The organism is Streptomyces flavovariabilis (assembly GCF_000725785.1).
Classification (GTDB): Bacteria; Actinomycetota; Actinomycetes; order Streptomycetales; family Streptomycetaceae; genus Streptomyces; species Streptomyces hawaiiensis.
Genome location: NZ_JNXD01000001.1, coordinates 858664 through 915091, shown reverse-complemented (window position 1 = coordinate 915091; position 56428 = coordinate 858664). Strand labels below are relative to the sequence as shown.

Below are 56428 nucleotides of genomic sequence, written 5' to 3'. Positions count from 1 at the left end.
CTCTCCCCCGGCCTGCTGCCCTTCCTGGACTACGCGACCGCGTTCTTCGTGCTGGTCTGCGTCACCGACCTGGCCGTGCTGGCCCTGATGACGTACGCGGGACGCCGCCCGGGCCGCTCGCTGCGCGGCGCCTGGGTGTGGGTGATCGGCGTGCCGCTGCTGGGCCCCACGGTGTACGCCCGCTACGACGTGATGGTCACGGCGGTGGCGATGGCCGCGCTGCTCGCGGGCGCCCGGCACCCGAAGGCGATGGGGGCCCTGGCGGCCTTCGGGGCGCTGCTCAAGGTGTGGCCGGCGATGCTGCTCCTGGCCGCCCGGCGCCGCAGCGCCTGGGTGTCGGCGCTGGTGACCGGCATCGTGGTGACGGGTGTGTTCGCGCTGGCCATGCCGGGCGCGTTCGCGTTCCTGACCTTCCAGCGCGACCGGGGCACCGAGGTCGAGTCGCTGGGCGCGCTGGTCTTCCACGTCGCCCGGCACTTCGGCTGGCAGGGCGAGGTGAAACTGAACTACGGCTCGATCGAGTTCCTCGGGCCGTATGTGAGCGAGGTGAGCACGGGCGCGCTGTTCCTGACCGGGGCGGCCTTCGGCTGGCTGGTGCTGTGGCGGCTGCTGGCCCGGCGCTTCGAGGAGCACACGCTCGCCGACGCGGCCTTCGTGGCGGTGCTGATGTTCACCACCACCAGCCGGGTGATCAGCCCGCAGTACATGGTGTGGCTGATCGGGCTGGCGGCGGTGTGCCTGTACTTCCCCCGGAGCCGGATGCGGCTGCCGGTCGTCCTGGTGCTGGCGGCGTGCTTCGTGACGGTGCTGGAGTTCCCGTACTACTTCGCCAACGTCGTGGCGAGCGACGGTCTCGGCCTGACCCTGCTGTTCCTGCGCAACGGCCTCCTGGTGGCCGCCACGCTGATGGCGGCCCGCGCCCTGTGGCGGGCGACCGTACCGCCCGTCGCACCGGCCGCCGCCCGGCCCCGTGTCAGCCCAGCTGATCCCGCAGATATGCCCGCCACTGCTCCGTGAAGGCCTCCGGCGTCGTCCCCAGTACCGTCCGCATCGCGTCCTCCACCGCCCCGGCCCGCTCCCGGTGCTCCCCGACGGCCCGGTAGAACTCCCCCAGCCGGGCCTCGCCCCAGCGGTCGGAGATCAGCCGGCACGCCGTCCAGCCGCTCTCGTAGGAGCGGGCCAGGCGGCTCGCGTCACCGGTGAAGCCGAAGTCCTCGTCGTCCGGGAGTGCGGTGGGGACGCGGCCCTCACCGACCGCCCGGGACAGTTCGGGCGCGGCCTCGGCGGGGGTTCGGCCGCCGGCGCGGTAGCCGACCCAGTCGGCGTACCCCTCGGACAGCCACAGGGGCGTGGCGGCCGTGGTGCGGGCACGGGTGGCGACATGGGTCGTCTCGTGGGTGACGACGACCTGCTCGCCGAGACCGCCGAGGAGCGCGAACGCGTCCGGGTTGACGATGATCCGGTCCGCCGGCGCCCGGTCCCGCGCGCCCGTCGCGCCGGTGGTCACCGCCGCGATCCCACGGTAGGAGGAGGCGGGTGAGCCGAGCAGCCCCGCCATCCCCTCCAGTGACTTCGGCACGAGCACGACGACCCGCCGGCTCCAGTCCGTGCCCCACGCGTCCGACACGGCGGGCACCGCACGGTCGGCCAGGTCCGCGAAGTCCCGCAGCGACCGCCCGGACTGCCCGACGCCGAGCACGAGGCTGTGCCGGCCCCGGACGAGGTGCACCGTCCCCTGGTCCCAGAGCTGCTGGGCGGACTTCTTCGCGGGCCGGTCGGTGTCCACGGACCACTGCCCGTCCGCGTCCCGGCTCAGTCGCAGAGTGCGCCCGGCGGTCACCGGCGCCCGGTCGTACCCGGCGACGCGATAGCGCAGTTCGGCGTCGGCGGTGGCCGTGTCGCCGGTGCGGCGCACCGCTGTCACCCGGTACGACCAGGAGGCCACGGGCAACGCGCGCAGTGTGGCGAAATCCGTCCCCGTGCCCGTCCGTTCGTAGGCGCGCGGGTCTCGGTCGACGACCGCGGCGGCCCGCCGGTCCAGGAGCCGCTGGACGTCGGCCGTGGCACTGTCGGCCGCGGACCGCCCGCCGCACCCGGCCAGGGCGGCGAGCAGCACGACGAGCACGACGAGCGCGGACCCCGACCTTCGACCAGCCACGTTCCCGATCGTACGGGCGCCGGGCCGCCCTGGTCAGACCCTGGTGACCGACGAGACGGGCATCATCCCGACCGGGTCGTAGCGCACGGGCGCGCCGGGGTAGGGCGCGTGGATGACCTGGCCGTTGCCCATGTACATCCCGACATGGCTGGCGTCGCCCCGGTAGACGACCAGGTCACCGGGGCGCGCCTCGGACAGCGGGACCTGCCGGCCGGCGTACCGCTGGGCCTGCGAGGTGCGCGGCAGGGAGACCCCGGCCTGCGCGTACGACCACTGCATCAGGCCCGAACAGTCGAAGCCGGAGGGTCCGTTGGCGCCCCAGACGTAGGGCCTGCCGAGCGCGCTGCGGGCTGCGGCGACCGCGGCGGACCCGCGTCCCGAGGCGGCGGTGGCACTGCCGAGGTCGGGCATGCCGGGGCGGCCGGAGCGGGAGGCACGACCGTAGGCGTCGCGCTCGGCCTCCGGCAGGGAGTTGAGCAGCCGCCGGGCCGCGGCGAGCTTCTGCTCGACGGTCTTCTTGTGGGCGGCGACGGCCTTGCGGCTCCGGTCCAGTTCGCGGAGCTTCCCGGCGGTCTCCTCGCGGTCCTGGGCGAGTTCGCGCAGCGCGATCCGGAGTTCCTTCAGCTCGCCCGCCTGGCGGGCGGTGAGGCGGTCGAGCCGGGACGCGTGGTCGAGGTAGTCGTCCGGGTCGTCGGAGAACAGCAGGGCGAGGGACGGGTCGATGCCGCCCTCGCGGTACTGGGCACCGGCGAGCGAACCGAGGGACTCCCGCATGGAGTTGACGCGCTGCTGCTGGCGGGCGATGCGGTCCCGGGCGATGCCGACGTGATCGCGCAGCCCGTCGGCGCGCTCGTCGGCCTCGTTGTACGCCTCGGTCGCCTTCTCGGCCTGCTCGTAGAGCCGGTCCACCGTGGCCCGGGTGTCGTCGTACGGTGCGGCGACGGCCGGTACCGCGCCCACGGCGGCGGCCGCGACGGACAGGAAGCTGACCGCGGCACCGGCGCCCCGGTCGAACCCGGACGGTGCAAGGCGGCGATGGGACCCCACGGGAAGCCGCTCTCCTTCCGCTGGCGGACTTGGAACGCGGCAGACAGTAGCCCCGCGACGGGGGGCCGCCAACGACCATCCGTGGGTATCCAGCGCGGCGCCCCGCCGCTGACGCAGGTCAATGGCGGGGCGTGGGCTCACTCGGGGTTGTCGTGATTCGCCCGAACGGCGGACACGGTGTCCTGATCTTGAGGACGCCGAGCGGGTTGCGCAGCTCGGATGTCAGACCCGGACGCCGAACATGAAGGGGCCGCCGATGGTGTCCATCGACTCGTAGCGGACGACCGTGCCGGTGCGCGGGGCGTGGATGATCTGCCCGTTGCCGGCGTAGAGGCCCACGTGGTGCAGGTCGTTGAAGAAGAAGACCAGGTCGCCGACCTTGAGCTGGCTGACCGAGTAGATCTTGGTGCCGGCTCCGGTCTGTGCCTCGGAGGTGCGCGGGATCTGCACGCCGGCGGCGGCGTAGGCCCGGGAGGTGAGGCCGGAGCAGTCGAAGGAGCTCATGCCGGTGGCGCCGTAGACGTAGGGCTTGCCGAGCTGGCTCTGCGCGAAGGCGAAGGCGGCGGCGGCGCGGCCCGAGCCGGGCGGGACGTCGGCGGTGAGGGCGTCGCGCTCGCTGGTCCGGCTGGCGCGGTTCTGCTCGGCGGCCAGTTCGGCCTTCTGCGCGGCCGTGAGGCTGTTGAGCAGCTTCTGCGCGGAGGAGAGCTTGCCCTGGACTTCCTTCTTCTTCTTGCCGAGTTCGGTCCGGGTGGAGGCGAGGTCCTTCAGCTTCTCGGAGGCCTCGGCGCGCTCCTGGGCGAGTTCGCGCTGCTTCTCCTGGACCTTCTTCAGCGCCTCGACCTGCTGGCCGCTCAACTGGTCGAGCGTGGAGGCCTTGTCGAGGTAGTCCTCCGGGTTGGCGGAGAGGAACAGCTGCACGGAGGGGTCGATGGAGCCGGTGCGGTACTGCGACGCGGCGGCGAGGCCCAGGCTGTCGCGGAGCTCGTTGAGCTCCTCCTGGCCGCGGGCCACGTTGTCCTGGATGGTGGAGATCTCCTTCTGGAGCTTCTCCTGCTTCTCCTTGGCCCCGTTGTACTTCTCGGTGGCCTGCTCCGCCTCTTCGTAGAGCTTGTCGACCTTGGCCTTGACCTCGTCCTTGCTCGGCTTCTCGCTGGGGGCGGCGTTGGCGGCCTGCGAGCTGAAGGCGACGGCAGCGGCGGCGGCGGTGGTCAGCACGGTCACACGTGCGCGGCTCGGCTGCTTCGGACGACGGTGGGACGCCACGGGTGAAAAGCTCCTTCTGGCCCCTCCGCCGTCTCTCCCGATGAGTGATCACCCGAGCGGAGGTTCGGCCCGACCCTAGTGACCTTCCTGTGATCAGTTCAAATCCTCAGATGAAAATTTGCGTCACGGTAGGCCATCTTTTCATCTGGGCTCACAGGCAGTGAGACCCACTTGACGCAACGTGGCTCACAGGTCCCATCAATCCGGGCATCACGCCCGGACGTTACGCATGGGGCGTACGCCGCCTAGGCCCGCGAAAGGCGCTTGAGGAGCATCGCCGAGGCCACCGGGCGGGCACCGGCCCGGGCCACCCCGTCGGCGACCTCCCGGTCGGTGGAGGCCACGATGACCGGCCTTCCGGGTGGTTCGGCGCGCACGAGTTGACGGATGAGCTCGTCGGCGGTGACGCCCGGCTTCGAGAACAGGACGCGCACACCGCGCGGCGGGGCCAGCAGCACCGGTGCGGCGAGCTCGGCGCCGTCGAAGACGCAGGTCACCTCGGCGCCGCTCTGCGCGGCCAGTTGGGAGAGCTGCCCGAGCAGTCTGAGGCGCTGCTTCTCCAGCGGCATCTGCGGATAGCCGGTCTTGGTGACGTTGTAGCCGTCGACGACCAGATGCGCCTGCGGCAGCGCCAGCAACTGGTCCAAAACCTGCGGATCGTTCTCCGACAGGGCGCGGGCGGCGATGTCCTTCGGGGTCATACGGCCCGGTTCGACGGCGTCGACGGTCTCGGCGGGCCGTACCGACACCGGCGGCAGGGCCAGTTCGCGGCGGAGCCCCTGGGTGGCGTCCAGCAGGGTGTCCAGCAGCAGCCGTACCCGCATGTCCTCGACGCTGCGGCCCTCGCGGGCGGCCCGGCGCGTGGCCTCAAGGGCGGCCTCGGTCTCGCCCAGCCGGGACTTGAGCCGCCGGGTCTCACTCTCGGCGGCGGACACCTGGGCGTGCGCCTCGGCACGGACGGCCTCGATCTCACCGTGCGCCTTGCGCAGAGCGGCCTCGCCGCGCTTGACGTCGCTGAGGGCGGCACGCAGCTTGCGGTGCAGCGACTCGGTTTCCTTCTTGGCCGATTCCAGCTCCGTGCGCAGCCGCTCGGTCTCGGCCCGGGTGTGGTCACGGGCCCGGTCCAGTTCGGCGCGCAGCCGCTCCAGCTCGGCCCGGCTCTCCTCGTCGGCGCGCTCGGCGTCGGCCCGCAGGGCCTCCTCGCCGGCGGCGGTCACCAGCTTCACCCAGCCGGGGGGCCGCAGTACGTAGGCCGCGGCCGCCACGTCGAGCGGGTCCGCGGCCGGGGGCGGGGAGCCTGAGTCGAGGGCGCCGGTCAGCTCCGGCTGGGTCTCTCTGAGCTTCTCCCCGATGCGCTGCCGGAACAGCGGATCGGTCTCCAGCGCGGCCGCCATCGCGTTGCCGGCGAACTTCGCCCGGCGGTTCGGCGCGAACCGGGCGTACTGCCTGAGCTGCGCGGGCAGCTCGGCGACCGTCAGCGAGCCGAAGCCGTCGGAGACGATCTGCACGACCCTGCGGCGCACGCCGTCGGGCAGCGGACGGTCGAGCACCTCGGCGGCGCCGTCGCCCGGCCCCCCGCCCGTGGTCTCCGCCATCCGTCACACCCCAATCCGTGCGGGGCCCTCCCCCACTCTCGACTTCGCTCGAGCGGGGGGACCCCCATCCTCAGGAGCCGGCGCCCGGCCTGTCCACGAGTTCCACCTGGTCCACCGCGTTGCACCAGCGGCAGCGCACCGTCTCGATGGTCTCACTGAGCACCTCGCGCTCCTCGACCTTCGGCTCTCCGGCCAGGTCGAGGTGGACGTACTCGACGACCTTCGACGAGCGGGTCACGTCGAACCTCGTGAGGTTGCCACAGAGGGTGCAGCGCCACCGCGTCTCGGCGGTCGGCAGGGGAACCGTCATCGTGACCTGTTCTCTTTCCTTCTAGTGTCCGTGACGCGACCGGCATCCCCGGCGCGTATGGCTCGTAACCCTACGGCCTGGCAGGTCCTCGCCGCCCGCGCGTCCACGGCGGCGAGGCGGTCTGGGCGGTTGCGTCCGGTTACGTCATGCTCTGTGTTCATGATCCGCAAGTGGAGCGCGTCGATCGTCCGGGCCGGCAGATCGGTCAGGGGGTCGTCAGCGCCGGTGACGTACTCACTGATCGCCCTGTGCTGCCTGGCCTTCCTGGCCGGGCCCGCCTCGGGCCTGAATCCGGCGTACGGCACGGGCGACGAACTGCTCGCCGTGCAGCGGGCCTATTTCCGGCGCTGGGGCGTGATTCCCGCAGAACTGTTCGAAGGGTCCGCGGGATATGCCCTCACCCCCGCGACCGCGCTGTTCGTCCACGGCAGCTGGGTGCACCTGCTCGGCAACATGCTCTTCCTCTACGTCTTCGGGGCGATGACCGAGGAACGGATGGGCCGGGTGCAGTTCACCCTGTTCTACGTCGGCTGCGGCTACCTGGCCCTGTTGGGGTACGCCGTCGCCAACGCGGACTCCGAGCAGTCCCTGGTCGGTGCCTCGGGGGCGATCTCCGCGGTCCTCGGTGCGTTCCTGTACCTGTTCCCCCGTGCCCGGGTGACCAGTCTCCTGCCGTTCCTCTTCTTCCTGCCGGTGCGCTTCCCCGCGTGGGTCGTGCTGCCGTTCTGGGCGGCGCTGCAGTGGCTGGCCGCGGGCCGGGCCCCGGACGGGCCGGGGGTCGCCTACCTCGCCCACCTCATCGGCTTCGGTCTGGGCTTCGGCTATGCGTCGGTCCGCTACGGCCGCCCCACCAGCCCTACTAGAGTGAAGGCCGCCCCTGCTCCGGCCCCCGAGGGAGAGAACCAGCCGTGATCACCGCGATCGTCCTGATCAAGACCAGCGTGGACCGGATCCCCGAGATCGCCGAGTCGATCGCGGCGCTGGACAGCGTCAGCGAGGTCTTCTCCGTCACCGGCACCTACGACCTGATCGCGATGGTCCGGGTCAAGGAGCACGAGGACCTGGCGGAGGTCATCCCGGGCCGGATCAGCAAGATCCCCGGGGTGGAGGGGACCGACACGCACGTGGCGTTCCGTACGTACTCGCAGCACGACCTCGAGGCGGCGTTCTCGATCGGGCTGGACAACTAGGACCGACCGGCCCGCCGGGTGCCGGGTGCCGGGTGCCGGGTGAAGAGTTCTTCATCCGGGCTTCATCCCGCTCCCCGGGTTCCGCCCGCAGGATCGGGCCCATGGTTTTCTCTCGCCGGATGGCGGCCCTGTCCGCCGTCGTGCTGATCCCGCTGGGCATCGCCGCGACCAGCTACGCGCTCGCGGACAGCCCCGAGTCGCCCAAGGTGCCCTCCCAGCAGGTGGAGCTGGACCACGGCTCGCCCACACCCACCTCCACGCTCCGGCCCACCCCGCAGGCCACACCGCCCGGCACCACGCCGGGTGACGAGGTCGTCTCGCGGCCTCCGGTCACCGACAGCTCAGCGAGTGACGATGATGACGACGACCGCGGCCAGGGCACCGGAGACGACGGGCCGGGCGACGACGACGGCCCCGGCTCCGACCACTGAGACCGGCCGCCGGCGGGTCTCCGCCCGGGTCCGGATCCTGCTGTGGCTGCTGCTCGTGATGGCGCTCGCGCTGGCCTCGGTGGCCATGACCACCCGCTCGTTCCTGCTGCGGGACGCCGACCACCGGGTCAACCGCCTGCTCGCCCAGGAGACCGGCGAGTTCGCGAACTTCGAGGAGCGCGGCGGGGATCCGCGCACGGGCCGCCCGTTCACCGACGCGGACCGGCTGCTGACGGTGTTCCTGGAACGGCAGTACCCCGACAGCGACGAGGAGCTGATCGGCCTGGTCGGCCGGGCGGGTGCCGCCCCCCGGCAGATCCGCCAGCCGCACGACCTGCCCATCGCCCTGCCCCTGCACGAGGATCCCGAGGCCCGGCGCCGCATCTTCGGCTCGCCCGAGTCCTCCGGCGTGCTCGACCGGCCGCAGGGCGAGATCCGCTGGGCGAAGGTCACCGTGGCCCAGCCGGGCCGGGCGCCGGACGCCGCGTTCGTCGTGGCGTTCCACCCGGAGCGCGAGCGGGCCCGCGTGAACAGCGTGTTCCGCACGCTGCTCGTCATCTCCGGGGTGGCTCTGCTGCTGACCGTCGGCATCGCCTGGGCGGTCGCCGGGCGGATCCTCAAACCGGTGCGGGTGGTGCGCACCGCGGCGGCACAGCTCACCGAACAGGACCTCACCCGCCGGATCCCGGTGCACGGCCACGACGACATAGCGGCCCTCGCGGAGACGTTCAACGGCATGCTCGACCGGCTGGAGCGTGCCTTCGCCGCGCAGCGCGAGTTCGTCGACGACGCCGGCCACGAGCTGCGCACCCCCATCACCATCGTGCGCGGGCATCTGGAGGTCATGGGCGACGACCCCGCCGAACGCGAGGAGACCGTCCGGCTGGTCACCGACGAGCTGGACCGGATGAGCCGCATCGTCGAGGACCTGCTGCTGCTCGCCAAGGCCGAACGCCCCGACTTCGTCTCCCCCGAGCCGTTCCAGGTCGCCGAACTCACCGCCGACGTCTACGTCAAGGCCCGCACCCTGGGCGACCGCGACTGGCAGCTCGCCGAGGTCGCCGACCTGGAGGCCGAGCTGGATCCGCAGCGGATCACCCAGGCCATGGTGCAGCTCGCCCAGAACGCCGTGCAGCACACCACGCCCGGCCAGGCCGTCCGCATCGGCTCCCGCACGGACGGCACACACCTGGAGCTGTACGTCGCCGACTCGGGGCCCGGAGTGCAGCCGCAGGACGCCGAGGTGATCTTCGAACGCTTCCGGCGCGGCACGGCCCGCCGCGGCGCCCGGGGCTCCGGCGCCGGACTCGGGCTGTCCATCGTCAAGGCGATCGCCGAGGGCCACCGGGGCCGCGTTCGGCTCTACGGCACTCCCGGGGGCGGTGCCACCTTCGCCCTCGTCCTGCACGCGCCCCGGGCACCGGAAGGGGACCCCACGTGAACCGCATCCTCATCGTCGAGGACGAGGAGCGCATCGCCTCCTTCGTGGAGAAGGGCCTGCGCTCCAACGGCTTCACCACGACCGTCGTCACCGACGGCGACGCGGGCTGCGAGTACGCCCTGACCGGCGGCTTCGACCTCGTCGTCCTGGACATCGGGCTGCCCGGCCGGGACGGCTTCACGATCCTGCGGGAGCTGCGCGAGGCGCGCGTGTCGGTGCCGGTGATCGTGCTGACCGCGCGGGACTCCGTGCGGGACACGGTGGCCGGCCTCGAGGGCGGCGCCGACGACTGGATGACCAAGCCGTTCCGCTTCGAGGAGCTGCTCGCCCGGGTGCGGCTGAGACTCCGTACGGCGGCGCGGGCGCCGGAGGTGACGGTCCTCAGGTCGGGCTCCCTCAGCCTGGACCTGCGCACGCGCCGGGCCCGTTCCGGGGAGCGGACGGTCGACCTGACGGCCCGTGAGTTCGTGCTCCTGGAACTGTTCCTTCGGCACCCGGGGCAGGTGCTGTCGAGGGAGCAGATCCTGTCCCATGTGTGGGGGTACGACTTCGACCCGGGGTCCAACATCGTGGACGTGTATGTGCGGACGCTGCGCAGGAAGCTGGGGGCGGAGCGGGTGGAGACGGTGCGGGGGATGGGGTATCGGCTGCCGTAGTGGCGCTTGGGCGCCGTTGCCGGGTGCGGGTCTGTTGTGGCTGGTCGCGCCCACGCGGCGGAGCCCGCACATCGATACAGCCCCGCGCCCCTCGAGGGCGCCGCAGTGAAAGTTCCTTCATGTCGCGCTCATCGATGACTCACCGCCTTCGCCAATCCTCGATGGCGTGCCTCTGAATCCGCGCTCCACCACCGCCCTGTGCGTCGCGCTGTCGTTGTGCGCGCTGCTGGCCGTCCCCGGGAACTTTCCCGGACTCGGCGGCGACGCCCGGTTCACCCTCGCCGTGTTCGCGCTGGCGACCTGTGCCTGGATCGGGACGTCGATCGACGACACGTACATCGCGCTCGGCGCCGGGCTCGCGCTCACGGTGACCGGGGTGATCAGCAGCGACACCCTGTTCGGCACGCTGGGCGATGCCACGGTGTGGCTGCTGATCTGCGCGTTCGTGCTGGCGGCCGCGGTGAGCCGGACCGGGCTCGCCGGCCGGGCGGCGGTGTTCCTGGTCAGCGGGGCGCGCACCGTCCGGCAGCTGGTGCATCTCACCACGGCCGCCCTGGTCGTCACGGCGTTCGCGGTGCCCGCCACCTCCGGCCGGGCCGCGCTCGCGCTGCCGGTGTTCCTCGCCCTCGCGAAGGTCCTGGCCGACCGGAAACGACTGGTGGTGATGCTGGCGCTGCTGTTTCCGACCGTGATCCTTCTGTCGGCGGTGGCGACTCTGATCGGCGCGGGAGCGCATCTGATCACCGTGTCGGTGCTGTGGGAGACGACCGGACAGCACATCGGCTTCACGCAGTGGCTGCTGCTGGGGCTGCCGCTGGCCGTGGCCTCCTCCCACCTGGCCGCGGAGCTGGTCCTGCTGACGACGACCCGGCGCGCGGACCGCCGCGGCCCGGTCCGCATCACCCCCGAGCAGATCCAGCGGCACAGCGAGCAGCCGGTCACCGGCCCCTGGAGCCAGGCCGAGAAGCGCTGCACCCTGCTGCTCGCCACCGTGATCGTCCTGTGGTGCAGTGAGCCGCTGCACCGGGTGCCGCCGGCGCTGGTCGCCCTGATCGGCGCCGTCATCGCCTCCTCGCCCGCCCTCGGCACGGTGCGCCTGAAGGACGCGCTGAAGACCGTCCCCTGGTCGCTGCTGCTGTTCATGGCCGCGACGATGGCGATGGGGGTCGCGCTCGCCGACTCGGGAGCGGCGCGGTGGCTGGTGTCCGGAGTGCCGACGAACGAGTCCCCGGTGCTCTTCCTGACCGTCGTGATCGCGGTCAGCACGGCGGCCCACCTGCTCCTGCAGTCCCGTTCGGCCCGCTCGTCGGTCCTGGTCCCCCTGGTCGTGGCGGCCTCTGCCGGAGCCGGCGTCAATCCGGTGGCCGCGGCCCTCGCCTCGACCGCCGCCGCGGGCTTCTGCCACACCCTGCCCGCCTCGGCCAAGCCGGTCACGCTCTTCTCGCAGATCACCGGGGCTCCCACCTACGCCCCACGCGACCTGCTGCGGCTGTCCGCCGTCCTGGCCCCGCTGACCGCGGCGCTCGTCCTGTTCTTCGCCGTCGCGGTGTGGCCGCTGCTCGGCGTGTCCGTCACCCGTTGAGGAGCTCTCCCATGCTGAACCGTGTCGTCGTAGCCCCCAGCGGCTTCAAGGAGTCCCTGTCCGCGGAGGCCGCCGCCGACGCCATCGCGGCCGGCGTACGCCGGGTCCTGCCCGGCGCCGAGATCGACCTGATCCCGCTGGTGGACGGCGGCGAGGGCACGGCCCTCGCCCTGGCCGCCGCGACCGGGGGCAGGATCGTCACCACGCCGGCCACCGGCCCGGTCGGGGAGACCATCGCCGCGCACTTCGCCCTGCTGGGCGGCGGGGACACCGCCGTGGTGGAGATGGCGGCGGTCGCGGGCCTCTCCCTCGTCCCGCAGGACCTGCGCGACCCGGGCGCCACCACCACGTACGGCGTCGGCGAACTGATCCGCGCCGCCCTGGACTCGGGCGTCCGGCGGATCCTCGTCGGCTGCGGCGACTCGGGCACCTCGGACGGGGGCGCGGGCGCGCTCCAGGCGCTGGGCGCCCGGCTGCTGGACGAGGACGGCCGGGAACTCGCCCGGGGCGGGCGGGAGCTGACCCGCCTGCACCGCGTCGACCCCAGGGGCCTGGACCCCCGCCTGACGGAGGTGGAACTGCTCGTCGCCTGCAACCCGTACAACGTGCTGTGCGGCGAGCGGGGCGTGGCCCGGGTCTTCGGGCCGCAGAAGGGCGCGACGCCCGCGCAGGTGGAGGAGCTGTCGGCGGCCCTGGAGAACTGGGCGTTCGTCCTCACCCGCGATGCCGCCGTGCCGGGCGGCGACCTGCGCTCCGGGCCCGGCACGGGAGCCTCCGGCGGCCTGGGAGCCGGGCTGGCCGCCCTGGGCGCCCGGCTGCTCCCCCGCTTCGACGTGCTGCTGGACCACCTCGACCTGGACGCCCGGCTGGCCCGCGCCGACCTGGTCGTCACCGCCGAGGGCGCCCTGGACCACCAGACGCCGCGTGGCAAGGTCCCCGCCGAGGTGGCCCGCCGAGCCAAGCTCCACGGCCGCCCCGTCCTGGCGCTGGCCGGCACGCTCGGGGAGGGCGCGGGCGATGTGCCGGGGGTGGACGCCTGCCACGGCATCCTGCCCGCCCCGATGGAGCTGGCCGAGGCCCTGCTCCGCGCGAGCGAACTCCTCACGGACGCCACCGAACGGGCCCTGCGGATGATCGTCCTGGGTGCCCGGCTACCGGTTCAGGCGGAGGTGTCCGGCACGCAGCGCCCGTCCTCCGTGCGGTAGTTCCACTTCGCCCCGTCCGTCACGAGCTCCTTCACCGCCCGCACGAACCGCTCCACGTGCTCGTCCGGCGTGCCCGCGCCGAAGCTGACCCGGATGGCGTTGAGCGACTTCTCCCCCGGCGCGGCCTCGGGCGACCCGCACTCCCCCTGCGACTGCGGGTCGCTGCCGAGCAACGTGCGCACCAGCGGGTGGGCGCAGAACAGCCCGTCCCGTACGCCGATGCCGTACTCGGCGGACAGGGCGGCGGCGAAGTGCGAGCTGTTCCAGCCGTCGACGACGAAGGAGAGCACGCCGACGCGCGGCGCGTCGTCCCCGAAGAGGGACAGGAACCGCACCTGGGGAACGTCGGCGAGCCCCTCCCGCACCGCGCGGACCAGGTCCTGCTCACGGGCGACGAGGGTGTCGAAGCCGGCCTCGGTCAGCGCCTTGCAGGCCGAGGCGACGGCGTAGGCGCCGATGACGTTGGGCGAACCGGCCTCGTGGCGGGCGGCGCTGTCGTGCCACTCCACGTCCACTCCCCCGTCCTGGCGCCGGCTGACCTTGCGGCTGGCGCCGCCGCCCGCGAGATACGGCTCGGCCGCGCGCAGCCAGTCGGACCGCCCGGCCAGGACGCCCGTACCGAAGGGCGCGTACAGCTTGTGCCCGGAGAAGGCGACCCAGTCGACGTCGAGGCCGGCGAGGGACACCGGGTGGTGCGGGGCCAGCTGGGCGGCGTCCAGCACAATCCGCGCGCCGTGGGCGTGCGCGGCCGCCGCGAGTTCCCGTACGGGCCACAGCTCGCCGGTGACGTTCGAGGCACCGGTGACGCAGACCAGGGCCGGCCCGTGGCCCCCCTCGATCGGCACAGTGCGGCCGGCGAGGGCGCGCTCCAGAGTCTCGACGGCCTCGCGGGGGCTGCGCGGGGCGTCGAGGAAGGTGACGCGGGCGTTGCGCCACGGCAGCAGGGAGGCGTGGTGCTCGGTCTCGAAGACGAACACCTGGCAGTCGGCGGGGAGCGCTGCGGCGAGGAGGTTGAGGGAGTCGGTGGTCGACCGGGTGAACACGACCTGGTCGCCTTCGCGGCAGTCGAGGAACTCGGCGACGGTCCGGCGGGCGTTCTCGAACAGGTCGGTCGACAGCTGGGAGAGGTACCCGGCACCGCGGTGCACGCTGCCGTAGTACGGCGCGTAGGCGGCGACGTCGTCCCAGACCCGCTGGAGCGCCGGGGCACTGGCGGCGTAGTCGAGCGCGGCGTAGGTGACCTCGCCGCCGGTCACGAGGGGGACGGTGACGTCCCGCCCCAGAACGGGCAGCGGGGCACAAACGGACGGGGCGGTGGCGACGGCGGAAACGGACATGGGTGAACTCCCGTGAAGGCAGGTGGAATCCGCCCGCGAGCACGACGGCTACAAGCGGGGGTGAAGAGAAGGGGGATGCGGAGGCGGGGCTCTGCGGCCCTATCGCATTCGCTGGTTCACGAGAGACTCCTCGTCACGCGCTTGCCACAGACCTCGCTGCCTGCGGCCTGGTCGTCACCCGGGGCACCCCGCCACGGACGGAGGGTTGCCGGACAGTCGGCCGGGGCCTTTTGACTGTCACTCATGACCTGGTCAGGAAAGTACGTGACGTGAGCGCGGTCCCGCAAGTCGAGTCCGCATCGCGGGACCACGCTCACCTCGGTTACGCGTTGCTGGCCGCCACCCAGCGTTCCAGCGTCCGCTTCGCCGCCCCCGAGTCGATCGACTCCGCCGCCTTCGCCATCCCGGCACGGATCTGGTCGGCCAGCGGTGCCGACGTCGGCTCCAGAGCGACCAGCGCCGCCGCCGAGTTCAGCAGGACCGCCTCGCGGACCGGACCGGTCTCACCCTCCAGCAGTCGGCGGGCCACCTCGGCGTTGTAGGAGGCGTCCGCACCGCGCAGCGCCTCCACGGGAACCAGGTCGAGGCCCACGTCACGCGGGTCGAAGGTCTCCTCGGTCACCTCGCCGCCCCGGACGATCCACACCCGGGACGTGGCCGTCGTGGTCAGCTCGTCCAGGCCGTCGTCGCCCCGGAAGACCAGGGACGAGTTGCCGCGCTCGGCGAAGACGCCCGCGACGATCGGCGCCATGCGCGGGTCGGCCACCCCGACGGCCTGGGCACGGACCCGGGCCGGGTTGGTGAGCGGGCCGAGGGCGTTGAACACCGTGCGGATGCCCAGCTGGCCGCGGGCCGCACCCGCGTGCCGCAGCGCCGGGTGGAACTTCACCGCGAAGCAGAAGGTGATCCCGGCCTCCTCGGCGACCTCCGGGACCCGGCGCAGCGGCAGTTCCAGGTTGACCCCGAGCTTCTCCAGCACGTCGGACGCGCCGGACGCCGAGGACGCGGCCCGGTTGCCGTGCTTGACGACCTTCGCGCCGGTGCCGGCGACGACGATCGAGGACATCGTGGAGATGTTGACCGTCTTCGCGCCGTCACCGCCCGTACCGACGATGTCGACCGTCGCGCCGGGCACCTCGATCACGTTGGCGTGTTCGTACATCGTGCGGACGAGGCCGTTGATCTCCTCGACGGTCTCGCCCTTGGCACGCAGGGCCACGACGAACCCGGCGATCTGCGCCTCGGTCGCCTCGCCGCGCATGATCCGGTCCATCGCCCAGGCGGTGTCGTCCGCGCTCAGGTGCCTGCCGTCCAGCAGGCCGTTCAGCAGCAGGGGCCAGGAGCGGCCCGCCGCGGTGTCGCCTCCAGCGGGGGTCACAGCGCTCATAAGCCGCTCCAGGGTCAGGCGTCCCGCACTACGGGACGAGAGTCTCAACGAGGTCCACCCTATCCAGCCCCGGGCAGCGCGAAGGGCCCCGTCCCGAACACCGGACGAGGCCCTTCTGTGGCGTGGCGAAGCAGTCGATCAGTGGTGGCCGTGGCCGCTCGTGATCTCCCGGTGCTCCTCGGCGGTGGGCTTCGGGATCTGGGCACCCTCACCGAAGTAGGCGTCGCTGAGCTTGGCGCGCAGCTTCTCGGAGCCCTTCACCTTGCGCTCGACACCGTTCTCGTCGACCGTCGAGCCGATCTCGGCCGGCTGGTACTGCTCGTGCGCCGTGAGCGTGTACATCTGCTCCTGGCTGAGCGGCTCGTGCACCTCGATGAACTCACCGTGCGGCAGGCGCTTGATGATGCCGGTCTCGCGGCCGTGCAGCACCTTCTCCTTGTCCCGGCGCTGCAGCCCGAGGCAGATGCGCTTGGTGACGATGAAGGCGATGACCGGGCCGACGAAGAACCCGATCCGGACGAACCAGGTGACCGCGTTGATCGACATATGGAAGTGCGTGGCGACGATGTCGTTGCCACCGCCGATCAGCATGATGATGTAGCCGGTGACCCACGCGACACCGACGCCGGTGCGGGTCGGGGCGTTGCGCGGCCGGTCCAGGATGTGGTGCTCGCGCTTGTCCCCGGTGACCCACGACTCGATGAACGGGTAGAGGGCGATGATCCCGAGGAAGACACCGAAGAGCACCAGCGGGATGAACACACCCAGGACGAGGGTGTGGCCCCAGAGGTTGATCTCCCAGCCCGGCATCGCCCGGATGAGACCCTCGGCGAAGCCCATGTACCAGTCGGGCTGGGCACCGGTCGACACCTGGTCGGGCCGGTACGGGCCGAGGACCCAGATCGGGTTGATCGTCGCGATGGCGGAGAGGGCCGAGATGACACCGAAGACCAGGAAGAAGAAGCCTCCGGCCTTGGCCATGTAGACCGGCAGCAGCGGCATGCCGACGACGTTCTTGTTGGTCCGGCCGGGACCCGCGAACTGGGTGTGCTTGTGGTAGAAGACCAGGATCAGGTGGCCGACCACGAGCCCGAGCATGATGCCCGGCAGCAGCAGGATGTGGATCGAGTAGAACCGGGCGACGAAGTCGGTGCCCGGGAACTCCCCGCCGAACAGGAACATCGAGATGTACGTGCCCACGATCGGCACGGACAGGATCGCGCCCTGCGTGAAGCGGACACCGGTGCCGGAGAGCAGGTCGTCCGGGAGCGAGTAGCCGGTGAAGCCGGTGAACATGCCCAGGACGAACAGCAGGAAGCCGAACATCCAGTTGATCTCACGCGGCTTGCGGAACGCGCCGGTGAAGAAGACGCGCATCATGTGCACGAACATGCCGGCGAGGAAGATGATCGCCGCCCAGTGGTGGATCTGCCGGATGAGCAGACCGCCGCGGACGTCGAAGCTGATGTCCAGCGTGGAGGCGAACGCCTCCGACATCAGCTGCCCCTGGAGCGGGACGTAACTGCCGTGGTACTCCACCTCGTTCATCGACGGGTGGAAGAACAGCGTCAGATACACACCCGTGAGGATGATGATGATGAAGCTGTAGAGGCAGATCTCACCGAGCATGAAGGACCAGTGGTCCGGGAAGATCTTGCGCATGTTGGCCTTGGCCAGGGAGTAGATCCCGAGGCGGCCGTCGGCCCAGTCGGCGACCCGCTCACCCGCGGGCGCCTTGCGTCGTTCTTGTGCAGTGCTCATCCGCGCTCCCAGAAAGCAGGGCCGACGGGCTCTTCGAAGTCGCCGAGCGCCTCGAGGTAGCCCTCGTCGTTCACGCCGATGCGGAGCTGCGGCAGGGCGTGACCGGCGGGACCGAAGATCACTCGGGCACCGTCGGAGAGGTCGAAGGTGGACTGGTGGCAGGGGCAGAGCACGTGGTGCGTCTGCTGCTCGTACAGGGAGATCGGGCAACCGACGTGGGTGCAGATCTTCGAGTACGCGACGATGCCCTCGTGCGACCACTCGAGCTCGCGCTTGTCCTTGATGTTGTCCGGCTGAATCCGGACGATCATCAGGGCGGCCTTGGCGATCTCGTTCTGGAACTCGTGGTCGTGCTCCTCCAGGCCCTCGGGCTTGGCGAAGGTCAGCGAACCGACCACGACGTCGGAGGGACGCAGCGGCTCGTTCGTGTTCATGTTGACGAGCAGCTTGCCCTTGGACCACAGCGTGTGGCGGAGCTTGGTGCCGGGCAGCGGACCGAGGTCGCGCAGCAGCACGACGCCGGACAGCGGCACCAGCGTGAGCGCGCCGAACATCGTGTTGCGGATGAGCTTGCGGCGGCCGAGCGCCGACTCCTTGGCGCCTTGCTTGAAGTCCGCGAAGACCTTCTCGCGAACCTCGGGCTCCGCCTCGATCGGGTGCCGCTCGTCGGCGATCTCCACGTCCGACATCAGGGTGCGCGCCCAGTGGACGGCGCCCGCGCCGATGCAGAACAGCGCGATGCCGAGCGTCATGCCCAGCGCGAAGTTCAGGGCGCTGATGTGCCCGAGCGGGAAGATGTAGACCGACTTGTCGACCGGGATCGCCACGAACGAGGCGATGAAGGCGACGGTGGCCAGCATCGACACCGTGAACATCAGGGCGACGGAGCGCTCGGACCGCTTGGCGGCCCGCTCGTCGATGTCCTGGATCCGGTGCTCGTGAGGCGGCAGGCCCGGGTCGGCGAACGGGTGCTTGTCGTCCGCGGGACTCACCGCGCCGTGCCCGTGCTCGTCATGTCCTGCGGACTGCGCGGCAGGCAGGTTCTCTTCTGGAATGTCTTGGCTACTCATGACTTCTTGGCCTTTGCGGTCCGGGCGGCGACCCACACGGCGACGGCGATCAGACCGCCGAGACCGAAGATCCAGCCGAACAGGCCCTCACTGACCGGCCCGAGGCCACCCAGTTCGAGGCCGCCGGGGCTCTCGGTCTTTTCGCTGTTGACCGCGTCGAGGTACGCGATGATGTCCTTCTTGTTCTTCTCCGACAGCGTGGTGTCGGGGAAGGACGGCATGTTCTGCGGGCCGGTCTGCATGGCCTCGTAGATGTGCTTCGGGGAGGCGCCCTCGAGGCTCGGCGCGTACTTGCCGTGCGTCAGCGCGCCGCCCTTGCCGGTGAAGTTGTGGCACTGCGCGCAGTTGGTGCGGAACAGCTCACCGCCCTTGGCGATGTCGGCACCCTCGGGGCCGTACTGCTCCTCCGTCGGGACGGACGGACCGGCGCCCAGCGAGGCGATGTACGCCGCGAGCTGGTCGATCTCGGCCTGCGAGTAGATGTTCTTCTTCTCCGGGACCTGGGGGCCCTGGGAGGTGGCGGCCGGCATCCGGCCGGTGCCCACCTGGAAGTCGACGGCCGCGGCGCCCACACCCACCAGGCTCGGCCCGTCGGAGGTGCCCTGACCGCCGGTGCCGTGGCAACTGGCGCAGCCGACGGCGTAGAGCTTCTTGCCCTCCTCGATGGTGAGGGACTGGGCGGTTTCGTCGGCCTGCGCCTGGTCCGCGGGTGCGAACACGGCGTACAGCCCCCCGGTGCATGCCAGCGCGAGGAGTAGGACGACGAGCGCCGCCAGCGGGTGGCGTCGTCGTGCGGAGAGCTTTTTCACGGATTACCCCGGTGTCAGGATCTTCTGCGTCGATGCTTCTGGGATGCGCGCTTCGTCGAGCACGCGCGGATGCGGGCCCTGCTACTTGATCATGTAGATCGTGGCGAAGAGACCGATCCAGACGACATCGACGAAGTGCCAGTAATAGGACACGACGATCGCGGCCGTCGCCTGCTCGTGGGTGAACCTCCGGGCGGCGTAGGTCCGGCCCAGGACCAGCAGGAAGGCGATGAGACCGCCCGTCACGTGCAGGCCGTGGAAGCCGGTGGTCAGGTAGAACACCGAGCCGTACGGGTCGGAGGACAGGGACAGGCCCGCCTCCTTGACCAGCTCCGTGTACTCGAGGACCTGACCGCCGATGAAGATCGCACCCATCACGAAGGTGACGATGAACCACATCCGCAGCTTCTTCACGTCACCGCGCTCGGCGGCGAAGACGCCGAGCTGGCAGGTGAGCGAGGAGAGCACCAGGATGGTGGTGTTCGCCGCCGAGAACGGGAAGTTGAGATGGCTGGCCATCTCCTTCCAGTGATCGGGACCCGTCACCGATCGCAGGGTGAAGTACATCGCGAAGAGGGCCGCGAAGAACATCAGCTCGGAACTCAGCCAGATGATGGTTCCGACGCTGGTGAGGTTCGGCCGATTGACCGACGGGTGCGCGTGCCCGGTTTCTACTGTCGTTGCTGTCGCCACGACCGACATTATGTCGGTCGCTTATCCCGCCCTCACTCCGGGGGGTGCCGTTCGGAGTGTCTTTGCCGGTCGTACCGGTGTTGACGTGGTGTTCAAGGGAGTAGCATCCGGCCCAACGGGCCTGTCCTTACGACGCTGACGTCACGGAGGAACAATGCAGCCGACCGCCACGGTGCTGGTCTACAGCGACGACTCCAACACCCGCGAGCAGGTGCGGCTCGCCACGGGACGGAGGCCGGCTCCGGACGTTCCCGTGGTGGAGTTCGTGGAGTGCGCCACTCCCGCCGCCGTGCTCACGGAGCTGGACCGGGGCGGGATCGACGTCTGCGTGCTGGACGGTGAGGCCGTGCCCATGGGAGGCATGGGGATGTGCCGGCAGATCAAGGACGAGGTCTTCGACTGTCCGCCGGTGCTGTTGCTGATCGGGCGGCCTCAGGACGCGTGGCTGGCGACCTGGAGTCGTGCGGAGTCTGCCGTGACGTTGCCGGTGGAGCCGGTGGAGTTCGCCTCCGCGCTGGCTTCGCTGTTGCGGGAGAAGGCGGCTTTGCACGCCTGAGGGCTCGGGACCCGCTTGTACGGCGACCTGCGGGTGCGTGGGGGCTGTTCGCGCAGCTCCCCGCGCCCCTGAGGGACGCGTCTCCGAGGGCGTTCAGACGCTCTGTGGGCGCAGGCGGGCCCTGTCGGCCGCTGTGGGGCCGTCCGGGGTGCCGCCGACCAGGGCGCTGCCGGTGCGCCACTTCGGCCAGTCGAGGTTCCAGTCGCCGAAGCCGTTGCCGAAGGGGGCCATCGTGTCGCCGCCGGAGTTTATGACCTTGACGATGTCGCCCTCGCGGACGGTGTCGTAGAACCAGGCGGCGTTCTCGGTGCTCATGCCGGTGCAGCCGTGGCTGACGTTGGCGTAGCCCTGGGAGCCGACGGACCAGGGGGCGGCGTGGACGTACTCGCCGCTGTTGGTGACCCGGACCGAGTGGTGCACGACCAGGTCGTAGAAGTCCGAGGCGCCGATGCTGGCGCTGGTCATGCGGACGGTGCCCTCCTTGGCCAGGACGACCTTGACGCCGTTGCGGGTGTCGTAGCCGGGCATGCCCGTGGTGACGGGGATCTGCCGGACGATCTCGTCGTTCTTGTAGACGGTCATCTGGTGGGCGGAGGCGTCCGTGACGGCTATGAGCTTGTCCGCGGTGGTGATGGTCAGCGGCTTGGCCTTGCCGCCCCACATCCGGTCGCCGATCTTGATGCCCTGCAGGTTGCTGCGGACCTGGACGGTCGCCTGGGCGGGCCAGTAGTCCTGCGGGCGGTAGTGGAGCTTCTTGTCGTCCACCCAGTGCCAGGCGCCGTCCGTGGCGGGCGTGGAGGAGACCTTGAGGGCCCGTTCCACGACGGCACGCTGGGCCTTGTCCTTGACGGGCCGGCTCAGCTCGGCCGTGATGGGCTGGCCGACGCCGTAGGTGCCCGCCCTCGGTCCGAAGGTGACGTCCAGGCGCTTCTTGGTGAGGGGCTTGCCGGTGTCGAAGGTGACGACCTTGCGGCCGGGCGCGCCGTCCTCGTCCTCGGTGCTCACACGGACCGTGTAGCTGGCGTTGGCGGCGAGCGGGGTGGTGCTGTGCCAGCGGCTGCCGTCGGCGGCGAGTTCGCCCGCCACGTAGCGTCCTGAGGCGTCGTGGGCCGTGACGTCCGTGATGCGCCCGTCTGAGTCCTCGACGACTTCCAGGGGCTTGTCCGGGTCGGCCTTCTTGCGGCCCCCGTCAGGGGCGCTGAAGGAGATCTGGTCCGCCGCGTCGTAGGGGCGGGCGGCGAGCGGGTTGCCGTCCGAGCCGCAGGCGGTGACGCCCGCGCAGAGGGCTATCACCAGCAGCGTGCAGCCGACGGCGGTGCGGGGGCGGGAGATCGCTGTGTGGCTCATGACCTCACGCTAGGAAGCCACGTCAACAGCGGCACGCCGAGCGACTCGAACGAGTGATACGCATTACGGCAAACGCAGGGGCCCGGACGCTCCTCTCGGAGTGTCCGGGCCCCTGTGGCGCTCGGCTCGTGTTACTGGGTGCGGTTCTCACCGCGGTAGTACTCGAAGACCCAGCCCCAGACGCCGATCAGGATGATCGGCAGCGAGAAGTACATCAGCCACCAGCCGATCGCGATCGACAGGAAGGCGAGGGCGCCGCCGACGGCCAGGGAGAGCGGCTGCCAGCTGTGCGGGCTGAAGAACCCGACCTCGCCGGCGTCGTCCGCGACATCCGCCTCCTTGTTGTCCTGCGCACCCACGTCGACCCGCTTGGCCGTGAAGCCGAGGTAGAAGCCGATCATGATGCACAGGCCGAAGGCCAGGAAGAGGGCCGTGGTACCGGCCGGCTCCTTCGACCACACGCCATAGACCACGGCCATGGCGAGGACGAAGACGCTCAGCCACATGAACATCTGACCCTGGATCTTCACTTGCCGGCCTCCTTGCCACCAGCGATGGCCTTCTCGCCGTGACCGGCGTTCTCGAGCTGGTCGAGAGCCGCGATCTCCGGGTGGTGCAGGTCGAACGCCGGGGATTCACTGCGGATCCGCGGCATGGTGATGAAGTTGTGCCGCGGCGGCGGGCAGGAGGTCGCCCACTCCAGGGAGCGGCCGTAGCCCCACGGGTCGTCGACGCCGACCGGCTTGCCGTACTTGGCCGTCTTCCACACGTTGTAGAAGAACGGCAGGATCGACATGCCGAGCAGGAACGAGCTGATCGTCGAGATCGTGTTCAGCGCGGTGAAGCCGTCGGCCGCCAGGTAGTCGGCGTACCGGCGCGGCATGCCCTCGGCGCCCAGCCAGTGCTGCACCAGGAACGTGCCGTGGAAGCCGATGAACAGCGTCCAGAAGGTGATCTTGCCGAGGCGCTCGTCCAGCATCTTGCCGGTCCACTTCGGCCACCAGAAGTGGAAGCCGGAGAACATCGCGAACACCACGGTGCCGAAGACGACGTAGTGGAAGTGGGCCACCACGAAGTACGAGTCGGAGACGTGGAAGTCCATCGGCGGCGAGGCCAGGATGACACCGGTCAGACCACCGAAGGTGAAGGTGATCAGGAAGCCGGTCGCCCAGAGCATCGGTGTCTCGAAGGACAGCGAGCCCTTCCACATGGTGCCGATCCAGTTGAAGAACTTCACGCCGGTCGGGACCGCGATGAGGAACGTCATGAAGGAGAAGAACGGCAGCAGCACACCGCCGGTGACGTACATGTGGTGGGCCCACACCGTCACGGACAGGCCCGCGATCGCGATGGTCGCGCTGATCAGACCGAAGTAGCCGAACATCGGCTTGCGGGAGAAGACCGGGATGACCTCGGAGATGATGCCGAAGAACGGCAGCGCGATGATGTACACCTCTGGATGGCCGAAGAACCAGAAGAGGTGTTGCCACAGCAACGCCCCGCCGTTGGCGGAGTCGAAGATGTGCGCGCCGAACTTACGGTCGGCCTCCAGCGCGAACAGGGCCGCGGCCAGCACCGGGAAGGCGAGCAGGACCAGAACACCGGTCAGCAGCACGTTCCACACGAAGATCGGCATGCGGAACATCGTCATGCCCGGGGCGCGCATGCAGATGATCGTGGTGATGAAGTTGACCGAGCCGAGGATGGTGCCGAAGCCGGAGAAGGCCAGGCCCATGATCCACATGTCGGCGCCGATGCCCGGCGAGCGGACCGCGTCCGAGAGCGGGCTGTAGGCGAACCAGCCGAAGTCGGCCGCGCCCTGCGGCGTGAGGAAACCGCCCACCGCGATGAGCGAGCCGAACAGGTACAGCCAGTAGGCGAACATGTTCAGCCGGGGGAAGGCCACGTCCGGCGCGCCGATCTGCAGCGGCATGATCCAGTTCGCGAAGCCGGCGAACAGCGGCGTCGCGAACATCAGCAGCATGATCGTGCCGTGCATCGTGAACGCCTGGTTGAACTGCTCGTTCGACATGATCTGCAGACCAGGCCGGGCGAGCTCGGCGCGCATGAGCAGCGCCATCACACCACCGATGACGAAGAACGCGAACGACGTCACCAGGTACAGCGTGCCGATCGTCTTGTGGTCCGTCGTCGTCAGCCACTTGATCACGACACTGCCGCGGTTCTGGCGCCTGACCGGCAGCTCGTCCTCGTAGTGGGACCCTGCCGCCGCGGCACCCTGAGGTTCGTTGAGGATGCTCACAGGATGTTCGACCTTCGGTTCTTCTCGGGGCCCGCCTGCTCGATACCGGCAGGAACGTAACCGTTCTGCTGCTTGTCCACGAGGTCCTTGAGGTGCTGCTCGTAGCGCTCGGGGGAGACCACCTTCACGTTGAACAGCATCCGAGAGTGGTCGACGCCGCAGAGCTCGGCGCACTTGCCCAGGAAGGTGCCCTCCTTGTTGGGGGTCACCTCGAAGGCGTTGGTGTGGCCCGGGATGACGTCCTGCTTCATCAGGAACGGCACCACCCAGAAGGAGTGGATGACGTCACGCGAGGTCAGCACGAAGCGGACCGTCTTGCCCTTGGGGAGCCAGAGCGTCGGGCCCGGGTTGTTGGTCTGCGGGTTCCGGGTGCCGGGGGTACCGCAGTCGTAGACGCCGCCGGCGTTGGCCGGGAAGTCGTCCTTGAACCGGTCGGGGATCGCGTCCAGCTCGGGGGACTTCTTGGCGTCACCCGTGGAACCGGCGACCGGCTCGATGTAGTTGAAGCACCAGCTCCACTGGAAGCCGACCACGTTGACCGTGACGTCGGGCTTCTTCTTGAGGCTGAGCAGCTCGGACTCGTCGCGGGCGGTGAAGTAGAACAGCACCGAGACGATGATGAGCGGGACCACGGTGTACAGCGCCTCGATGGGCATGTTGTACCGGGTCTGCGGAGGAACCTCGACCTTGGTGCGGCTGCGCCGGTGGAAGAAAGCACTCCACAGGATCAGACCCCACACCAGCACGCCGACGGCGAGCGCAGCCGCCCAGGACCCCTGCCACAGGGAGAGGATCCGCGGAGCCTCTTCCGTGGTCGGGGTGGGCATACCAAGGCGGGGGAAGTCTTCCCAGTTGTACGAGCAACCGGTGGCTGTCGCCAAGACCAGGCCCGCGGTCAGTGCCTGCAGCAGCTTCCGCCGCATCGGGCGCCGCGGCGAGCGGTCGGAGCCGTTGGGACTCACGTAGCGCCTTCCCGAGAGTCTCGCCCGCGCGGATCGGCTGCGGCCTGGCCTTCTCGCTGGTCGGTCGCGGCCCTGCGTCGGGCAGGGGTTTGGATGTTTATGCGGACCAAACCCTAGCCGACGCCCTCCGGGGGTTCTCGGGGAGGGGTGCCCAACGCGCCGCGGGTTACGCCGGGCGCCCACCAGCGCGTGAGTTCCGCGCATCGGCGACCGCTGGTTCGTGGTGGTTGATCACCCGGTTCCCCGCGCCCGTCGGGGCGCTTAGCGTTGAGGTGTGCCCTACTTCGATGCTGCTTCCACCGCTCCCCTCCACCCCGTTGCCCGGCAGGCGCTGCTGGCCTCGCTCGACGAGGGGTGGGCGGATCCCGCACGTCTGTACAGGGAGGGGCGGCGGGCCCGGGTGCTGCTGGACGCGGCGCGGGAGGCCGCCGCCGAGGCGGTGGGGTGCCGGCCGGACGAGCTGACCTTCACCTCGTCCGGAACCCGTGCCGTGCACACGGGCGTTGCCGGGGCGCTGGCCGGACGGAGGCGGGCCGGGCGTCACCTGATCGTGTCAGCGGTCGAACACTCTTCTGTACTGCATTCGGCGGAGCTCCTCGAGGGGGCCGGAGGGACCGTCACCCAGGTCGCGGTGGACCGCACCGGGCTGGTGGACCCGGCGGCCTACGGCGATGCCCTGCGCGAGGACACCGCGCTGGCGTGTCTCCAGTCCGCCAACCACGAGGTGGGGACCGAGCAGCCGGTCGGGGCGGTGGCCGAGGTGTGCCGGGAGGCCGGGGTGCCGTTGCTGGTGGACGCGGCGCAGTCGCTGGGGTGGGGGCCGGTGGACGGGGGCTGGTCGCTGCTGACGGCCAGTGCGCACAAGTGGGGCGGGCCGTCCGGGGTCGGACTGCTCGTGGTCCGCAAGGGTGTGCGGTTCGCGGCGCAAGGGCCGGTGGACGAGCGGGAGTCGGGGCGGGCGCCCGGTTTCGAGAACATCCCGGCGATCGTCGCGGCGGCCGCGTCGCTCAGGGCCGTGCGGGCCGGGGCAGCCGAGGAGGCCGCGCGCCTGCGGGAGCTGACGGGCCGGATCCGGGCCCGGGTACCGGGCCTGGTCTCCGACGTCGAAGTGGTGGGCCATCCGGTGCGCCGGCTGCCCGGCGTCGTCACCTTCTCCTGTCTCTACGTCGACGGGGAGGCGCTGCTGCACGAGCTGGACCGGGAGGGCTTCTCGGTCTCGTCCGGATCGTCCTGCACGAGCAGCACGCTGACGCCCAGCCACGTGCTGCGGGCGATGGGCGTGCTGAGTGAGGGAAATGTGCGGGTCTCGCTGCCTCCGGGGGCGGCAAAGGAGGATGTGGAGAGGTTCCTCGAAGTACTGCCCCGGACTGTGGCGGCGGTGCGGGAGAAGCTGGGCGCGCCGGTCGCCTCGGACGTGGTCCGCGAGCAGGACGTCCTGGTCGTGGACTCCCTCGGCAAGCGCTGCCCGATCCCCGTCATCGAGCTCGCGAAGGTCATCGGTGACGTACCCGTGGGCGGCCTGGTCCGGGTCCTGTCGGACGACGAGGCCGCCCGCCTGGACATCCCGGCGTGGTGCGAGATGAGGCATCAGGAGTACGTGGGCGAAGAGCCGGCGGACAAAGGAACCGCGTACCTGGTCCGCCGGGTGAGCTGAGAAACCCGAGGGGCGCGGGGAACTGCGCGACCAGCCCCCCGCGACCCGCAGCCGAAGGAGTCTCAGCCCAGGTGCGCCTGCACCTGGGCCGCGGCCTCGTCCCCGTACGCCTTCGTGAACCGCTCCATGAAGTGCCCGCGCCGCAGCTGGTACTCCTGCGTCCCCACGGTCTCGATGACGAGAGTCGCCAGCATGCATCCGACCTGCGCGGCACGCTCCAGGGAGACGCCCCACGCCAGACCCGAGAGGAACCCGGCGCGGAAGGCGTCGCCGACGCCCGTGGGGTCGGCCTTGCGCTCCTCGTCGGGCGTGCCGACCTCGATCGGGTCGTCGCCGGCCCGCTCGATGCGTACGCCGCGCGCGCCGAGGGTGGTCACCCGGTGGCCCACGCGGGACAGGATCTCCTCGTCGCTCCAGCCGGTCTTGGTCTCGATGAGGCCCTTCTCGTACTCGTTGGAGAAGAGGTACGTCGCCCCGTCCAGCAGGATGCGGATCTCCTCGCCGTCCATCCGGGCGATCTGCTGGGAGAAGTCGGCGGCGAACGGGATGGACCGGGAGCGGCACTCCTCGGTGTGGCGGAGCATGGCCTCCGGGTCGTCCGCGCCGATGGAGACCAGGTCGAGGCCGCCGACGCGGTCGGCGACGGTCTTCAGCTCGATGAGGCGGGCCTCGCTCATGGCACCGGTGTAGAAGGAGCCGATCTGGTTGTGGTCGGCGTCGGTCGTGCACACGAAGCGGGCGGTGTGCAGCGTGTCGGAGATGCGGACGGAGTCGGTGTCGACGCCGTGCCGCTCCAGCCAGGCCCGGTACTCGTCGAAGTCCGCGCCGGCGGCGCCGACCAGGATCGGCCGGGTGCCGAGCTGCCCCATGCCGAAGGCGATGTTCGCGGCGACACCGCCGCGGCGGACGTCGAGCTTGTCGACCAGGAACGACAGCGAGACCGTGTGCAGCTGGTCCGCTACGAGCTGGTCGGCGAAGCGGCCGGGGAAGGTCATGAGGTGGTCGGTGGCGATGGAGCCGGAGACTGCGATGCGCACGGCGTGGACTCTCCTGAGGGAGGCGGACCTTGACGGTTCACGCTATCGGGTGGGCGGGGCGGCTCTGAAGGCAGCGAAACTACCCCACAGTAGATCTTTCTCCGTGAGCTCGACCGTGCCTACGGTGCCGTTATGACGAACCTCAAGGTCCACGCGCCCGCTCCGGTCGATCTGGAAGGCGAGCTGGCCTCGCTGCCCGGTGACGGGGCGCGGATGGCTCCGCACTGGGCGGCCCCCGACCGGGTCGCCTCGCGGCCGGTCTCCCCGGCCCTGATCCACGGCGTGTCCGTACCCCCGGCATCGGCGCGGCTGCTCGACGCCATGGAGGACTACGGGGACTGACCGGCGCATTCGCGGGAACCGTGTGCTCCCCCGCTGCGTCCCATCGCTGTCCCCCGTAAAGGGGAGGCGGGATACGACCCACCAGCGGGCCCGTATGTGACGGGCCGGGTCCCATGGGACAGCTGTGCAGCCGAAGGAGCGATGCGGTGAACACCGAGCGACCCGACAACGACGACGACGCCAGGGAAGCGGGCGCCGCCGGAACCGCCGACGCCCCGGAGGCCGGGGACCCGGGCGCGGCGGACACCGGGGCGTCGACGAAGGCCGAGGCGTCGCCGCGCACCGCTGAGCCGACCGGGGCCGCGAAGGCGTCCGCCCAGGTGGCGGAGACTCCCACTGATTCCGCGGGCACTTCCGCCCAGGACGCGGGCGCTTCCGCCCAGGACGCGGGCGCTTCCGCCCAGGACGCGGGCGCTTCCGCCCAGGACGCGGGCGCTTCCGCCCAGGACGCAGGGGCTTCCGCCGAGGCCGCAGGGGCTTCCGCCGAGGCCGCGGGGGCTTCCGCGGCATCAGGTGCTGACACGCGTGCTGCCGAGGCGGATGCCGCCGAGGGCGGCCAGGACGACGCTGCCCCGCCCGGCGCAAGGGCCGGCGCGCCCCGAGCCGGGCAGACGGCCGCGCCCGAAGGCCCGCAGGGCGACGGCGAGCGGGCCACGGCGGCCGAGGCTCCGGCCGCCGAGGCCGAACCGGCTCCGGGTCGCGAGGCCGCATCAAGCACAGGTGCCGAAGACGCCGCCTCCGGATCGGGTCCGGCACCGGGCCGCGACACCGCGGCGACCGACACAGACGTCCGGGAAGCCCACTCCGAACCGGCCTCGGACCGTGACACCGCAGGGGCCGACGCAGCCGCCGGGAAAGCCCACTCCGAATCGGCTCCGGACCGCGACGCCGCAGAAGCCGGTGCAGCTGCCGGCGAAGCCCGCCCCGGGCCGGCACCGGTTCCTGCACGGGACCGCGGTCTCGCGGCGGACGGCTCCGGCGACGGCACGGCCCGGTCCGGCTCCACCTCCGCGCCGGGCGGTGATCTCCCCCGCGACCACGAGGTGCTGGTTGGCCACGGCAGTGGCCGCCCCCGTACGCCCGCGATCATCGCCTCCGTCGCCGCAGCCGTGCTGCTGATCGGCGGCGGCGGGGCCTGGCTCGCCTCCAACGCGTCGAGCGGGTCGGGCGGTGGTACGACGTCCGGTGCGCCCGGCGGGGACGGCACTCCCCCGCCGCTCGCCCTCGACGGGTACTCGGACTCCACGGCCGGCGGCAACGGCATCGCGCCCGGCGAGCCCAACCCCTACGGCGCCACCTACCGGGTCGGCGGCCCCCTGCCGGTCGGCCCCGGCAAGGCGCCGGTGTACCGGGCGGCAGGCGAAGTCGCCGAGGAGGACGTGGCCCGGCTGGCGAAGGCCCTCGGAATCGAGGGGACGCCGGTGGCGCAGGGCGAGGCCTGGAAGATCGGGGGCCAGGACGGGTCGGGGCCGAGCCTCCAGGTGAACAAGCAGGCGCCGGGCTCCTGGACGTTCAGCCGCTACGCCCCCGGCACCGACAACTGCAAGGGCACCGACACCTGCACCGCCCCGCAGTCCGGTGGCACGCCGGTGAGCGAGGAGGTGGCCGAGAAGGCCGCCGCGCCCGTGCTGAAGGCGGTGGGTCAGGACGACGCGAAGCGCGACGCGAGCCAGGTCATGGGGGCCCAGCGGGTGGTGAACGCCACTCCCGAGGTCGGCGGGCTGCCCACGCACGGCTGGACGACCGGGATCACGGTCGGCTCGGACGGCGACGTCGTCGGCGGCAGCGGTCAGCTGAAAACGCCGGTGAAGGGCGACACGTACCCCGTGGTCGGCGCCGGGAAGGCGCTGGAGCTGATGAACGGGCAGCCGAAGGACGAGCACCGGATGGGCATCGGCGGCTGCGCCAGTCCCGTGCCGCTGAAGGACCGGCTGGAGCAGCCCTGTGAGCAGCCGGCGAGCGGGGCTCCCGGGCAGGACACGGTCACGGTCGAGAACGCGGTGTTCGGGCTGGCGGCGCACGTCGTGGACGGGCGGCAGGCCTTGGTGCCGTCCTGGCTGTTCGAGGTGACGGCGCCGGGCGCGAAGGACCCGTTCACGGTGACGTACCCGGCGGTGGAGCCGAAGTACCTGGCCTCTCCCGAGCCGAGCGAGCCGGGTGACCAGCCGACGCAGGCTCCCGGTCCGCGCGAGGTGAAGGTGGACGGCTACCGGGCCGAGGGCTCGGAGCTGACGGTGACCTTCACGGGCGGGGTGTGCGCCGACTACGACGTGAAGGCGGGCGAGAAGGGCGACGAGGTGACGGTCACGGTGACGTCGACCCCGTGGCCGGACAAGATCTGCGTCATGATCGCCAAGCAGTTCCAGCAGACGGTGCAGTTGGACGAGCCGCTCGGTGACCGGGCCGTCGTGAACGCGGACGGCAAGGCGGTCCCGCTGGCCAAGGAGGGCGCACGGCTGCCGGCTCCCCCGGCGCGGGAGCGGTAGGAGCGCACAGCGCGAAGGCGGCGGCCCCGTCGGAGGGGGCCGCCGCCTTCGTCGTGTCCGCGGCCGCCGGGTGGCGGCTCGGCAGGCTCAGCTGAAGGAGTCGCCGCAGGCGCAGGAGCCCGTCGCGTTCGGGTTGTCGATCGTGAAGCCCTGCTTCTCGATGGTGTCCACGAAGTCGATCGTGGCACCGCCCAGGTACGGGGCGCTCATGCGGTCGGTGACGACCTTCACACCGTCGAAGTCCTTCTGCACGTCGCCGTCGAGGGCGCGCTCGTCGAAGAAGAGCTGGTAGCGCAGGCCGGAGCAGCCGCCGGGCTGGACGGCGACACGCAGCGCGAGGTCTTCGCGGCCTTCCTGGTCGAGCAGCGCCTTGACCTTGGACGCGGCGGCGTCGGTCAGGATGATGCCGTCGGTGACGGTGCTGGTCTCGTCCGATACGGACATCTACATCTCTCCCGGGTTGTACGGAGACTGCTTGCCGACGGTTCCAACCGGCGGGGCCTCGGATTCATTCCGGGGCCGGTCGCTCGATCTCGGCTCCTTTTCATGCTCGCACACGGACCCGCAACCGGAAAACGGCTCTTTCCGGGTCTTCCCGGGAATGAACGGCGGCTCACCGGGATTCACGTCACACAGACGCTATGGCCATCGTCAAAGTGACGTGAAGCGGTTATGATAGATAGCGTCAAATCGACGAAAAGTCGCAGAAACAGAAAGGGTGCGTGCCGTGACCACCGCCCAGACCCAGGACCTCGACGTACAGCCGTCGCCCCTCGCCCTGCTGCTCCTCGGCCGTGAGGCCGACCCCAGGAGCGAGCGCGGCGTGGAGTGTCCCGGCGACCTGCCCTCGCCGTCCGACCCGGACCTGGTGGAGCGCGCCCGCAAGGCGAAGGAGAAGCTCGGGGACAAGGTCTTCGTGCTCGGCCACCACTACCAGCGCGACGAGGTCATCCAGTTCGCCGACGTGACCGGTGACTCGTTCAAGCTGGCCCGGGACGCGGCCGCCCGCCCGGAGGCCGAGTACATCGTCTTCTGCGGCGTGCACTTCATGGCGGAGTCGGCGGACATCCTGACCTCCGACGACCAGAAGGTCGTGCTGCCCGACCTCGCCGCCGGCTGCTCGATGGCCGACATGGCGACGGCCGAGCAGGTCGCCGAGTGCTGGGACGTGCTGACCGAGGCCGGGATAGCCGAGCAGGTCGTGCCCGTCTCGTACATGAACTCCTCCGCCGACATCAAGGCGTTCACCGGCAAGCACGGCGGCACGATCTGCACCTCCTCGAACGCGAAGCGGGCCCTGGACTGGGCCTTCGAGCAGGGCGAGAAGGTCCTCTTCCTGCCTGACCAGCACCTGGGCCGCAACACCGCCGTGCGCGACATGGGCATGTCCCTGGAGGACTGCGTCCTCTACAACCCGCACAAGCCGAACGGCGGCCTGACCGCCGACGAGCTGCGCGCCGCGAAGATGATCCTGTGGCGCGGCCACTGCTCGGTGCACGGCCGCTTCAGCATGGACTCGGTGAACGACGTCCGCGAGCGCATCCCGGGCGTGAACGTCCTGGTCCACCCCGAGTGCAGGCACGAGGTCGTGGCCGCTGCGGACTACGTCGGCTCGACCGAGTACATCATCAAGGCCCTGGAGGCCGCCCCGGCCGGCTCCAAGTGGGCCATCGGGACGGAGCTGAACCTGGTCCGCCGCCTGGCGAACCGTTTCGCGCCCGAGGGCAAGGAGATCGTCTTCCTCGACAAGACGGTCTGCTTCTGCTCGACCATGAACCGCATCGACCTCCCCCACCTGGTCTGGACCCTGGAGTCCCTGGCCGAGGGCAACCTCGTCAACCGTATCGAGGTGGACAAGGAGACCGAGGCGTTCGCGAAGCTGGCCCTGGAGCGGATGCTGGCACTGCCGTAACCCCCGCCCCGCCCGTCGTCACCCCGAGTGCGGTTTCCGCTCGGGGTGCGCGGGATCGAGGCTGAAGACGGTGCCGCCGGGGGTGGTCGCGACCAGGGCGCCGTCGAGGAGCCGCACCCTGCCGGCGCCCCATTCGGTGTCGTTGCTCTGGGCTCGCGGCAGCGTGTCCCACAGCAGCGTGCCCTTCTTCGCGTCGAGCGCCCCGACGCGGCCGCTGGCACTGGCGAGGTACACGGCCCGGGTCCGCGGGTCGTACGTCGCCTCGCTCGGTTGTTCCAGGCTGGTCGGGGTCTGCCACAGCGGTCGGCCCGTGCGGGCCGACACGGCGGTGACCTGTCCGCTGGAGGTGGCGAACCACAGGGTGCCGTTCGCCAGCGTCACCTGTCCCGCGTACTCCTCGGCCAGCTTCGTCGTGCTGTCCGCACCCGTGGCGGGGTCCACCAACCGGATTCCCGCATACGGCGCCTCCTGCCCGAGGAGTGTGTTTCCGTCCTTGTCCTGGGTCAGGTCCAGGAACAGGAGCCGGCCGTCGAAGGTGCCGAAGTAGATGGCCTTGCCGGGTACGGGCAGCCGGCGTGCCGGGCCGGCGGCCCGGTGCAGTTCCATGACCAGGCTGTTCTGGGGTGCCTCCTCAGGGCTGCAGTGCAGGTACAGCTTCCCGGCGGCCTCCGTGATCACGCAGAAGTGCTTCGCGGGCAGCCGTTCCGTCCAGCGCGAGGCGCCGGTGCGGGGCGAGCGAGCCGTCACCGAGGTGCCGTCGCCCTCCGGGATCACGACGAGGTCGCCGGAGACGAACACATCGGCCCACGCGTTGTTCACCGCGCGGTCCCAGAGCCGGTCGCCGGTCGCGGTGTCGAAGGCGAAGACCCGGGTCGCCCCTTCGCCCGGGGGCTCCTGCTGGACCAGGACCGCGTCGTCCCGGATGCCGATGACCTCGAACCTGGAGGAGTCGTCGCCGGTCACGGATGCCGGCGAGCCGGCACGCCAGACGGTCTCGCCCGTCCTCCCGTCCAGGCGTACGGGCAGGATCCCGTCGCCCGCGCAGTAGACGGCGCCTTGGTCGACCTGACACACCGGCCCGCCCCGCAACCCGTCGGCCTGCGCTTTCGGCGTCGTGCGCACACCGCGCCCGGCCGTCTCGTACACCGTCGTCTGCCAGGGCTTCCAGCCGGAGGGCGGTGCCACCCATCGGGAACTCGCGGAGGTCGAGGAACCGGACCGGTCCGCGCTCTGCGCCCAGCCGGGGCCGAGCGTCAGATAGGCCGTCAGGCCGAGGGCGACCGCGCCGACCGTGCCCGTCGCGGCGAGCAGCGGGCGGACGCGGCGGGGGCGGGTGGGGCCGGGCGGGTCCACCACGGTCACGGAGCGGGTGACCTCGACGGGCGGGAGCCGGTCCGCGCGCAGGGCCAGGGTGGCGGGATCGCCCTCGGCCGACTCGGGCAGGACCGTCGTGAACTCCCGGGCCAGCTCGTCGAGTCCGGGCCGGTCCGCGGGGTCCTTGGCCAGGCAGCGCTCCAGGAGTCCGCGCAGCGTCGGCGCGACCCCGTCCAGCACCGGTGCGTCATGGACCACTCGGTAGGCCGTCAGATACGGGCTGTCCGTGTCGAAGGGGCCCCGGCCGGTGACCGCGTACACCAGCAGGGAGCCGAGGGAGAAGACGTCCGACGCCGGGCCGACCGTACGGGCGTCGACGAGCTGCTCCGGGGACATGAAGGGCGGTGTGCCGATCATCTGGCCGGTCTCGGTCAGCGTCTGGTGGTTCTCCGCCGCACGGGAGATGCCGAAGTCGATGACGCGGGGCCCGTCCTCGGCCAGCAGGACGTTGGCCGGCTTCAGGTCCCGGTGCACCACCCCGGCCCGGTGGATGTCGCGCAGTGCCTCGACCAGGCCCAGGGCCAGCCGGCCCAGTTCGGCGTCGGGGAGGGCGCCCCGGTCGCGGATCCGCCGGGCGAGCGAGGGCCCGGGCACGTACTGGGTCGCCATCCAGGGCCGCGCCGCCTCGGGGTCCGCGTCCAGGACCGGCGCGGTGAAGGCACCGCTGACCTTGCGGACGGCCGCGATCTCCTGCCGGAACCGGGCGCGGAAGACGGCGTCCGCTGCGTACTGGGCGTGGACGACCTTGATGGCGACGTCCCTGCCCGAACGCGCCCTGGCCCGGTAGACGACGCCCATGCCCCCGGCCCCGAGCCGGTCGAGCAGCCTGTAGCCGCCGACCGACTTCGGGTCGTCGCTGTGCAGCGGCACGCCCGAATCCCCTTCCCCCGTGGAGCAGTTCGAGGCCACAGGATACGGAACGCACATGCAGGCGGCCGGGCCCGGCCGTGGAGGTCCGGTGCCCGGCCGCCGCCGGATCAGGCCGTCATACGCCCGCGTGCTCCGGCTCCTGCGCGGTCTTCTCCTGGGCCGGGAGGCCCTTCTTCGCCGCGCGCTTCTTCGCCCGGCGCTCCTTGCGGAGCTCGACCATCGCGTAGAGCGTCGGGACGAGCAGGAGGGTGAGCAGGGTCGACGTGACCAGACCGCCGATCACGACCACGGCCAGCGGCTGGGCGATGAAGCCGCCCTCGCCGGTGATGCCGAGGGCCATCGGGAGCAGGGCGAAGATCGTCGCCAGGGCGGTCATGAGGATCGGGCGCAGCCGGTGCCGGCCGCCCTCGATCACGGCCTCGACGACGCCGTAGCCCTGCTTGCGGTACTGGTTGATCAGGTCGATCAGCACGATCGCGTTCGTCACCACGATGCCGATCAGCATCAGCATGCCGATCATGGCCGGGACGCCCATCGGGGTGCCGGTGGCGATCAGGAGGCCGATCGCGCCGGTGGCCGCGAACGGGATGGAGACGAGCAGGATCAGCGGCTGGATCAGCGACCGGAAGGTACCCACCAGCAGCATGAACACGATCGCGATCGCTGCGAGCATCGCCAGGCCCAGGTTGGCGAACGCCTCGTCCTGGTCCTCGGAGACACCGCCGATCGACGCCGTCGCTCCGTCCGGGAGCTTCAGCGCGTTGATCTCGGACTGGAGCTGGGCGCTGACCGCGCCGGTGTTCTCGCCGGTCGGCTTCGCGCTGATGGTGGCGGCGCGCTGGCCGTCGATGCGGGTCATGGAGACCGGGCCGTCGACCAGCTTGACGGTCGCGATGTCGCCGAGCTTCACCGCGCCGCCCAGCCGCAGGTCCTGAAGCTCCTTCAGGGTCTTGGCGGGCTTCGCCGAACGGATGACGACGTCGCGTTCCGTGTCGTCCAGGACCGCCTTGGCCGCGGTGGTGCCGCGGACGGCCTGGGAGACGGCGGCGCCGAGGGTCTGGTCGTCGAAACCGGCCGCAGCCGCCTTGCCGTTGGCCTTGACCGAGATGCGCGGGACGCTCTGCGACAGGTCGCTGGTGACGTCCGTGACGTCGTCGAGGGAGGCGACCGCCTTGCGGACCTGCTCGGACGCCGTGCGCAGGACGTCGGCGTCGGCGGACTTCACGACCACGCTGAGGTCCTGGGCACCGAAGCCGTCACCGGCGGTGAGGGTGGTCGTGCCGATGCCCTTGAGCCCGGCCAGCCCCTTCTCGATGTCGTCCTGGACGTCCTCGGCCGACGCCGAGTCGTCCAGCATCACCTGGTACGAGGCCTGGTTGGTGTCCGTACCCCCGCCGAAGGCGGCCATGAAGCCGGACGAGCCGATGGTGACCTGGTAGTCCTTCACGCCCTCGGTGCCGGCGAGCAGTCGCTCGACCTTCTTCGCCTGCGCGTCGGTCGCCGCGAGGCTGCTGCCGGGCTTCAGCTCCTGCTTGACGGTGAGAACCTCGACCTCACCCTGGTCGAAGAAGTTCGTCTTCAGCAGCGGCGCCATGCCGAACGTGCCCACCAGGACGACGATCGCGATGGCCACGCTGGTGAGGCGGCGGCGGGTCGCGAAGCGCAGGACCGGGACGTAGATGCGCTGGAGGCGGCTCTTCGCCTCCTTCTCCTCGGCGATCCGGCGGGCCTCGTCCGCGTCCTCGGGAGTGCCCTTCGGGGGCCGCAGGAACCAGTACGACAGGACCGGCACGACCGTCAGGGAAACGAGGAGGGACGCCAGCAGCGCGGCCGTGACGGTCAGGCTGAACGAGCCGAACAGCTCACCCACCATGCCGCCGACCAGGCCGATCGGCAGGAACACCGCGACCGTGGTGAGCGTCGAGGACGTCACCGCGCCCGCGACCTCGCGGACGGCGTTGAGGATCGCCGAGTGGCGCTCCTCGCCGTAGCCGAGGTGGCGCTTGATGTTCTCCAGGACCACGATCGAGTCGTCGACGACCCGGCCGATGGCGATGGTCAGGGCGCCCAGCGTGAGGACGTTCAGCGACAGGTCGCGCGTCCACAGCACGATCAGGGCGAGGACCACGGACAGCGGGATGGACACCGCGGTCACGAGGGTCGAGCGGATCGAGGCCAGGAAGACCAGGATCACCAGGACCGCGAAGAGCAGACCGAGGGCGCCCTCGGTGGTCAGACCCTTGATGGACTTCGAAACGGCCGGGCCCTGGTCGCTGACGACCGTGAGGGTCGCGCCGGAGCCGAGGTCCTCCCGCAGGTCGGGGAGCTTGTCCTGGACGGCGTCGGAGATGGCGACCGCGCTGCCGTCGCGGTCCATCGTCACGGCGACGGAGAGGCTGGGCTTGCCTTCGGTACGGGTGATGGAGTCGGCCGTGGCCTCCTGCTGCTTCACCGTGGCCACGTCGCCGAGGCGCACCGGCTTGCCCTTGCCCGGCTCACCCGTGACCATCAGGTCCCGGATCTGCTCGGTCGAGGTGAATCCGCCGCCGACCTGGACGGTGCGGTTGGCACCGCCCTCGTCGAAGGAGCCGGCCGGGACGGTCGCACCGCCCGCCTGGAGCGCCGCGGAGAGGGACTGCGAGGTCAGACCCGCCTTGGCGAGCTTGGCGTCGTCGGGCGTGACGGTGACCTGGAGGTCGCGCACGCCGTCGACGGTGACCTGGCCGACGCCGTCGATGCTCTTCAGGTCCGGCACGACGGTCTTGTCGAGCTGGTCGGCCAGGGACTGCTGGTCGCGGTCGGAGGTGACGGCGAGGACGACGGTCGGGATGTCGTCCGTGGAGCCGGCGACGACCTGCGGGTCGACGTCGTCCGGGAGCTGGGCGCGGGCCCGGTTGACGGCCTGCTGGACGTCGGCGACCAGTTGCTTGGTGTCGTTGCCGTAGTCGAAGGACGCCATGATCACGGCGTTGCCCTCGCTGGCGGTGGAGGTGACGCCGCTGATGCCGTCGACCGCTTCGAGGGTGTCCTCGATGGGTTCGACGACCTGCTTCTCGACCACGTCCGGTGACGCGCCCTGGTACGGCGCCAGCACGGACACCATGGGCAGTTGGATGGTGGGCAGCAGCTGCTGCTTGAGCTGGGGTATCGCGATCGCCCCGAAGACGAGGGCGATGATCGACATCAGCCCTATCAGGGCCCGTTGCGCGAGGCTGAATCTCGACAGCCAGGACATGGGTGAGGGTCTCTCTTCTGTTTAGCGGCAGAAGCGGCAGCGGGCGCGCAGATGAGCGCCCGCCCCTACACCCTGAGCCATGGCCGGAGGGTGTTTCGTAGGCCCCAGGTCCATTTCCTTATGCGGCGCATACTCCGGCCGCAGTACACCCGGGCAGCACTCACTCCACCCTTGGACGGACCAGTCCGGACTCGTACGCGGTGACCACGAGCTGGGCGCGGTCCCGGGCGCCCAGCTTGGCCATGGCACGGTTGACGTGCGTCTTCACGGTCAGCGGGCTGACTTCGAGGCGTTCGGCGATCTCGTCGTTGGAGTGGCCGCCGGCGACCAGGACCAGCACTTCGCGCTCCCGGACGGTGAGCGAGTCGAGCCGTTCACCGCGGGCCGGGTCGCGGTCGCCGTCGGCCGGGTCCTCCGTGGCGAGGAACCGGGCGATCAGGCCCGTGGTGGCCGCCGGGGAGAGCAGGGCCTGGCCGCCGGCGGCGATGCGGATGGCGCTCAGCAGTTCCTCCGGCTCGGAGCCCTTGCCGAGGAAGCCGGAGGCCCCGGCGCGCAGCGACTGCACGACGTAGTCGTCGACCTCGAACGTCGTCAGGATGACCACCCGGACGTCGGCGAGGCCGGGGTCGGCGCTGATCATGCGGGTCGCGGCGAGACCGTCGGTGCCGGGCATGCGGATGTCCATGAGCACGACGTCGGCGTGCTGCTCCTTCGTCAGCCGGACCGCTTCCGCGCCGTCGGAGGCCTCGCCGACCACCTCCATGTCGGGCTCGGAGTCGACGAGCACGCGAAAGGCGCTGCGCAGCAGGGCCTGGTCGTCGGCGAGCAGGACACGGATGGTCATGCGGGGTCCTCCCCGGTCGGTGTGCGGTTCTTGAGCGGCAGGATCGCATGGACGCGGAAGCCGTCGCCGTAGCGGGGACCGGTGGTGAGGGTGCCGCGCAGGGCGGCGACGCGCTCGCGCATGCCCAGCAGTCCGTGGCCGCCGCCGCTGTCCTGGCTCTCGTGCTCGCCGCTGCCGTCGTCGAGCACGGTGATCTCGATGTTCGGTCCGACGTGTACGACGCTGACCTCCGCCTTGGCGTGGGGCCCGGCGTGCTTCTGCACGTTGGTGAGGGCCTCCTGGATGATCCGGTAGGCGGCCAGGTCGACGGCCGCGGGCAAGGTGGTGCCCTGGTCGGCGCGGGCGACCTCGACGTGCAGTCCGGCGCTGCGGAAGGTGCCGGTGAGTTCGTCGAGACGGTCCAGGCCCGGGGCGGGTTCGGTGGGGGCCTCCGGGTCGCCGGACTGCCGGAGCAGCCCGACCGTGGCGCGCAGTTCGTTGAGCGCGGAGCGGCTGGCCTCGCGGACGTGGGCGAGGGCCTCCTTGGCCTGGTCGGGGCGCTTGTCCATGACGTGGGCGGCGACCCCGGCCTGCACGTTGACCAGGGCGATGTGGTGGGCGACGACGTCGTGCAGGTCCCGGGCGATGCGCAGGCGTTCCTCTGCGACCCGGCGGCGGGCCTCCTCCTCGCGGGTGCGCTCGGCCCGTTCGGCGCGCTCCCGGATCGCCTGGACGAAGGCGCGGCGGCTGCGGACGGCGTCGCCGGCGGTGGCGCCGATGCCGGTCCAGGCGAAGATCGCGAGGTTCTCCTGGGCGTACCAGGGCAGGGCGCCCGCCGACATGGCGGCGCCGGTCAGCACGGTCATGGTGAGCAGTCCGACACGCCACGTGGTGGGGCGGTCGGTGGTGGAGGCGACGGTGTACAGGGCGACGACGGCGGACATGGCGACGGGGGCGCGCGGGTCGCCGGTGACCGACTCGAGCACGGAGACCGTGCCGGTCAGGGCGAGGACCGTCATCGGGGCGCGGCGGCGGAAGACCAGGGCGGCGGCGCCCAGGGCCATGAGGACGAGGCTGAGGACGTCGGGGGTGCGCAGGGCCCAGCTGACGCTGTCACGGTGACGGGGTTCGACGAACGAGCCGGCGACCATGCAGACCAGGACGGCCGCGGCCAGGACGGCGTCCATGGCCAGGGGATGTGCCTTTGCCTGGCATTTGGCCCGCTGGAGGGTGCTCACGGGGGTTCACGGTAGCCGGGGTGGGTGTGCGGGGGTATGGGGGCGGGGTGTGAGGTGCTCGGCGTGCGGGCTGGGGCCGGGTGGGTGCGCAACCCGGCGGTGTGGGGTGCCTCCCCCAAGCTCTCCGAGCAGGGGGTACCCAGCGCCCACCCGTGCCGCCTGGGGGCACCTCCCAGGCCCTTGAGGCACTGGGGGAGGCACGACTGCCCGCAGCTTGGGTCAGCCCGGAATCAAGCCGTCGTCGCTGAGGAGATCCCTGACTTCCTCCAGCGTGGCGTCCGGAGACGGCAGGATCAGTTCCGACGGCTCCAGGGAGTCGTCCGGGAGCGGGTCGCCCAGGTCGCGGACCCTGGCCAGGAGGGCCTGGAGGGTGCGGCGGAAGCCGGGGCCGTCGCCGTTCTCCATTTCCGCCAGGAGTTCGTCGTCCAGCTTGTTCAGCTCGGCGAGGTGGCCGTCGGCCAGGCTCACCTGGCCCTCCCCCATGATCCGTACGATCATGTCGCCCTCCTAGGCGTGGACCCCTACTGCTTGTCGAAGCGCGGGGTGTCCTGCGGCTGCTGCTGGGACTGCTGCCCGTCCGTGCCGCCTTCGAGGGCCTGCTGCCCGCTGCTCGGACCGCCGGCCAGTTCGGCCTTCATGCGCTGCAGTTCCAGCTCTACATCCGTACCACCGGAGAGCCGGTCCAGCTCGGCCTGGATGTCGTCCTTGTGCATGCCGGACTGGTCGTCGAGGGCGCCGGAGGCCAGCAGCTCGTCGATCGCGCCCGCGCGGGCCTGGAGCTGGGCCGTCTTGTCCTCGGCACGCTGGATCGCCAGGCCGACGTCGCCCATCTCCTCGGAGATGCCGGAGAAGGCCTCGCCGATCCGGGTCTGCGCCTGCGCCGCCGTGTACGTGGCCTTGATCGTCTCCTTCTTCGTGCGGAAGGCGTCGACCTTGGCCTGGAGCCGCTGGGCCGCGAGGGTGAGCTTCTCCTCCTCGCCCTGGAGCGTCGCGTGCTGCGTCTCCAGGTCGGTCACCTGCTGCTGGAGCGCGGCCCGGCGGGAGAGCGCCTCGCGGGCCAGGTCCTCACGGCCCAGCGCGAGAGCCTTGCGACCCTGGTCCTCCAGCTTGCCGGACTGCGACTGCAGCTGGTTCAGCTGGAGCTCCAGGCGCTTGCGAGAGGTCGCCACGTCGGCGACGCCGCGGCGGACCTTCTGGAGCAGCTCCAGCTGCTTCTGGTACGAGTAATCGAGGGTTTCGCGCGGGTCCTCGGCCCGGTCAAGGGCCTTGTTCGCCTTCGCGCGGAAGATCATCCCCATACGCTTCATGACACCGCTCATGGGCTTCGCGCGCCCCCTTCTGACCGACTCCGGTTCCAGCTCCAGCGACAGAACCCACAGTACGGGCCCTGCATCCATTACCGCACTGTTCGGGGACGGATGCGCTCATCCCCAAGGACGACTGCGTGCGCTCCCGCTCCGGCGTAGGGAGTAGGTGGTCCCCGGGGTCACCGGAGCCGTACACCCCGGGGAACATCCGGACGCGTACACAACGTCCCCTCTGTCCCCTTACTGACGACTGGTGTTGCCGGATCGTTCCCCACGGGGCTGGGGTCCATGCCCGGAAGCCCTTACCCTTGGGTTTTGTGTTCCGTAGCCGTGCGAAGGATGAGAAGGCCCAGGACGCCGACAAGGCGCCGGTGACCGACTCCAGTCAGCCCCGTCACCCCGAGGCCCCCAAGGGCCGCCCCACGCCCAAGCGCAGCCAGGCCCAGTCCTCGCGCCGCAGCGTGGCCAACACGTCGATGACGCGCAAGGAGGCCTCCAAGCGACAGCGCGACGAGCGCCGTGCCGCGATGGAGCGGCAGCGCCAGGCGCTGGCGAGCGGCGACGAGCGGTATCTGCCCGCGCGTGACAAGGGAGCGGTCCGCCGGTTCGCGCGCGACTTCGTCGACTCCCGGTTCAACATCGCGGAGTTCTTCCTGCCGATGGCCGTGGTCATCCTCGTGCTGAGCATGGTGCGGGTGGGCGCGCTGCAGAACATCGCGCTGCTGCTGTGGCTCGTGGTGATCGTGCTGATCGTGCTCGACTCGTTCGTCACGGCCTTCCGTCTGAAGAAGCAGCTGAACGAGCGCTTCGCGGGTGAGAACAAGCGCGGCGCCGTCGCCTACGCCCTGATGCGCTCCCTCCAGATGCGCCGGCTCCGGCTGCCGAAGCCGCAGGTCAAGCGCGGAGAGCGGCCCTGACCACGACGCCGTTCTCCGGGGGCGCGGCGAATGCCTGGCTGGACGAGCTGGGCGGGCTGCGCGATGTCGTCCGGCAGGAGCTGGTGACCCGCCAGCTGGACGAGCAGATAGTCGGGCGGTTCCCGGTCGGGAAACGGCTGCGGGTGCTCGACGTGGGGATGGGCCAGGGCACGCAGGCGCTGCGGCTGGCCCGGGCCGGGCATCAGGTGACCGGTCTGGAGCAGGACGCGAAGATGGTCGCCGTGGCCCGGGAGTCCCTCGCCGGGGAACCGGAGGGCATCCGGGAGCGGATGCGGATCATCGAGGGCGACGGCCGGGACACCGGCGTGCACTTCCTGCCGGGCAGTTTCGACGTGGTGCTGTGCCATGGGGTCCTGATGTACGTCGAGGAGCCCGACCCGCTGCTGGCGGGCCTGGCCCGGATGCTGGCGCACGGCGGACTGCTGTCGCTGCTCGTGCGCAACGGGGACGCGCTCGCGATCCGGCCGGGCCTGTCCGGTGACTGGTCCGGGGCGCTGGCGGCCTTCGACACCACCGCCTATCTCCCCCATTCTCGAAAAGACTCGAACGGGGGGACCCCCATCCGGCTGGGTCTCGACGTGCGGGCCGACCGGCTGAAGGACCTGACGTCGACGCTCGCGGGGATCGGGGCGCCGTTGCACGCCTGGTACGGGGTGCGGGTGTTCACCGACACGGCGGCGGACGGCACGGAGGTCCCGGCCGACGTGGAGACGCTGCTCGCGGTGGAGGAGAAGGCCGGGCGGACGGATCCGTACCGCGGGGTGGCCGCGCTGCTGCACCTGTGCGGCGTGCGCGGCTGACACGCGAAGGGGGGGCGAGGGCCGTCGGCCCCCGCCCCGGGCTCACGCCTCGGCCGCGTCCAGACTCATCGGCCCGTAGATCTCGGTGGCGTCCTCGAACAGCCGCACCTGATCGGCACCGCCCTCCCGCAGGGCCTTCCAGTGCTCCCCGATCCAGGACTCGGCGTCCCCCTGAGTGGGGAACTCCTCCGGCGGCACCGCGGGCTGGACCTCCGCCCCGTCGGTCTTCTCGAACCGCCACGTCCATGCCGACATGTACGCCTCCCATGTGTGTGAGCACACTGCACAGCGAAAAGCCGGATCTTCGTCCGGCTCCCCGTCCAGAGCCTATGCGCTCCGCCGGGTGGGGCGTTACAGGCCTTGCGGGAGTGGGGTGATCGGCCGCGTGCGGGTCGTCGGGGTTGGTCGCGCCCGCGCGGCGGAGCCGCACATCGATACGGCCCGCGCCCCTGTCGGGGCGTCTCCATCACGCATGACTCATGGCGGCGGGTGAGAATCGGGGCGTGGAACTCACTCTGCTCGGCACCGGCGCCCCCGCGGGCCTCCCCCGTCCCGACTGTCCCTGCGCGGCCTGTGCGGCCGCCCTCGGCCCCGACGCGCGGGCGGCCACCGCGCTGCTCCTGGACGGGGCGCTGCTGCTCGACCTGACACCGGGCGCGGTGTTCGCGGCGGCGCGGGCGGGCCGTTCCCTGACCGGTGTACGGCAGGTGCTGCTGTCGCATCCGCACGACGGGCCGGCGGTCGAGGTGCCCGCGGGGCTGCCGCAGCCCGGACGGGTCCCGGACGGGCGGGAGTTGACGCTGCTGACGGGGCATCGCGTGCGGGCGGTGGCGCTGGACGCGCCGGGCACGGGGTACGCGGTGACCGGGCCGGAGGGGCAGCGGCTGCTGTATCTGCCGCCGGGCGGGGCGCCCGCCGGCCTGGAGGAGCCGGCCGAGTCGTACGACATGGTCCTCGCGGACGTCGTGGGGCGGCCGGACGCGCTGGCGAAACTGCGGGCGGTGGGGGCCGCCGGGCCGACGACCGATGTGGTCGCCCTCCACCTGGACCACGACGTGCCGCCGGGCCCGGAGCTGGGGCGGCGGCTCGCGGCGGCCGGGGCGCGGGCCGTGCCGGACGGGGTGACGCTGGTGGTGGGGGCGTACGAGGACGTGCCGGACGTGCCGCGGCGAACGCTGGTGCTGGGCGGGGCGCGGTCGGGCAAGTCGGTGGAGGCCGAGCGGAGGCTGGAGGCCTTCCCGGACGTGCTGTACGTGGCGACGGGCGGGTCGCGCAACGGGGACACGGAGTGGTCCTCGCGGGTGGCGGCGCACCGGGAGCGGCGGCCGGGGTCGTGGCAGACGGTCGAGACCTGCGATCTGGTGCCGTTGCTGGAGGCGGAGGGGCCGCCCCTGCTCATCGACTGTCTGTCGTTGTGGCTGACCGACGCGATGGACTCCGCCGGGGCGTGGGACGACGCGGTGTGGGCGGAGCGGGGGGAGAAGGTGCTGCGGGAGCGGGTGCGGGAGCTGACGGAGGCGGTGCGGGTCACCCGGCGGACCGTGGTGGCCGTGTCGAACGAGGTGGGGTCGGGGATCGTGCCGTCGACGGCGTCGGGGCGGCGCTACCGGGATGAACTCGGGCGGCTGAACGCGGGGTTCGCGCACGAGTGCGAGCACGTGCTGCTGGTGGTGGCGGGGCAGGCCGTGGCGCTGCGGGGCTGACCGGGGCCCCGCGGCACCTTCTCCGCCTCCGGTCTTACGGAGCTTTGCGGGCGATCACCCGGTACGTGTTCGCGAAACGCGTGCGGCGGGTCACCGGGGCGATCACGTGATCGGCCAGTGCCGCCAGGGCCACCAAGGGGACGCCGGCGCGGAGCAGGGCCGTGCGGGTGTGCCGCTGGACGGGGGGCGGGGGGATCGCCCGCCAGGGGGTGTCCGGGGCCGGCAGGGCGTGGGAGAGGGCCAGGGACGTGGCGCCCGCGAGGTCGTGGGGGACGTGGACGGGGCGGTGGTCGAGCGTCAGGATCGTGCAGCCGGCCGACTCCAGTTCCGCGCGGACGTTCTGCGGGGGCAGCAGGTGGAGGTGGCGCGGCTGGTCGTAGGGCAGCCACCAGCGGCCCAGCAGGGCCGCGAAGACGCTGCGGGGGCTCAGGGTCTCGATGAGCAGGTGGCCGCCCGGGCGCAGGACGCAGAGGGCGGCCCGCAGTTCCGCCCGGGGGTCCGGTGTGCCCTCCAGGTGGTGGAGCATGCTGACCACGTCGTAGCGGGCGTGCAGGGGGGCGGCGATCCGGGGGTCCGTCAGGCGGCCGACGTGGGCCTCCTCGACGCGGTCGGCCGTGCGGGCGCGGACCACGCGCGGGGTGGGGTCCAGGCCGTCGAAGGCGGTGTAGGGGAAGAACCGCCGGGCCGTGGCGGGGAAGCGGGCGTGGCCCGTCCCGACGTCGAGCCAGCTCTCCGGTTCACCGCAGCGCAGCATCGCGCGGGCGGCCGAGCGGTGGCGGCGGGGGCTGCCGCGCAGGGCGAGGAGGCCGTCGCTCGCCGGGTCCCTGGGCGCCCCGCGCACGGTCCGGTGGTAGAGAGCCAGGCCCTCCACCGTGAGACGGGGGTTCTGGAAGGTGTGGCCGCAGTCCCGGCACGCGTCGACGGTGAAGCCGCCCGGCTTGTACTGCCGCAGGTCACCGGTGCGCAGCCGGTTCCGCAGCCGGGTGGAGCCGCACCAGGGGCAGTCCTCCCGGCGCGGTTCGTGGACCCGGACGGTCGTCTGGAGGGCGGGGAGTGCTGAGGAGGAGGGCTGTGCGGGCATGGGCGGCTCCCGGGCGCGACGGCGTACGGCGGGGACGTCGCACACAGCACGTACGACAATCCGCTGCAAAACGGAACGTATGGGATGCCGATCTTGGGTGCAACGATGTCGCCGTGACGAGGTGATGACGTGGCGCCGTGCTGTTCGACCGGGGCCGGTACTGTTCGGCGAATGAGCTCGCTTAATCTCGACGACTTCACCGATCTGATCGAGCGTCCGGACGGCGGGGTCCGCCGTGACGCCGAGGCGCGCCGGGAGCGGCAGATCGTGCCGCCAGGATCGCTGGGCCGCCTCGACGAACTGGGTGAGTGGCTGGCGGCGGCGCAGTCCGCCGTGCCGGTCCGGCCGGTCGAGCGGCCGCGGGTGGTGCTCTTCGCCGGTGACCACGGCGTCGCCGAGCTGGGTGTCTCGGCCCGGCCGGCGGGCGGCGCAGGGGAGTTGGTGCGCGAGGTGCTGGAGGGCGGCCGGCCGGTGTCGGTGCTGGCACGGCGTCTTGACGTGCCGGTGCGGATCGTCGACATGTCCCTGGACTGCGACCCGGAGACCCTGTCCGAGGCCGTCGTACGGCACCGGGTGCGGCGCGGCAGCGGGCGGATCGACGTCGAGGACGCGCTGACCCTCGAGGAGGCCGAGGCGGCGTTCCGGGCCGGGGTCGCGGTGGCCGACGAGGAGGCCGACTCGGGCACGGACCTGGTGGTGCTCGGCGATGTGAGCGTCGGCGGGACCACGGCGGCGGGCGTGCTGGTCGCGGCGCTGTGCGGGGTCGACGCGTCGGTCGTCACCGGGCGCGGCGGGCTGGCGATCGACGACCTGGCGTGGATGCGCAAGTGCGCGGCGATCCGGGACGCGCTGCGCCGGGCGCGGCCGGTGCTCGGGGACCAGTTGCAGCTGCTGGCGGCGGTGGGCGGGGCCGACCTCGCCGCGATGACGGGCTTCCTGCTGCAGAGCGCGGTGCGCAAGCTGCCGGTGGTGCTCGACGGGGTCGTGACGGCCGCGTGCGCACTGGTCGGGCAGCGGATCGCGTTCCGGGCGCCGGACTGGTGGCTGGCCGCGCACGACAGCGGGGAGCCCGGGCAGGCCAAGGCGCTGGACCGGATGGCCCTGGAGCCGCTGCTGACCCACGGGGTGACCGTCGGTGAGGGTGCGGGCGGTCTGCTGGCGCTGCCGCTCGTGCAGGCCGCGGCCGCGCTGGCGGCGGAGCTGCCGGAGAAGCCGAAGGAGTCCGAGGAACCGGCCGGGCCGGAGGTCTCCGAGGCGCCCGCCGAGCAATAGCACCCCGAGATCCAGGTCACTCCCGCCTGGCTCAACTTCGTCCCGTTCCGGTCGGTCTTGGCATGTGGTGTCGGTTTGACTGAGTCGCAGACACCCTCAGACATCGCCACGCACGGACGAGGACGACCGCCGGATGACCACGCTCGCCCGCTGGGCCCGCGCCGAATGGGGTGCGCTGTACGCCGCGGTGCGCGGGCCGCTGGCCGAGCGGCGGTGGCGGGCCGTGCCGATGGCGGTCGCGGCCGTGTGCCTCACGGCCGTGCTGCACTTCGCGCATCACCAGGCGTGGGGCCATCAGTTCGTGCAGAGCGTCGGCGGGGTGCGGGCCGCGGACCCGTTGTGGCCGGCGCTGCTGCGGACACCGCTGTCGCTGTTCGTGCCCGCGCTGGATCTGCCGGTGTGGGGCGCGCTCGCGCAGATCCTGCTGGTGTTCGGCATCGCGGAGCTGTGCCTGGGCCGGTGGCGGGCCCTCGCCATCGCCTATGTCGCCACGCTCGCGGGCACGCTGTACGCGCGCCTGGGCATCCGGCTCGGCCCGGACTCCCCGCTGGGTCTGCCGGCCTCGGACCGGTGGGTGGTGGACACCGGGCCGTCGGCGGCGGTGGTGGGGCTGGCCGTGTACCTCGGGTGGCGCTACCGCGCGTACGTCACGGCCTCGGCGGTGATCGTGGCGATGGTGGTCGAAGTGCTGCTGAAGGAGAACCTCGCGGGCAAGGAGCACCTCGCGGCGATCGTGGTGGTGCTGGCGCTGTGCGCGGTCGGCGAGCTGCGTCAGCGGCGTTCGAGGGAACGGGCCGGCTCGGGGTCCGGTGCGCCGCCGATCCAGTCCTGAAAAGTGCGCCGTGGGCCCACCCAGCGGCGGTCGTGATGGTAGGCGCGCAGGCCGGACTTGGCCCGGGCGCGGGGGCGGTTCCGGTAGAACCGCTTGGCCCACGGGGAGGTGGGGCGGGCCAGCCGTACGGCGCCGATCAGGGCGACGAGGGGGACGATCACGCCCAGGACGGCGATGCGGACCTTGCCCTTGAACAGGGCGATGAGGGCGAACGCGAAGTTCACGAGGACATTCGCGAGGACGACGGCGCGGTTCTGCTGCTGGTCCTCGTTGAGGTCGTTGACGCCCAGCGGCGAGAAGCCGATCAGGAGCAGGCCGACGAGGGAGGCGGTGAGGACGACCATCTCCACACTCTTGCGTCCGTCCGGGGTCCAGTAGACGTCGGCGAGGTGCAGGACCAGGGCGAACTCGTCCAGGACGAGGCCCGCGCCGATGCCGAAGATCACTGCGGCCAGCGCCGAGCCGAAGCCGTACTGGCCGCCGGCGACCGCGCCGAAGCCGCCGATGATCGTCAGGATGACGCCGGGGACCACGTGGTGGACGTGGACACCGCCGCTGCCGCTGATGTTACGGAAGGGGCCCTTGCCCGCCCGGATGAGCCGGGTGATGCCCCGGGTGATCAGGAAGGTCAGCACGAAGGAGACGAGAGCGAGAAGCAACGGCAGCTTGCCGGGTTCCATGATGTTCCGCTCGAACCATCCCATATGGGCACTTTATCCTCGGCCGCCGGGCCCGCTCTCCTGACCGGCCGGTAGCCTGCGCCGGTGCCCAGATCCTCGCCCCTCGACGGCCTCCGCTTCGCCTTCGGCACCCTCACGGTGATCCCGGTCCGGGTGACCCGGTGGGACAGAGAGGCCGCACGCGGCGGCATGCTGTGCGCTCCGCTGGCCGGGCTCGCGGTCGGTGCCGCCGCCGCCCTGCTCGGGCTGGTGCTGCTGTTCCTCGGGGCGGGCGCCCCGCTGGCCGCCGTGGCGAGTGTCGCCGTGCCGGCCGTCCTCACGCGGGGACTGCATCTCGACGGGCTCGCGGACACCGCCGACGGGCTGGGCAGCGGCAAGCCCGCCGAGGACGCGCTGCGGATCATGAAGCAGTCGGACATCGGGCCGTTCGGGGTCATCACCCTCGTTCTCACCCTGCTCGCGCAGATCGCCGCGCTCGCCCAGGCGTACGACGCCTCCTGGGCCCGGGGCGCCTGCGCCGCCGTCGTCTCCGCGACCCTCGCCCGGCTGGCACTGACCCTGGCGGCCCGCGCCGGGGTTCCGGCGGCGCGCCCGGAGGGGCTGGGAGCGGCGGTCGCGGGTGTGGTGCCGCCGCGGAGGGCGGTGGCCGCCGCCGTGGCCGTCGCCGTGGCCGCTACGGCGGCCGGTGCCCTCCTCGGGCCGTACGACATGGTCCGCAGCGTGCTCGCGGTCCTCCTCTCCCTGGCCGCCGCCGAGGCGCTGCTGCGTCACTGCACGCGCCGCTTCGGCGGGATCACGGGGGATGTCTTCGGCGGTCTGGCGGAGACGGCGGCCACCACCGCGCTGGTCGTTCTGTCACTGGGCTGAAACGATCTTTTCGTCCCTCTCCCCGCACGGGCCGCTCTCCCGCTAGCTTCCTGCCCCGACACACAAGTGATCGGGGGACGTTCATGCCCAAGCTGCGCCGTGCCATGGCCTGGCTCGTCGATTTCGCGCTGGTGGCGGCGCTGGCCTCGGCGCTCGCCGTGCTCACCTTCCACCGGGTCTCCGCGCTCGTCACCGACGTGCCCGAGCTGGCCGCCCGCGGCGGTTTCGACCTGCTGACCTCGCGCGGTGACGTGCTCGACGCCTCCCAGGACCTGGGTCTGACGCTGTGGGACAAGTCGGTGCTGTACGTCGAGCAGGCCTTCGGGCTGCTGGTGCTGACGGTGTTCCTCTACCAGTGGGCGTGCCTGGCCCTGGCCGGGCGCACGGTCGGCAAGGCGCTGGCCGGGCTGAAGGTCACCCCGAACCTCCCGCGCAGGGTCAGGGCGGCACGGCGGGCCGCGGTCACCACCGCCGCGGACGTCGCCGTGTACGCCGTGGCGTGCGTGCTGCTGGTCGAGGGCCAGGTCGTGCTGTCGGTGCTGGTGTGGGCGGTCGCGGTGGTGCTGTTCCTGCTGAACGCGCTGCCGGTCCTCTCCCCCGGCCGCCGGTCCCTCGCCGACCGGATCGCGGGCACGGCCGTCACCGGGATCGGGCTCAGCAGCCCCGTCGCCACGCCCCTAGTTCGTACTTCTTGAGCAGCGAACTGAGCTTCAGCCGACGGGAGTCGGCGCAGAAGCGGCCGGTGGGGACCTCGTACTCGACGTGGAAGACGGCCTTGCCGGCCTCGACGAACGGCTTGAGGGCCGCGCACTCGCCGTACTGGGCGCACTGCTCGTTGACCGCGAAGTCGAAGTCCCCGACCAGTTCGGGGATCTGGTCCAGGTCGTTCTTCAGGCCGACGGCCAGGCCCCGGTCGTGGGCCAGCCGGGCGATGAGCCGGTTGTAGCGCAACTGGTCGGTGGCCGTGAGCGGGAAGCCCGTGTCGTTGCGGTAGCCGTCCATGTTGTCCGGCTCCACCGCGTCGAAGCCCTTGTCGCGGCACATGTCCATCCGGGCCGCCATGAGCGGCTCCAGGACGTCGGTGCGGCGGATGTCGAGCCAACGCTCGCCCTTCCAGCCGTTGCCGCGGCCCAGCACGGCCTCGGGGAACTTCCGCGCGTCCGGGCGGAACTCCTCCCAGGCGCCGGTGGAGAGGTAGCAGATGACCTTGCGGTCCTCGCGGTGCAGCCGGGCGACCGTGTCCTCGGAGTGGTCGAAGCCGTCGATGTCGTAGACCGGCACGTCGACGGAGGTGTCCAGGCGCCCGCTGAGCTGCCACTGCCAGGCAGTGCCGGGCCGGGGCTGCCAACGGGGGCCGGGCTTGTCGTCGGGGGCCCGGGTGCAGCCCGCGAGCAGCAGGACGAGCAGGGCGGCGAGCAACAGCGGGCGTCTCACGGAAGGTTCTCCAAGGTGTACGGCAGGGTGCCCCAAGGATGATCTCCGGTGCCGGGCACCGCGCAGTACACCGCCGCGCCCCGCGCCCGGGCCAGGCCCTCCGGGTCGGCGCCGGGCGGCACGCCGTGGACGAGGTGGCACAGCCGTACGTCCGGGCCGCCGGGGCGGGGCTGCGGGGGCAGCGCGCGGTACGAGGCCCAGGTGCCCTCGAAGGTGACCAGGACGTCGGCGATGCGGGCGTAGCAGGGATGCGGTGCCGTGCCGTGGTTGAGGACGAGGGTGGCGCAGCCGACGCCCCAGGCCGCGACCGCCAGTCTCTGGTAGTGCTCGAACTCCTCGGGGCCGGACGGGACCTGGTCGAGGAAGGCGCCGTCGGTGCCGTACCAGTCGCGGTGCCGGGTGAGGTCGCGGACGACGTCCGTGGCGGCGCGGCGGCCGTAGTCGGTGTCGGCGTACCCGAGGACCCGCACTCCTGCGGCCCGCAGCCGGGCGGCGACCCCGGCGAACGCCGGGTCGGGGCGGTCGCCGGGGCCGCTGGCCGGGTTGAGGACGACCCCGTAGAGGCGGGGCGCCGCCGCGACGATCGCGTCCCACTCGGCGGGGCGGGCGGACGGGTGCTCGTAGTACGGGACCAGGAGAGTGCTCATCGGTGGGCGGTTGCCCTCCCCAGCAGGGCGCACACCAGGGCGGCCTGAACGGCGGCTGCCGTGCCGTACACGACCACTCCCGCCACGTGCGGATCGGCGGTGCGGGTGACGAGGAGCAGGGTCTGGACGAGGGCCGCGGCGCAGCACACCGCCGTCGCGCCGCTCACCACGCCGAACGACTGGAGCAGCAGGCCCGTCCACAGGACCACGCCCAGCAGGAGCAGCCCGGCCAGCCGGACCCCGCCCGGGACCGGGGCGTGCGGCCACAGCGCGGAGGCGGCGAGACCCAGGGCGAGGAGGGTGGCGAGATAGGCGGACAGGCACTGGAGGACCGTCAGGACCGTGGTCCGCCGGAAGGCCCGGGCGGTGCAACTGGAGCGCAGTCCGGCGAGGCTGTCACTGCGGAAGCGGTACAGCAGCCACTCGGCGGGGCCCATGCTGAGGGTGAGCGCCACGGCGGCGGGCGCGGCGACCGCACCCGCCGCCTCGCCGGCGAGAACGTCGCCGAGCGCCGCGTACAGCACGAGCACACCGGTGGCCAGCCCGAACAGGGCGTACGGCAGGGAGCCCGTGAGCCGTGGTGCGGCGGGGCGGCGGTGAGCGGGGAGGGTGCCGAACGCTCCGAAGGGGAGCAGGGCGACGAGGCCCGCGGTCCAGCCGTGTTCGTCCTTGAGTGCGGGTGCCACCTCGCGCAGGGCGAGCACGGCGACCGCCGCCAGGGAGGCCGGCAGCAGGGCCAGGCTCGCGCTCTCGGGCAGCGGGTCGACGAGGGACAGGACCGCGCCCGTCGCCATCGGTGCGAGGGCGGCCAGCAGGAGCCGTTCGCGGCCCATCACCAGCAGCACGGTCGCCGCGGCCAGATAGCAGGACTGCCCGGCGGCGAAGGCGACCACGGCCGGTGCTGCGCCCCCCGCGCACGACACGGCGACCAGGGAGCCGAGCAGCGCGCCCGCCGGGGCGCCGAGCAACAGGGCGCGCCGGGCGGCCATCCGGTCGCCGAGCCCCAGCCACGCGTACGCCCGGTGGGCGAGGCCCTGGTTCCAGGTCCAGCCGCACAGGGCGCCGGCGAGGAGCGGGACGGTGCCCGCGGGGAGTCCGAGGTCGCCGGGGCCGGTGAACAGGGGGGCGCCGAGGACGTAGGCAAGGCCGGGCAGCGCGAAGACGACGCCGCGCAGCAGGCAGCCGAGGAGGCCGATGCGCCAGGGGTCGGGGGCCGGGCCGTCGGGCTCGGGGTAGCGGCGTTCGACGCGTTCGTAGAGGGTCTCGGCGAGAGCGAAGGAGTTCTTCAGGCCGTACCGCTCGCGTATCTGGTCGTCGGAGAGGCCGTCGGACTCCAGCAGAGCGGCTATCTCGTCCGGGTGGACGGCCGCGGCTATGAAGTCCTCCAGGCGGTCGGCGAGTTCGTCCACCGGGTCGGGCCGGGCCCAGCTGGGGGTGCGCTGCCGGGGGATCCCGGGGAGGGTGTCCGGGCGGGAGCCCGGGGGCAGCCAGACGCTTCCGCTCACCAGCCGGCCCCGTCCGTCGCGACGGACGCGTACCAGGGGTCGCGCAGTTCCAGCGTCCAGTCGGCGACGGTCTCCAGGGTCGGCTCGTACACCTCGTCCTCGCCCGCGAGTTCCTTGTAGACGGTGCGGAAGGCGTCCACCGAGCGGCGCAGGGTGAACCGGTCGATGACCCGCTGGCGGGCCAACTCACCCAGTTCCGCACGCCGTTGAGTGTCCTTCAGCAGGGTCAGCGCGGCGGCGGCCATCTTCTCCGGCTCGCGCGGGGGCACCACCAGGCCGGTGTCGCCGACGGCCTCGCGCACGCCGCCGACATCCGTCGACACCGTCGTACGGCCGCAGGACATGGCCTCGATGATGGAGAACGGGAATCCCTCGGAGACCGACGACAGCATGACGAGGTGCCCGGCCGCGTAGGCGCGCCAGACCTCGGTGATACGGCCCTCGAAGGTCAGGCCGTCGGTGACACCCAGTTCGGCGGCGAGCTTCTCCAGCCGGGTGCGGTAGGCCTCGCCGCCGGGCGGGACCGGGCCGAACAGCCGGAGCCTGGTCTCCGGGAGCTCCGCGCGCACCATGGCGTAGGCGCGGATCAGGGTCTCCAGGTCCTTGATGGGGTCGATCCGGCCGCACCAGGACAGGGTCGGGATCTCGGGTTCGGGGCCGGCGTGCGGGAAGGCGGCCGGGTCGACGCCGTTGTAGACCGTGCGGATCTTGTCGGTGTCGGCGCCGCCGCGCTCCTCCCAGCGGCAGTTGTACTGGTTGCACGGCGTGATCAGGTCGGCGGCCCGGTAGCCGTAGGAGTTCAGCTCGCGGTAGAACCCGAGCATGAACGCCTTCACGGGCCAGCGCTGGGCGCCCTGGCGGTAGCCGAGGTAGCGCTCGCGCAGGTAGATGCCGTGCTCGGTGAGCAGGAACGGCACACCGTCCAGGTGGCGGGCGGCGAGCGCGGGCAGGGTCGCGAGGCCGCTGCTGACGGCGTGTGCCACGGAGTCCTCGGGTATGCGGACGCCCAGCGGGCGCAGCGCGTGCTCCAGCAGGTCGGTCGCGGTCAGCGCGTCGTGCACGGTGGGGCGGGCGGCGGCCGTCGGCAGATGGGGCATGGTCCAGATCCACATCAGCGACCGCAGCGCCGACTCGGTGCGCAGTGCGGCCGACAGTCCTCCGTCCCGGGCGAGTCCGGCCAGCTCGTTCAGGGAATCGCCGAAGTCGGCGTGCGAGCCGGGGTCCAGGAAGGAGAGCAGGAACCGCTCGTAGTTCTCGGTGAAGCGGCGGCGGGCCCTGCCGTAGGGGGGTCTGGTGCGGCCGGGGCGCGGACCCCAGGTGGGGACCGAGGTGTGTGCGTAGACGTTGGGCGGCAGTTCCCAGGTGACGGGTTCGCGGCCGTTGCCGGTGAGCGAGACGATGTGGAAGTCGACCTCGGGCATGCCCTTGACGAGCTGGTCGCACCAGGTGCTGACGCCGCCGTGGACGTGCGGGTAGGTGCCTTCCGTGAGCATGGTGACATGACGGCCTGTTCGCCTCATGCGGTGTTTCCCCCTGTGGTGCGGATGGTGTGCGGGGAACTGCTGCCGGATCCCGAGTGCGGGACCGTCGTGGCTGGTCGCGCAGTTCCCCGCGCCCCTGAAGTACGTACCTCTACGGCAGCTTCAGTGTGAGGGCCGACTGGAGTGCCGCGGGGGTCGTCCAGGCCGAGCGGGCTCCCGCGTACGGGGTGCCGAAGGCGGACGTCCCCAGCAGGAGTTGCTTCTTGGTGCCCTCCGGGGCGGTCACCGGGATCTGCGTGCCCGACGGGGCGGTGACCGTGACCGTGTCGCCGATGCGGTACGCCGTCACCCGGTTGTTCACCAGGGCGGTCTGCCAGGCGGCGCGGCGCTGCACCTCCGTGCCGATGGCGCTCTGCCGGGGGTTCTCCAGCGGGGTGCTGTCGGTGAACAGCGCCCGGTAGTCGGCGAGCACCTTCTCCATGACCGGGTAGAGCAGCCGGTCCTCGGCCAGGTTGGACTGGTGCGCGTAGTGCGGCCGGGGGTCGCCCGCGAGGACGTGCCCGAGGGCGGTGCGCGCCTCCTGCGGGACGATGTGCTCGGCGTAGCCCGTGGCCGGGTCGAGCGGCTCGTCGAGACACGTCGACGTCGGGTTGTCCTCGCAGACGCCGCTGCCGCCGTCGCCGCGTGAGGTGTAGACCCAGTTGTACTCGTCGGCCATCTCGGCCGCCGTGCCCACGTTGTAGTACACGTTCATCGGGTGGCGCGGGACGGTCAGGGCGTTGCCCACCGGGCGCTGCCCGGGCTCGCGGGAGTTGTCCGAGGCGATCCACTTGACGCCGGTGTCGGCGAGGGCGCCGGCCAGGCCGGGGTTGTCGTTCGGCTGCTGCGGCAGGGTCCTCAGGCCCGAGTGCTCACCGGTGACCAGCTCGGTGCGGTCGACGGGCAGGCCCTTGTCGACGGCCCAGTTGTGGTTGTCCCGGATCTGCGCGGCGATCTCGGCGCGGCTCATGTACCTGGTCGAGCCGTCGGCGTTCTTCGCGCAGCTCCACGGCACGGTGGAGGTGTCCTGCACGCAGCCGAGGAAGGGGTGCGTGTAGGTGTGGTTGACCCAGCGGTACTGCGCCTTGTCGGCGAGCAGCCGGTCGGTGAGCGCGTCGGTGCCGCCGTGCTCGGTCTTCCACTCCTCACCGGACCCGGCGTTGTAGACCATGTCCATGGTGAAGCCGTGCTCGCGCTGCCACCCGGCGGCGTAGGCGGCGTCGTCCGCGGTCATGCGGATCGGCGTGGTGCCCTCGCCGTCGCCGCCCGCGCAGTCGAAGTCGCCCGGGGTGCAGTCGCGCTCGGTGTCCCAGCGGCTGTCCGGGGCGAACACGTCGTCGACGTGCACGGCGAAGGAGTTGCGGGTCTGCCCCAGGTGCACGCCCTGGGTGAGCCACTCGACGATGCCGCGGGCCAGCAGCCGGAACTGCTGCTGACTGTTGTTGTAGGCGAAGGTCACCACGAGTTCGCGGCGGCCGTCGTGGGTGTACTCGCCGACGAGGCTGCCGCGGCCGGTGCCGCCGGGTACGGGGATGTCGACGTAGCTGGTGAAGCCGGTACGGGGCCGGGCGGCATAGCCGTAGCTCTCCTGCACGGCCGGGGCGTTGTCCTCGAAGCGGAACGCGCCGTCGAGGTAGCCGAACCAGCCCGCCTTCCCGGCCGCGGTGACGGCTGCCTCGCGCCCGTCGAGCGTGCCCGCCCAGCCACCCTCACTGGTGTAGTCGAGGCCGACCTCCGGGTGCGCCCAGGTGTAGGCGTCGACCTGCGGGATGCCGTACGTCCGCTCGTAGGCCTCCAGCACGGTCTGC

At 71.6% G+C, this 56428-nt stretch carries 51 protein-coding genes and 1 riboswitch (2 of these 52 running past the window's edge); of the genes, 20 read left to right on the top strand and 31 right to left on the bottom strand.

Going from position 1 to position 56428, the window contains the following annotated elements:
- Positions 1 to 1017, top strand: partial view of a glycosyltransferase family 87 protein gene (locus IO24_RS0104070; RefSeq protein WP_045296034.1) — the 3' portion only. Its footprint begins 228 nt before the window's first position; the window shows 1017 of its 1245 coding nt (coding positions 229-1245); the start codon falls outside the window, past its left edge; it ends in the stop codon at positions 1015 to 1017.
- Here IO24_RS0104070 and IO24_RS0104065 read toward each other — a convergent pair.
- From IO24_RS0104065 to IO24_RS0104045, 5 genes are all read right to left on the bottom strand, one after another.
- Entirely contained in the window at positions 974 to 2158 is a 1185-nt protein-coding gene (locus tag IO24_RS0104065) for a hypothetical protein (RefSeq protein ID WP_031131885.1), read from the bottom strand. The genes IO24_RS0104070 and IO24_RS0104065 overlap by 44 nt on opposite strands.
- A 33-nt stretch (positions 2159 to 2191) precedes the next feature.
- Positions 2192 to 3205, bottom strand: coding sequence for a C40 family peptidase (locus tag IO24_RS0104060; protein ID WP_031131882.1), 1014 nt, complete (start codon positions 3203 to 3205; stop codon positions 2192 to 2194).
- Between the two features lie 222 nt (positions 3206 to 3427).
- Positions 3428 to 4468, bottom strand: coding sequence for a C40 family peptidase (locus IO24_RS0104055; RefSeq protein WP_031131880.1), 1041 nt, complete (start codon positions 4466 to 4468; stop codon positions 3428 to 3430).
- 245 nt (positions 4469 to 4713) lie between these two features.
- Positions 4714 to 6063, bottom strand: a complete 1350-nt coding sequence (locus tag IO24_RS0104050; RefSeq protein WP_031131878.1) for an NYN domain-containing protein — start codon at positions 6061 to 6063, stop codon at positions 4714 to 4716.
- Positions 6064 to 6133: 70 nt separating this feature from the next.
- A complete protein-coding gene (locus tag IO24_RS0104045; protein WP_031131875.1) occupies positions 6134 to 6373 on the bottom strand; it encodes a hypothetical protein in 240 nt (79 codons plus the stop codon).
- Positions 6374 to 6532: 159 nt separating this feature from the next.
- Here IO24_RS0104045 and IO24_RS0104040 point away from each other — a divergent pair, with 159 nt between their 5' ends.
- The 7 genes from IO24_RS0104040 (at position 6533) to IO24_RS0104010 (ending at position 12878) form a co-directional block, all read left to right on the top strand.
- On the top strand, positions 6533 to 7285 hold the full coding sequence (locus tag IO24_RS0104040; RefSeq protein ID WP_031131872.1) for a rhomboid family intramembrane serine protease: 753 nt from the start codon (positions 6533 to 6535) through the stop codon (positions 7283 to 7285).
- A complete protein-coding gene (locus IO24_RS0104035; protein WP_030848030.1) occupies positions 7282 to 7563 on the top strand; it encodes an Lrp/AsnC family transcriptional regulator in 282 nt (93 codons plus the stop codon). The genes IO24_RS0104040 and IO24_RS0104035 overlap by 4 nt, the downstream gene beginning before the upstream one ends.
- 101 nt (positions 7564 to 7664) lie before the next feature.
- Positions 7665 to 7994 (top strand): superantigen-like protein SSL4, encoded by a 330-nt coding sequence (locus IO24_RS0104030; protein WP_031131869.1) that lies wholly within the window; start codon positions 7665 to 7667, stop codon positions 7992 to 7994.
- The gene (locus IO24_RS0104025; protein ID WP_031131868.1) at positions 7921 to 9435 is read left to right on the top strand and encodes a sensor histidine kinase; all 1515 of its coding nucleotides are present in this window, start codon (positions 7921 to 7923) and stop codon (positions 9433 to 9435) included. The genes IO24_RS0104030 and IO24_RS0104025 overlap by 74 nt, the downstream gene beginning before the upstream one ends.
- The gene (locus tag IO24_RS0104020; protein WP_031131866.1) at positions 9432 to 10091 is read left to right on the top strand and encodes a response regulator transcription factor; all 660 of its coding nucleotides are present in this window, start codon (positions 9432 to 9434) and stop codon (positions 10089 to 10091) included. Before IO24_RS0104025 ends, IO24_RS0104020 begins: the two co-directional genes overlap by 4 nt.
- Positions 10092 to 10257: 166 nt before the next feature.
- Positions 10258 to 11673, top strand: a complete 1416-nt coding sequence (locus tag IO24_RS0104015; protein ID WP_031131864.1) for an SLC13 family permease — start codon at positions 10258 to 10260, stop codon at positions 11671 to 11673.
- An 11-nt stretch (positions 11674 to 11684) separates the two neighbouring features.
- The gene (locus IO24_RS0104010; protein ID WP_031131861.1) at positions 11685 to 12878 is read left to right on the top strand and encodes a glycerate kinase; all 1194 of its coding nucleotides are present in this window, start codon (positions 11685 to 11687) and stop codon (positions 12876 to 12878) included.
- Here IO24_RS0104010 and IO24_RS0104005 read toward each other — a convergent pair.
- The 6 genes from IO24_RS0104005 to ctaE all read right to left on the bottom strand — a co-directional run bounded on the left by IO24_RS0104005 (position 12833) and on the right by ctaE (position 19944).
- Complete coding sequence (locus IO24_RS0104005) at positions 12833 to 14215, bottom strand: aminotransferase class V-fold PLP-dependent enzyme (RefSeq protein WP_031131860.1); 1383 nt, start codon at positions 14213 to 14215, stop codon at positions 12833 to 12835. The two genes, IO24_RS0104010 and IO24_RS0104005, sit on opposite strands and share 46 nt — an antisense overlap.
- 132 nt (positions 14216 to 14347) lie before the next feature.
- Positions 14348 to 14464, bottom strand: a riboswitch (SAM riboswitch).
- 73 nt (positions 14465 to 14537) lie between these two features.
- Positions 14538 to 15602: an anthranilate phosphoribosyltransferase gene (gene trpD, locus IO24_RS0104000; RefSeq protein ID WP_031131857.1), complete on the bottom strand. Its 1065-nt coding sequence runs from the start codon at positions 15600 to 15602 to the stop codon at positions 14538 to 14540.
- Between the two features lie 138 nt (positions 15603 to 15740).
- Positions 15741 to 17363: a cytochrome bc1 complex cytochrome b subunit gene (gene qcrB / locus IO24_RS0103995; RefSeq protein ID WP_031131855.1), complete on the bottom strand. Its 1623-nt coding sequence runs from the start codon at positions 17361 to 17363 to the stop codon at positions 15741 to 15743.
- Complete coding sequence (qcrA, locus tag IO24_RS0103990; RefSeq protein WP_031131853.1) at positions 17360 to 18433, bottom strand: cytochrome bc1 complex Rieske iron-sulfur subunit; 1074 nt, start codon at positions 18431 to 18433, stop codon at positions 17360 to 17362. The genes qcrB and qcrA overlap by 4 nt, the downstream gene beginning before the upstream one ends.
- Positions 18430 to 19242, bottom strand: a complete 813-nt coding sequence (qcrC, locus tag IO24_RS0103985; RefSeq protein ID WP_031131851.1) for a cytochrome bc1 complex diheme cytochrome c subunit — start codon at positions 19240 to 19242, stop codon at positions 18430 to 18432. Before qcrC ends, qcrA begins: the two co-directional genes overlap by 4 nt.
- Positions 19243 to 19323: 81 nt before the next feature.
- Positions 19324 to 19944 (bottom strand): aa3-type cytochrome oxidase subunit III, encoded by a 621-nt coding sequence (gene ctaE, locus IO24_RS0103980; RefSeq protein ID WP_030249479.1) that lies wholly within the window; start codon positions 19942 to 19944, stop codon positions 19324 to 19326.
- Positions 19945 to 20089: 145 nt separating this feature from the next.
- On the opposite strand from ctaE, the gene IO24_RS0103975 reads away from it, so the two are divergent.
- Entirely contained in the window at positions 20090 to 20491 is a 402-nt protein-coding gene (locus tag IO24_RS0103975) for a response regulator (RefSeq protein WP_031131848.1), read from the top strand.
- 93 nt (positions 20492 to 20584) lie between these two features.
- On the opposite strand, the gene IO24_RS0103970 is transcribed toward IO24_RS0103975, so the two are convergent.
- The 4 genes from IO24_RS0103970 to ctaC all read right to left on the bottom strand — a co-directional run bounded on the left by IO24_RS0103970 (position 20585) and on the right by ctaC (position 25063).
- A complete protein-coding gene (locus IO24_RS0103970; protein WP_031131845.1) occupies positions 20585 to 21838 on the bottom strand; it encodes a L,D-transpeptidase in 1254 nt (417 codons plus the stop codon).
- A 131-nt stretch (positions 21839 to 21969) separates the two neighbouring features.
- Positions 21970 to 22368, bottom strand: a complete 399-nt coding sequence (locus tag IO24_RS0103965; protein ID WP_031131843.1) for a cytochrome c oxidase subunit 4 — start codon at positions 22366 to 22368, stop codon at positions 21970 to 21972.
- The gene (gene ctaD, locus IO24_RS0103960; protein WP_031131841.1) at positions 22365 to 24101 is read right to left on the bottom strand and encodes an aa3-type cytochrome oxidase subunit I; all 1737 of its coding nucleotides are present in this window, start codon (positions 24099 to 24101) and stop codon (positions 22365 to 22367) included. Before ctaD ends, IO24_RS0103965 begins: the two co-directional genes overlap by 4 nt.
- The gene (ctaC, locus tag IO24_RS0103955; RefSeq protein WP_031131839.1) at positions 24098 to 25063 is read right to left on the bottom strand and encodes an aa3-type cytochrome oxidase subunit II; all 966 of its coding nucleotides are present in this window, start codon (positions 25061 to 25063) and stop codon (positions 24098 to 24100) included. The genes ctaD and ctaC overlap by 4 nt, the downstream gene beginning before the upstream one ends.
- Before the next feature lie 274 nt (positions 25064 to 25337).
- Between ctaC and IO24_RS0103950 the strand changes: the two genes are divergently transcribed.
- Positions 25338 to 26717, top strand: a complete 1380-nt coding sequence (locus IO24_RS0103950; RefSeq protein ID WP_031131837.1) for a cysteine desulfurase/sulfurtransferase TusA family protein — start codon at positions 25338 to 25340, stop codon at positions 26715 to 26717.
- A 62-nt stretch (positions 26718 to 26779) separates the two neighbouring features.
- Here the strand turns inward: IO24_RS0103950 and IO24_RS0103945 are convergent, their stop codons facing one another.
- Entirely contained in the window at positions 26780 to 27754 is a 975-nt protein-coding gene (locus IO24_RS0103945; RefSeq protein WP_031131835.1) for a carbohydrate kinase family protein, read from the bottom strand.
- A gap of 132 nt (positions 27755 to 27886) precedes the next feature.
- Between IO24_RS0103945 and IO24_RS0103940 the strand changes: the two genes are divergently transcribed.
- Positions 27887 to 28096: a hypothetical protein gene (locus tag IO24_RS0103940; protein ID WP_031131834.1), complete on the top strand. Its 210-nt coding sequence runs from the start codon at positions 27887 to 27889 to the stop codon at positions 28094 to 28096.
- 146 nt (positions 28097 to 28242) lie between these two features.
- Positions 28243 to 30582, top strand: a complete 2340-nt coding sequence (locus IO24_RS47315; protein WP_338055563.1) for a hypothetical protein — start codon at positions 28243 to 28245, stop codon at positions 30580 to 30582.
- An 87-nt stretch (positions 30583 to 30669) separates the two neighbouring features.
- On the opposite strand, the gene erpA is transcribed toward IO24_RS47315, so the two are convergent.
- The gene (gene erpA / locus IO24_RS0103930) at positions 30670 to 31026 is read right to left on the bottom strand and encodes an iron-sulfur cluster insertion protein ErpA (protein WP_031131832.1); all 357 of its coding nucleotides are present in this window, start codon (positions 31024 to 31026) and stop codon (positions 30670 to 30672) included.
- Between the two features lie 283 nt (positions 31027 to 31309).
- On the opposite strand from erpA, the gene nadA reads away from it, so the two are divergent.
- Positions 31310 to 32494: a quinolinate synthase NadA gene (nadA, locus tag IO24_RS0103925; protein ID WP_031131830.1), complete on the top strand. Its 1185-nt coding sequence runs from the start codon at positions 31310 to 31312 to the stop codon at positions 32492 to 32494.
- 18 nt (positions 32495 to 32512) lie between these two features.
- Here nadA and IO24_RS0103920 read toward each other — a convergent pair whose 3' ends face one another.
- The 6 genes from IO24_RS0103920 to IO24_RS0103895 form a co-directional block, all read right to left on the bottom strand.
- Complete coding sequence (locus IO24_RS0103920) at positions 32513 to 34738, bottom strand: protein kinase domain-containing protein (protein WP_031131828.1); 2226 nt, start codon at positions 34736 to 34738, stop codon at positions 32513 to 32515.
- Positions 34739 to 34853: 115 nt separating this feature from the next.
- Complete coding sequence (locus IO24_RS0103915) at positions 34854 to 37973, bottom strand: efflux RND transporter permease subunit (protein WP_031131826.1); 3120 nt, start codon at positions 37971 to 37973, stop codon at positions 34854 to 34856.
- Between the two features lie 160 nt (positions 37974 to 38133).
- Positions 38134 to 38817: a response regulator gene (locus tag IO24_RS0103910; protein WP_031131824.1), complete on the bottom strand. Its 684-nt coding sequence runs from the start codon at positions 38815 to 38817 to the stop codon at positions 38134 to 38136.
- Positions 38814 to 40034, bottom strand: coding sequence for a sensor histidine kinase (locus IO24_RS0103905; protein ID WP_031131822.1), 1221 nt, complete (start codon positions 40032 to 40034; stop codon positions 38814 to 38816). The genes IO24_RS0103910 and IO24_RS0103905 overlap by 4 nt, the downstream gene beginning before the upstream one ends.
- Before the next feature lie 219 nt (positions 40035 to 40253).
- Positions 40254 to 40532: a PspA-associated protein PspAA gene (gene pspAA, locus IO24_RS0103900; protein WP_031131820.1), complete on the bottom strand. Its 279-nt coding sequence runs from the start codon at positions 40530 to 40532 to the stop codon at positions 40254 to 40256.
- 23 nt (positions 40533 to 40555) lie between these two features.
- Entirely contained in the window at positions 40556 to 41341 is a 786-nt protein-coding gene (locus tag IO24_RS0103895; RefSeq protein WP_267886818.1) for a PspA/IM30 family protein, read from the bottom strand.
- A gap of 317 nt (positions 41342 to 41658) precedes the next feature.
- Here IO24_RS0103895 and IO24_RS0103890 point away from each other — a divergent pair, with 317 nt between their 5' ends.
- Together IO24_RS0103890 and IO24_RS0103885 are read left to right on the top strand one after the other, a co-directional pair.
- Positions 41659 to 42258: a DUF3043 domain-containing protein gene (locus IO24_RS0103890; protein ID WP_031131816.1), complete on the top strand. Its 600-nt coding sequence runs from the start codon at positions 41659 to 41661 to the stop codon at positions 42256 to 42258.
- Positions 42259 to 42341: 83 nt separating this feature from the next.
- Positions 42342 to 43079, top strand: a complete 738-nt coding sequence (locus IO24_RS0103885) for a class I SAM-dependent methyltransferase (protein WP_031131814.1) — start codon at positions 42342 to 42344, stop codon at positions 43077 to 43079.
- 42 nt (positions 43080 to 43121) lie between these two features.
- On the opposite strand, the gene IO24_RS0103880 is transcribed toward IO24_RS0103885, so the two are convergent.
- Positions 43122 to 43334: a hypothetical protein gene (locus tag IO24_RS0103880; RefSeq protein ID WP_031131812.1), complete on the bottom strand. Its 213-nt coding sequence runs from the start codon at positions 43332 to 43334 to the stop codon at positions 43122 to 43124.
- A gap of 248 nt (positions 43335 to 43582) precedes the next feature.
- Between IO24_RS0103880 and IO24_RS0103875 the strand changes: the two genes are divergently transcribed.
- A complete protein-coding gene (locus tag IO24_RS0103875) occupies positions 43583 to 44782 on the top strand; it encodes a bifunctional adenosylcobinamide kinase/adenosylcobinamide-phosphate guanylyltransferase (protein ID WP_031131810.1) in 1200 nt (399 codons plus the stop codon).
- A gap of 34 nt (positions 44783 to 44816) precedes the next feature.
- On the opposite strand, the gene IO24_RS0103870 is transcribed toward IO24_RS0103875, so the two are convergent.
- Entirely contained in the window at positions 44817 to 45863 is a 1047-nt protein-coding gene (locus IO24_RS0103870; RefSeq protein ID WP_031131808.1) for a class I SAM-dependent methyltransferase, read from the bottom strand.
- A gap of 171 nt (positions 45864 to 46034) precedes the next feature.
- Between IO24_RS0103870 and cobT the strand changes: the two genes are divergently transcribed.
- Together cobT and IO24_RS45920 are read left to right on the top strand one after the other, a co-directional pair.
- Positions 46035 to 47135, top strand: a complete 1101-nt coding sequence (cobT, locus tag IO24_RS0103865) for a nicotinate-nucleotide--dimethylbenzimidazole phosphoribosyltransferase (RefSeq protein WP_031131806.1) — start codon at positions 46035 to 46037, stop codon at positions 47133 to 47135.
- Between the two features lie 133 nt (positions 47136 to 47268).
- Positions 47269 to 47967: a hypothetical protein gene (locus tag IO24_RS45920; RefSeq protein WP_031131804.1), complete on the top strand. Its 699-nt coding sequence runs from the start codon at positions 47269 to 47271 to the stop codon at positions 47965 to 47967.
- On the opposite strand, the gene IO24_RS0103855 is transcribed toward IO24_RS45920, so the two are convergent.
- Positions 47907 to 48671, bottom strand: coding sequence for a hypothetical protein (locus IO24_RS0103855; protein WP_031131802.1), 765 nt, complete (start codon positions 48669 to 48671; stop codon positions 47907 to 47909). The genes IO24_RS45920 and IO24_RS0103855 overlap by 61 nt on opposite strands.
- 60 nt (positions 48672 to 48731) lie before the next feature.
- Between IO24_RS0103855 and IO24_RS0103850 the strand changes: the two genes are divergently transcribed.
- Together IO24_RS0103850 and IO24_RS0103845 are read left to right on the top strand one after the other, a co-directional pair.
- Complete coding sequence (locus IO24_RS0103850) at positions 48732 to 49514, top strand: adenosylcobinamide-GDP ribazoletransferase (protein WP_031131800.1); 783 nt, start codon at positions 48732 to 48734, stop codon at positions 49512 to 49514.
- A gap of 83 nt (positions 49515 to 49597) precedes the next feature.
- Entirely contained in the window at positions 49598 to 50209 is a 612-nt protein-coding gene (locus IO24_RS0103845; RefSeq protein WP_234335193.1) for an RDD family protein, read from the top strand.
- On the opposite strand, the gene IO24_RS0103840 is transcribed toward IO24_RS0103845, so the two are convergent.
- The 5 genes from IO24_RS0103840 to IO24_RS0103820 all read right to left on the bottom strand — a co-directional run.
- Positions 50169 to 50948 (bottom strand): endo alpha-1,4 polygalactosaminidase, encoded by a 780-nt coding sequence (locus IO24_RS0103840; RefSeq protein WP_031131798.1) that lies wholly within the window; start codon positions 50946 to 50948, stop codon positions 50169 to 50171. The two genes, IO24_RS0103845 and IO24_RS0103840, sit on opposite strands and share 41 nt — an antisense overlap.
- Positions 50945 to 51595, bottom strand: a complete 651-nt coding sequence (locus tag IO24_RS0103835) for a spherulation-specific family 4 protein (protein WP_031131796.1) — start codon at positions 51593 to 51595, stop codon at positions 50945 to 50947. Before IO24_RS0103835 ends, IO24_RS0103840 begins: the two co-directional genes overlap by 4 nt.
- Entirely contained in the window at positions 51592 to 53100 is a 1509-nt protein-coding gene (locus IO24_RS0103830) for a hypothetical protein (protein WP_031131793.1), read from the bottom strand. Before IO24_RS0103830 ends, IO24_RS0103835 begins: the two co-directional genes overlap by 4 nt.
- Positions 53097 to 54620 carry a GT4 family glycosyltransferase PelF gene (gene pelF, locus IO24_RS0103825; protein WP_031131789.1) on the bottom strand — a complete coding sequence of 508 codons (1524 nt, stop codon included), beginning with the start codon at positions 54618 to 54620 and terminating at the stop codon, positions 53097 to 53099. The genes IO24_RS0103830 and pelF overlap by 4 nt, the downstream gene beginning before the upstream one ends.
- A 112-nt stretch (positions 54621 to 54732) precedes the next feature.
- Positions 54733 to 56428 carry the 3' portion of a hypothetical protein gene (locus tag IO24_RS0103820; protein WP_045296029.1) on the bottom strand. It continues 338 nt past the right edge of the window, so only the last 1696 of its 2034 coding nucleotides appear in the window; its start codon lies off the right edge, out of view; the stop codon is at positions 54733 to 54735.

What these genes read in the sequence shown, in the direction of transcription:
- IO24_RS0104050 (WP_031131878.1), bottom strand. Translation starts at nt 6,063, where the DNA reads ATGGCGGAGACCACGGGCGGGGGGCCGGGCGACGGCGCCGCCGAGGTG.
- IO24_RS0104045 (WP_031131875.1), bottom strand. Translation starts at nt 6,373, where the DNA reads ATGACGGTTCCCCTGCCGACCGCCGAGACGCGGTGGCGCTGCACCCTC.
- IO24_RS0104040 (WP_031131872.1), top strand. Translation starts at nt 6,533, where the DNA reads ATGATCCGCAAGTGGAGCGCGTCGATCGTCCGGGCCGGCAGATCGGTC.
- IO24_RS0104030 (WP_031131869.1), top strand. Translation starts at nt 7,665, where the DNA reads ATGGTTTTCTCTCGCCGGATGGCGGCCCTGTCCGCCGTCGTGCTGATC.
- IO24_RS0104025 (WP_031131868.1), top strand. Translation starts at nt 7,921, where the DNA reads ATGACGACGACCGCGGCCAGGGCACCGGAGACGACGGGCCGGGCGACG.
- IO24_RS0104010 (WP_031131861.1), top strand. Translation starts at nt 11,685, where the DNA reads ATGCTGAACCGTGTCGTCGTAGCCCCCAGCGGCTTCAAGGAGTCCCTG.
- IO24_RS0104005 (WP_031131860.1), bottom strand. Translation starts at nt 14,215, where the DNA reads ATGTCCGTTTCCGCCGTCGCCACCGCCCCGTCCGTTTGTGCCCCGCTG.
- trpD (WP_031131857.1), bottom strand. Translation starts at nt 15,602, where the DNA reads ATGAGCGCTGTGACCCCCGCTGGAGGCGACACCGCGGCGGGCCGCTCC.
- qcrB (WP_031131855.1), bottom strand. Translation starts at nt 17,363, where the DNA reads ATGAGCACTGCACAAGAACGACGCAAGGCGCCCGCGGGTGAGCGGGTC.
- qcrA (WP_031131853.1), bottom strand. Translation starts at nt 18,433, where the DNA reads ATGAGTAGCCAAGACATTCCAGAAGAGAACCTGCCTGCCGCGCAGTCC.
- ctaE (WP_030249479.1), bottom strand. Translation starts at nt 19,944, where the DNA reads ATGTCGGTCGTGGCGACAGCAACGACAGTAGAAACCGGGCACGCGCAC.
- IO24_RS0103975 (WP_031131848.1), top strand. Translation starts at nt 20,090, where the DNA reads ATGCAGCCGACCGCCACGGTGCTGGTCTACAGCGACGACTCCAACACC.
- IO24_RS0103970 (WP_031131845.1), bottom strand. Translation starts at nt 21,838, where the DNA reads ATGAGCCACACAGCGATCTCCCGCCCCCGCACCGCCGTCGGCTGCACG.
- IO24_RS0103940 (WP_031131834.1), top strand. Translation starts at nt 27,887, where the DNA reads ATGACGAACCTCAAGGTCCACGCGCCCGCTCCGGTCGATCTGGAAGGC.
- erpA (WP_031131832.1), bottom strand. Translation starts at nt 31,026, where the DNA reads ATGTCCGTATCGGACGAGACCAGCACCGTCACCGACGGCATCATCCTG.
- IO24_RS0103915 (WP_031131826.1), bottom strand. Translation starts at nt 37,973, where the DNA reads ATGTCCTGGCTGTCGAGATTCAGCCTCGCGCAACGGGCCCTGATAGGG.
- IO24_RS0103910 (WP_031131824.1), bottom strand. Translation starts at nt 38,817, where the DNA reads ATGACCATCCGTGTCCTGCTCGCCGACGACCAGGCCCTGCTGCGCAGC.
- pspAA (WP_031131820.1), bottom strand. Translation starts at nt 40,532, where the DNA reads ATGATCGTACGGATCATGGGGGAGGGCCAGGTGAGCCTGGCCGACGGC.
- IO24_RS0103895 (WP_267886818.1), bottom strand. Translation starts at nt 41,341, where the DNA reads ATGAAGCGTATGGGGATGATCTTCCGCGCGAAGGCGAACAAGGCCCTT.
- IO24_RS0103880 (WP_031131812.1), bottom strand. Translation starts at nt 43,334, where the DNA reads ATGTCGGCATGGACGTGGCGGTTCGAGAAGACCGACGGGGCGGAGGTC.
- IO24_RS0103870 (WP_031131808.1), bottom strand. Translation starts at nt 45,863, where the DNA reads ATGCCCGCACAGCCCTCCTCCTCAGCACTCCCCGCCCTCCAGACGACC.
- cobT (WP_031131806.1), top strand. Translation starts at nt 46,035, where the DNA reads ATGAGCTCGCTTAATCTCGACGACTTCACCGATCTGATCGAGCGTCCG.
- IO24_RS45920 (WP_031131804.1), top strand. Translation starts at nt 47,269, where the DNA reads ATGACCACGCTCGCCCGCTGGGCCCGCGCCGAATGGGGTGCGCTGTAC.
- IO24_RS0103855 (WP_031131802.1), bottom strand. Translation starts at nt 48,671, where the DNA reads ATGGGATGGTTCGAGCGGAACATCATGGAACCCGGCAAGCTGCCGTTG.
- IO24_RS0103845 (WP_234335193.1), top strand. Translation starts at nt 49,598, where the DNA reads ATGCCCAAGCTGCGCCGTGCCATGGCCTGGCTCGTCGATTTCGCGCTG.
- IO24_RS0103835 (WP_031131796.1), bottom strand. Translation starts at nt 51,595, where the DNA reads ATGAGCACTCTCCTGGTCCCGTACTACGAGCACCCGTCCGCCCGCCCC.
- pelF (WP_031131789.1), bottom strand. Translation starts at nt 54,620, where the DNA reads ATGAGGCGAACAGGCCGTCATGTCACCATGCTCACGGAAGGCACCTAC.